Annotated in this window: 56 protein-coding genes, 1 tRNA gene and 1 riboswitch (2 of these 58 cut by a window edge); of the genes, 23 read left to right on the top strand and 34 right to left on the bottom strand. The window is 57.2% G+C overall.

Features of this window, described 5'->3' with window-relative positions; all coding sequences use genetic code 11:
- The 13 genes from mdoH to cbiE all read right to left on the bottom strand — a co-directional run.
- Positions 1-1095: the 5' portion of a glucans biosynthesis glucosyltransferase MdoH gene (gene mdoH, locus ACRZ94_RS08540; RefSeq protein WP_480652890.1), read on the bottom strand. 774 nt of this gene lie to the left of the window's left edge; only the first 1095 of its 1869 coding nucleotides appear in the window; it begins with the start codon at positions 1093-1095; the stop codon falls past the left edge of the window.
- A complete protein-coding gene (locus ACRZ94_RS08535) occupies positions 1092-2591 on the bottom strand; it encodes an OpgD/OpgG family glucan biosynthesis protein (RefSeq protein WP_480652243.1) in 1500 nt (499 codons plus the stop codon). The genes mdoH and ACRZ94_RS08535 overlap by 4 nt, the downstream gene beginning before the upstream one ends.
- A complete protein-coding gene (locus tag ACRZ94_RS08530; RefSeq protein ID WP_480797131.1) occupies positions 2588-3805 on the bottom strand; it encodes an OpgC family protein in 1218 nt (405 codons plus the stop codon). The genes ACRZ94_RS08535 and ACRZ94_RS08530 overlap by 4 nt, the downstream gene beginning before the upstream one ends.
- A gap of 29 nt (positions 3806-3834) precedes the next feature.
- A complete protein-coding gene (locus tag ACRZ94_RS08525) occupies positions 3835-5205 on the bottom strand; it encodes a tetratricopeptide repeat protein (protein WP_480652239.1) in 1371 nt (456 codons plus the stop codon).
- Positions 5206-5387: 182 nt separating this feature from the next.
- The gene (locus ACRZ94_RS08520; RefSeq protein WP_480797130.1) at positions 5388-6572 is read right to left on the bottom strand and encodes a CaiB/BaiF CoA transferase family protein; all 1185 of its coding nucleotides are present in this window, start codon (positions 6570-6572) and stop codon (positions 5388-5390) included.
- Positions 6559-8178 carry a thiamine pyrophosphate-binding protein gene (locus tag ACRZ94_RS08515; protein WP_480652236.1) on the bottom strand — a complete coding sequence of 540 codons (1620 nt, stop codon included), beginning with the start codon at positions 8176-8178 and terminating at the stop codon, positions 6559-6561. Before ACRZ94_RS08515 ends, ACRZ94_RS08520 begins: the two co-directional genes overlap by 14 nt.
- A gap of 80 nt (positions 8179-8258) precedes the next feature.
- On the bottom strand, positions 8259-8717 hold the full coding sequence (locus ACRZ94_RS08510; protein ID WP_480652234.1) for a DUF302 domain-containing protein: 459 nt from the start codon (positions 8715-8717) through the stop codon (positions 8259-8261).
- Between the two features lie 59 nt (positions 8718-8776).
- On the bottom strand, positions 8777-9523 hold the full coding sequence (gene cobF / locus ACRZ94_RS08505; RefSeq protein ID WP_480797129.1) for a precorrin-6A synthase (deacetylating): 747 nt from the start codon (positions 9521-9523) through the stop codon (positions 8777-8779).
- Entirely contained in the window at positions 9516-10244 is a 729-nt protein-coding gene (gene cobA / locus ACRZ94_RS08500; protein ID WP_480797128.1) for a uroporphyrinogen-III C-methyltransferase, read from the bottom strand. Before cobA ends, cobF begins: the two co-directional genes overlap by 8 nt.
- Positions 10241-11569 carry a cobyrinic acid a,c-diamide synthase CobB gene (locus ACRZ94_RS08495; protein WP_480652228.1) on the bottom strand — a complete coding sequence of 443 codons (1329 nt, stop codon included), beginning with the start codon at positions 11567-11569 and terminating at the stop codon, positions 10241-10243. The genes cobA and ACRZ94_RS08495 overlap by 4 nt, the downstream gene beginning before the upstream one ends.
- On the bottom strand, positions 11562-12356 hold the full coding sequence (cobM, locus tag ACRZ94_RS08490) for a precorrin-4 C(11)-methyltransferase (RefSeq protein WP_480652226.1): 795 nt from the start codon (positions 12354-12356) through the stop codon (positions 11562-11564). Before cobM ends, ACRZ94_RS08495 begins: the two co-directional genes overlap by 8 nt.
- On the bottom strand, positions 12353-12721 hold the full coding sequence (locus ACRZ94_RS08485; protein WP_480652224.1) for a cobalamin biosynthesis protein: 369 nt from the start codon (positions 12719-12721) through the stop codon (positions 12353-12355). Before ACRZ94_RS08485 ends, cobM begins: the two co-directional genes overlap by 4 nt.
- Entirely contained in the window at positions 12718-13917 is a 1200-nt protein-coding gene (gene cbiE / locus ACRZ94_RS08480; RefSeq protein WP_480652222.1) for a precorrin-6y C5,15-methyltransferase (decarboxylating) subunit CbiE, read from the bottom strand. The genes ACRZ94_RS08485 and cbiE overlap by 4 nt, the downstream gene beginning before the upstream one ends.
- Here cbiE and ACRZ94_RS08475 point away from each other — a divergent pair.
- Entirely contained in the window at positions 13916-14665 is a 750-nt protein-coding gene (locus tag ACRZ94_RS08475) for a cobalt-precorrin-6A reductase (RefSeq protein ID WP_480652220.1), read from the top strand. The two genes, cbiE and ACRZ94_RS08475, sit on opposite strands and share 2 nt — an antisense overlap.
- Here the strand turns inward: ACRZ94_RS08475 and cobJ are convergent.
- Genes cobJ through ACRZ94_RS08440 form a run of 7 tightly spaced genes read right to left on the bottom strand, consistent with a single transcriptional unit; the run spans position 14638 to position 22597 of the window.
- Positions 14638-15390, bottom strand: coding sequence for a precorrin-3B C(17)-methyltransferase (gene cobJ, locus ACRZ94_RS08470; RefSeq protein ID WP_480652218.1), 753 nt, complete (start codon positions 15388-15390; stop codon positions 14638-14640). The genes ACRZ94_RS08475 and cobJ overlap by 28 nt on opposite strands.
- Positions 15387-16115 carry a precorrin-2 C(20)-methyltransferase gene (locus tag ACRZ94_RS08465; protein ID WP_480652216.1) on the bottom strand — a complete coding sequence of 243 codons (729 nt, stop codon included), beginning with the start codon at positions 16113-16115 and terminating at the stop codon, positions 15387-15389. Before ACRZ94_RS08465 ends, cobJ begins: the two co-directional genes overlap by 4 nt.
- Entirely contained in the window at positions 16112-16741 is a 630-nt protein-coding gene (locus ACRZ94_RS08460; RefSeq protein ID WP_480797127.1) for a precorrin-8X methylmutase, read from the bottom strand. Before ACRZ94_RS08460 ends, ACRZ94_RS08465 begins: the two co-directional genes overlap by 4 nt.
- Positions 16741-17862, bottom strand: a complete 1122-nt coding sequence (gene cobG, locus ACRZ94_RS08455) for a precorrin-3B synthase (protein WP_480797126.1) — start codon at positions 17860-17862, stop codon at positions 16741-16743. Before cobG ends, ACRZ94_RS08460 begins: the two co-directional genes overlap by 1 nt.
- The gene (gene cobN, locus ACRZ94_RS08450; protein ID WP_480797125.1) at positions 17859-21152 is read right to left on the bottom strand and encodes a cobaltochelatase subunit CobN; all 3294 of its coding nucleotides are present in this window, start codon (positions 21150-21152) and stop codon (positions 17859-17861) included. The genes cobG and cobN overlap by 4 nt, the downstream gene beginning before the upstream one ends.
- A gap of 3 nt (positions 21153-21155) precedes the next feature.
- On the bottom strand, positions 21156-22211 hold the full coding sequence (gene cobW, locus ACRZ94_RS08445; RefSeq protein ID WP_480797124.1) for a cobalamin biosynthesis protein CobW: 1056 nt from the start codon (positions 22209-22211) through the stop codon (positions 21156-21158).
- Positions 22208-22597, bottom strand: coding sequence for a DUF1636 family protein (locus ACRZ94_RS08440; RefSeq protein WP_480652207.1), 390 nt, complete (start codon positions 22595-22597; stop codon positions 22208-22210). Before ACRZ94_RS08440 ends, cobW begins: the two co-directional genes overlap by 4 nt.
- An 83-nt stretch (positions 22598-22680) precedes the next feature.
- Positions 22681-22888, bottom strand: a riboswitch (cobalamin riboswitch).
- Between the two features lie 144 nt (positions 22889-23032).
- Between ACRZ94_RS08440 and ACRZ94_RS08435 the strand changes: the two genes are divergently transcribed.
- Entirely contained in the window at positions 23033-23989 is a 957-nt protein-coding gene (locus ACRZ94_RS08435) for an NAD(P)-dependent oxidoreductase (RefSeq protein WP_480652205.1), read from the top strand.
- Between the two features lie 195 nt (positions 23990-24184).
- On the opposite strand, the gene ACRZ94_RS08430 is transcribed toward ACRZ94_RS08435, so the two are convergent.
- The gene (locus ACRZ94_RS08430; RefSeq protein WP_480652203.1) at positions 24185-24529 is read right to left on the bottom strand and encodes a hypothetical protein; all 345 of its coding nucleotides are present in this window, start codon (positions 24527-24529) and stop codon (positions 24185-24187) included.
- A 247-nt stretch (positions 24530-24776) separates the two neighbouring features.
- Positions 24777-25604: a hypothetical protein gene (locus ACRZ94_RS08425; RefSeq protein ID WP_480797123.1), complete on the bottom strand. Its 828-nt coding sequence runs from the start codon at positions 25602-25604 to the stop codon at positions 24777-24779.
- A gap of 237 nt (positions 25605-25841) precedes the next feature.
- Between ACRZ94_RS08425 and ACRZ94_RS08420 the strand changes: the two genes are divergently transcribed.
- A complete protein-coding gene (locus ACRZ94_RS08420; protein WP_480797122.1) occupies positions 25842-26600 on the top strand; it encodes a hypothetical protein in 759 nt (252 codons plus the stop codon).
- 57 nt (positions 26601-26657) lie between these two features.
- Positions 26658-27293: an AAA family ATPase gene (locus ACRZ94_RS08415; protein WP_480797121.1), complete on the top strand. Its 636-nt coding sequence runs from the start codon at positions 26658-26660 to the stop codon at positions 27291-27293.
- A gap of 320 nt (positions 27294-27613) precedes the next feature.
- Here ACRZ94_RS08415 and ACRZ94_RS08410 read toward each other — a convergent pair whose 3' ends face one another.
- Complete coding sequence (locus ACRZ94_RS08410; RefSeq protein WP_480797120.1) at positions 27614-27952, bottom strand: helix-turn-helix domain-containing protein; 339 nt, start codon at positions 27950-27952, stop codon at positions 27614-27616.
- Positions 27953-28073: 121 nt separating this feature from the next.
- On the opposite strand from ACRZ94_RS08410, the gene ACRZ94_RS08405 reads away from it, so the two are divergent.
- Positions 28074-28502, top strand: coding sequence for a hypothetical protein (locus ACRZ94_RS08405; protein WP_480797119.1), 429 nt, complete (start codon positions 28074-28076; stop codon positions 28500-28502).
- Between the two features lie 809 nt (positions 28503-29311).
- Here the strand turns inward: ACRZ94_RS08405 and ACRZ94_RS08400 are convergent.
- Positions 29312-30220 carry an Abi-alpha family protein gene (locus ACRZ94_RS08400; protein WP_480797118.1) on the bottom strand — a complete coding sequence of 303 codons (909 nt, stop codon included), beginning with the start codon at positions 30218-30220 and terminating at the stop codon, positions 29312-29314.
- 364 nt (positions 30221-30584) lie between these two features.
- On the opposite strand from ACRZ94_RS08400, the gene ACRZ94_RS08395 reads away from it, so the two are divergent.
- Together ACRZ94_RS08395 and ACRZ94_RS08390 are read left to right on the top strand one after the other, a co-directional pair.
- Positions 30585-31445, top strand: a complete 861-nt coding sequence (locus tag ACRZ94_RS08395) for a hypothetical protein (RefSeq protein WP_480797117.1) — start codon at positions 30585-30587, stop codon at positions 31443-31445.
- A gap of 19 nt (positions 31446-31464) precedes the next feature.
- A complete protein-coding gene (locus ACRZ94_RS08390) occupies positions 31465-32706 on the top strand; it encodes a DnaB-like helicase C-terminal domain-containing protein (RefSeq protein ID WP_480797116.1) in 1242 nt (413 codons plus the stop codon).
- Positions 32707-32817: 111 nt separating this feature from the next.
- Here the strand turns inward: ACRZ94_RS08390 and ACRZ94_RS08385 are convergent, their stop codons facing one another.
- Positions 32818-33390 (bottom strand): tyrosine-type recombinase/integrase, encoded by a 573-nt coding sequence (locus ACRZ94_RS08385; protein WP_480797115.1) that lies wholly within the window; start codon positions 33388-33390, stop codon positions 32818-32820.
- A gap of 134 nt (positions 33391-33524) precedes the next feature.
- Positions 33525-33866, bottom strand: coding sequence for a hypothetical protein (locus tag ACRZ94_RS08380; protein ID WP_480797114.1), 342 nt, complete (start codon positions 33864-33866; stop codon positions 33525-33527).
- 700 nt (positions 33867-34566) lie between these two features.
- Here ACRZ94_RS08380 and ACRZ94_RS08375 point away from each other — a divergent pair.
- The 5 genes from ACRZ94_RS08375 to ACRZ94_RS08355 are packed head-to-tail and all read left to right on the top strand — an operon-like array spanning position 34567 to position 38901.
- Positions 34567-35343 (top strand): DUF5131 family protein, encoded by a 777-nt coding sequence (locus ACRZ94_RS08375; RefSeq protein WP_480797113.1) that lies wholly within the window; start codon positions 34567-34569, stop codon positions 35341-35343.
- Positions 35344-35355: 12 nt separating this feature from the next.
- Positions 35356-36147 (top strand): three-Cys-motif partner protein TcmP, encoded by a 792-nt coding sequence (tcmP, locus tag ACRZ94_RS08370; protein WP_480797112.1) that lies wholly within the window; start codon positions 35356-35358, stop codon positions 36145-36147.
- A 19-nt stretch (positions 36148-36166) separates the two neighbouring features.
- Positions 36167-36592 (top strand): hypothetical protein, encoded by a 426-nt coding sequence (locus ACRZ94_RS08365; RefSeq protein ID WP_480797111.1) that lies wholly within the window; start codon positions 36167-36169, stop codon positions 36590-36592.
- Positions 36593-36643: 51 nt separating this feature from the next.
- Complete coding sequence (locus ACRZ94_RS08360) at positions 36644-38125, top strand: deoxyguanosinetriphosphate triphosphohydrolase family protein (protein ID WP_480797110.1); 1482 nt, start codon at positions 36644-36646, stop codon at positions 38123-38125.
- A 35-nt stretch (positions 38126-38160) separates the two neighbouring features.
- Complete coding sequence (locus ACRZ94_RS08355) at positions 38161-38901, top strand: hypothetical protein (protein WP_480797109.1); 741 nt, start codon at positions 38161-38163, stop codon at positions 38899-38901.
- A 71-nt stretch (positions 38902-38972) separates the two neighbouring features.
- Here the strand turns inward: ACRZ94_RS08355 and ACRZ94_RS08350 are convergent, their stop codons facing one another.
- A complete protein-coding gene (locus ACRZ94_RS08350; RefSeq protein WP_480797108.1) occupies positions 38973-40406 on the bottom strand; it encodes a tyrosine-type recombinase/integrase in 1434 nt (477 codons plus the stop codon).
- A 159-nt stretch (positions 40407-40565) separates the two neighbouring features.
- Positions 40566-40639, bottom strand: a tRNA-Cys gene (locus tag ACRZ94_RS08345).
- Positions 40640-40867: 228 nt separating this feature from the next.
- Between ACRZ94_RS08345 and ACRZ94_RS08340 the strand changes: the two genes are divergently transcribed.
- The 3 genes from ACRZ94_RS08340 to ACRZ94_RS08330 all read left to right on the top strand — a co-directional run bounded on the left by ACRZ94_RS08340 (position 40868) and on the right by ACRZ94_RS08330 (position 43849).
- Positions 40868-41521 (top strand): protein-L-isoaspartate O-methyltransferase family protein, encoded by a 654-nt coding sequence (locus ACRZ94_RS08340; protein ID WP_480652201.1) that lies wholly within the window; start codon positions 40868-40870, stop codon positions 41519-41521.
- Positions 41522-41618: 97 nt separating this feature from the next.
- Complete coding sequence (locus tag ACRZ94_RS08335) at positions 41619-43037, top strand: TolC family outer membrane protein (RefSeq protein WP_480797107.1); 1419 nt, start codon at positions 41619-41621, stop codon at positions 43035-43037.
- A gap of 74 nt (positions 43038-43111) precedes the next feature.
- Positions 43112-43849: a hypothetical protein gene (locus tag ACRZ94_RS08330; RefSeq protein ID WP_480652197.1), complete on the top strand. Its 738-nt coding sequence runs from the start codon at positions 43112-43114 to the stop codon at positions 43847-43849.
- A gap of 3 nt (positions 43850-43852) precedes the next feature.
- Here the strand turns inward: ACRZ94_RS08330 and ACRZ94_RS08325 are convergent, their stop codons facing one another.
- Positions 43853-45307, bottom strand: a complete 1455-nt coding sequence (locus ACRZ94_RS08325; RefSeq protein WP_480797106.1) for a cobyric acid synthase — start codon at positions 45305-45307, stop codon at positions 43853-43855.
- A 60-nt stretch (positions 45308-45367) separates the two neighbouring features.
- Between ACRZ94_RS08325 and ACRZ94_RS08320 the strand changes: the two genes are divergently transcribed.
- On the top strand, positions 45368-45937 hold the full coding sequence (locus tag ACRZ94_RS08320; RefSeq protein WP_480652193.1) for a cobalamin biosynthesis protein CobQ: 570 nt from the start codon (positions 45368-45370) through the stop codon (positions 45935-45937).
- A 63-nt stretch (positions 45938-46000) separates the two neighbouring features.
- On the opposite strand, the gene ACRZ94_RS08315 is transcribed toward ACRZ94_RS08320, so the two are convergent.
- Positions 46001-46321: a DUF6280 family protein gene (locus tag ACRZ94_RS08315; protein ID WP_108785849.1), complete on the bottom strand. Its 321-nt coding sequence runs from the start codon at positions 46319-46321 to the stop codon at positions 46001-46003.
- A gap of 218 nt (positions 46322-46539) precedes the next feature.
- On the opposite strand from ACRZ94_RS08315, the gene efp reads away from it, so the two are divergent.
- Positions 46540-47103, top strand: a complete 564-nt coding sequence (efp, locus tag ACRZ94_RS08310) for an elongation factor P (RefSeq protein ID WP_170417618.1) — start codon at positions 46540-46542, stop codon at positions 47101-47103.
- A gap of 54 nt (positions 47104-47157) precedes the next feature.
- On the opposite strand, the gene ACRZ94_RS08305 is transcribed toward efp, so the two are convergent.
- The 4 genes from ACRZ94_RS08305 to ACRZ94_RS08290 all read right to left on the bottom strand — a co-directional run bounded on the left by ACRZ94_RS08305 (position 47158) and on the right by ACRZ94_RS08290 (position 50831).
- Positions 47158-48102: an ABC transporter transmembrane domain-containing protein gene (locus ACRZ94_RS08305; protein ID WP_480652190.1), complete on the bottom strand. Its 945-nt coding sequence runs from the start codon at positions 48100-48102 to the stop codon at positions 47158-47160.
- 106 nt (positions 48103-48208) lie between these two features.
- On the bottom strand, positions 48209-48943 hold the full coding sequence (gene ygfZ / locus ACRZ94_RS08300) for a CAF17-like 4Fe-4S cluster assembly/insertion protein YgfZ (RefSeq protein ID WP_480797105.1): 735 nt from the start codon (positions 48941-48943) through the stop codon (positions 48209-48211).
- A gap of 78 nt (positions 48944-49021) precedes the next feature.
- Positions 49022-49885 carry a hypothetical protein gene (locus tag ACRZ94_RS08295; protein ID WP_480652186.1) on the bottom strand — a complete coding sequence of 288 codons (864 nt, stop codon included), beginning with the start codon at positions 49883-49885 and terminating at the stop codon, positions 49022-49024.
- Between the two features lie 76 nt (positions 49886-49961).
- Complete coding sequence (locus ACRZ94_RS08290) at positions 49962-50831, bottom strand: MurR/RpiR family transcriptional regulator (protein ID WP_480797104.1); 870 nt, start codon at positions 50829-50831, stop codon at positions 49962-49964.
- A 133-nt stretch (positions 50832-50964) separates the two neighbouring features.
- Here ACRZ94_RS08290 and ACRZ94_RS08285 point away from each other — a divergent pair, with 133 nt between their 5' ends.
- The 6 genes from ACRZ94_RS08285 to ACRZ94_RS08260 form a co-directional block, all read left to right on the top strand.
- Complete coding sequence (locus tag ACRZ94_RS08285) at positions 50965-51741, top strand: N-formylglutamate amidohydrolase (RefSeq protein ID WP_480652182.1); 777 nt, start codon at positions 50965-50967, stop codon at positions 51739-51741.
- Positions 51738-52322, top strand: a complete 585-nt coding sequence (locus ACRZ94_RS08280) for a TRAP transporter small permease subunit (protein WP_480797103.1) — start codon at positions 51738-51740, stop codon at positions 52320-52322. Before ACRZ94_RS08285 ends, ACRZ94_RS08280 begins: the two co-directional genes overlap by 4 nt.
- Positions 52319-53638, top strand: a complete 1320-nt coding sequence (locus ACRZ94_RS08275) for a TRAP transporter large permease (protein ID WP_480797102.1) — start codon at positions 52319-52321, stop codon at positions 53636-53638. Before ACRZ94_RS08280 ends, ACRZ94_RS08275 begins: the two co-directional genes overlap by 4 nt.
- 50 nt (positions 53639-53688) lie before the next feature.
- Positions 53689-54723: a TRAP transporter substrate-binding protein gene (locus tag ACRZ94_RS08270; protein WP_480652176.1), complete on the top strand. Its 1035-nt coding sequence runs from the start codon at positions 53689-53691 to the stop codon at positions 54721-54723.
- A 91-nt stretch (positions 54724-54814) separates the two neighbouring features.
- On the top strand, positions 54815-56167 hold the full coding sequence (locus tag ACRZ94_RS08265) for a glutamine synthetase family protein (RefSeq protein ID WP_480797101.1): 1353 nt from the start codon (positions 54815-54817) through the stop codon (positions 56165-56167).
- A 92-nt stretch (positions 56168-56259) separates the two neighbouring features.
- Positions 56260-56426 carry the 5' portion of an aldehyde dehydrogenase family protein gene (locus ACRZ94_RS08260; RefSeq protein ID WP_480652173.1) on the top strand. 1216 nt of this gene lie beyond the right edge of the window, so the window shows 167 of its 1383 coding nt (coding positions 1-167); the start codon lies at positions 56260-56262; its stop codon lies beyond the right edge, outside the window.

Here is a 56426-nt window from a genome sequence, read left to right as displayed (position 1 = left end):
ACACCAGCGCCGATCCCGCAGCGCGTGGTCGATCAGGGTGGGCGGCGTTTCCTCATACGACCCACGAATGCGCGGCAGAAAGCGCACGGCCCAACCGGCGCGGCGCAGCAGACCCGCCTCGACAAAATCGTGGCTCATGATCAGCTTTTCCTGACCATTATACGCCCGCAGTTTCGGCAGACCCGCGCTGCTGGCGAACGCCCTTGTGCGAATGATGGCGTTGTGGCCCCAATAGTTGCCCTCTTGCCCGCACCAGCGGGCCAGACCCTCGGCAAAGGCGATGCCATAAACGCCATTGGCGAATTGCTGCATCCGGGCAAAGACCGACTGTGCGCCGATCAGTTGCGGATAGCTTTGGATCAGACCGGCACCCGGATCACGCGCCAGCGCGTCGGTCAGGCGCGTGATCGCGCGCCCGGTCATCAGGCTGTCGGCATCCAGCACCAGCATCGCATCCCAATCGGCCCCCCAGTGGCTGACCCAATCGGCGATGTTGCCGACCTTGCGGTCAGTGTTCTGTTCGCGACGGCGATAATACAGTTCCAGACCGGGGGCGAGTGTGGTGCGCAGCGCCTCGACACTGGCCTGTTCCTGTGCCGCAATCGCTGGGTCACGCGTATCGGACAGGATGAACATCGCATAGTGATGCTGACCGCTGCGCGCGCGCAAATCCTCCAGCATGGTGCGGGCGTTGCCCAGCACATTCCAAGGCACTTCGTTATAGACCGGGGTCAGCAGCGCCACGCGCAAGGGCTGTGACCGCGTTTCCCGCCTGGGTTTTTCCTGCCGGGACAGGGACACCATCCCCAACAGCACGGTGCAGACCGTGAAGGAAATCCAGAAAAAGTTGAACGAGATCAGCGCGAGCAGGATGCCTTCGATCAGGTTGATGCCCTCGGCCCCGAACCAATCGCTCATGACCCACAACAGCCCCAGCGTCGCCGCCATCGCTGGCGAGAACGCCAGCGCGCGCCAGAACCCGGCCGATGCGCGCTGACCCGTGGGGACATCGGCATCCCGGAAATCCGCGCGGAAATCCTGGGCGGGCATGGCCAGAGGCGCCTCTGGCGGCATGATATGCAGGTCTTTGGTCATGCGGTCCAACGGTACAGCCACACTTCGGAGGCGGGTTTCTTGTCTTTCAGCAACTGCGCGCGCAGCTCGACATGGGTGCGCTCACCCGGCTGGAAGGAAAAGGCCAGCCGCAGCCCGCCCGTGTCGGGGTTGCGCTGCAATACGCCCTCGGATGTTTCGGCATGGGGAGAGTTGACGAAGATGGTCATCGCTTCGGGATCGGAGAACAGCTCACTATCTTCAAAGTCGATCACGGCCAGACGGCCCTCACCAAAGGTGTTTTCGCCCATCGCCGTGTTGATCACGCGTGGCATCGGGGTGCGCTGCGGTTCCTCACCCCAGATCAGGCGATAAGACAGATCGACCTGACTGCCTGCCGCATAGGGTTCTGCGGGGCGCCAGTAGGCGACGATATTGTCATAGATTTCCTGATCGGCCGGAATCTCAACCAAGGTCACGGAGCCCTTACCCCAATCGCCGTTGGGCTCGACCCACAGGCCGGGGCGTTTGTGATAATTCGCCTCAAGATCCGCATAGTCCGAGAACTTCCGTTTCCGCTGCATCAGGCCAAACCCGCGGGGGTTCATGTCCACAAAGGACGAAATCTGCAGATTGAGGGGGTTGGCCAGCGGGCGCCACAGCACCTCTCCGGCGCCATTGCGGATCAGCAGGCCGTCACTGTCATGGACGGCGGGGCGGAAATCGTCGAACCGGCTGTGGTTGGTCTGATCGAACAGGAACATCGAGGTGCCGGGCGCAATGCCGACATGGGGCAGTTCTTCGCGAGGGAACAGCGTCGCCTCGACGTCCATGATGCAATCGGCACCGGCGGTGACGTTGAAACGGTAGGCCCCGGTCACGCTGGGGCTGTCCATCAAGGCATGGACCACCATATCCCGTTGACCGGGTTTGGGACGTTCCAACCAGAACCGGATGAATTCGGGGAATTCCTCACCATCGGGGTCGCCGGTTTTCAGGGCCAGACCGCGGGCGGACAGGCCGTAAACCTCATGCAGACCGATGGCGCGGAAATAGCTGGCACCTTGCCAGACGCAGAACTCATCGGTTTCCCCGGGACGGTGCATTTCGGTGCGCAAACGCAGGCCGGAAAAGCCCAGCGTGTCGTCGATAGGCAATTGCGGGACGTCTTCGGATTTATCGAACATCGACAGATCGAACGTGACCGGTTTGGTCATCCCGTCCTCAACCGTCGACACTTTAACCGTGCGCGGGAAATATAGGCCGGGGGTAAAGAAATCGACGTTGAACGGCGTCTCGGTCTCATACCAAAGCGCGCGGTCCAGACGGAACCGGATCGAGCGGTATTGCTGATACGTCAGGTCCTGCCATTCCTGCGGGACCATCTCACGCTCGGCATAGGGTTTGCTGGCCAATTCGCGGGCCAGCGCGATCACATCGTTGCGGTCAAAGGGGACTTCTCCGCCCACGGCAAAGGTGGCCGGAGCAAAGGCAAGCGCCGAAGTTGAGGCCAGAAATGCGCGACGTGTGAAATTCATTTTTTCGACTTCCAGGGTTGTGACTTGAACCAGGCGGCCATGTAGGCGACGCCGATGATCATGGCAAAGCCAATCATGTTGGCGATGAACACACTGGCAACATCCCGCCCACTCAGGTCCAGTCCGACGCCGATAAGTCGTGCGGCTGCCATGGAAAATACGAACACCGCCAGCGATTGCTGTCCGACTTTGGTGATCACGGTCAGCAGGGCCTGCCAGACCTTGGCCCCCGCGCTGTGGCCGGTTGCGATCAGGCGGTGGCCATGCTCGCCCGCGACGACCCAGCCCAGATAAGCCAGCGACAGGAAGTGGACATAGCGGAACAGGCCAAAATCGGACTTGTCGCGGAATTCCTTGGTTACGGGCCAGACCTTGCGGATTTCATCGGCCAGATCGGGCGCGGCTGCATTGATCCAGGTGAACACTTTCCACGACCCGAACGGCATTGAGAAGATCAGGAACAAAGCCGCTGCCCAGATCAGCGTTTTCGACACCGGCGGGGCAGGTATCCAGCCGCGCATAAAGGCGAAACCGGTGAAGAACAGCAATTGCCAGCCGAACGGGTTGAAGAACCACTGACGCTCCGACCACGGCTCAGCCGGGAGGTCCAGATAGTCGAACTGAGCCACCAGCCAGATCAGCACCGAAGCCATTGCAACCGCCCAGAACCCAACCCGTGACAAGCCCATGAACATTGGCATCATCGCCAGAACCACTAGATACATGGGCAGAATGTCGAAGTAGTTTGGCACATAGGTCAGTGTGAACAGACCCACGATCTGCGGTGCCGGATCATTGAAGAAATGCTGCAGGTTCAGTGAGGAGATATATGTTTTCTCAAAGAAACCTGTCTGATCCAGCGCCGCCATGGACATGGCGACAAAGAAGAACAGCGCGATATGCGCCCAGTAGACCTGCCAGATGCGAAAGGCGACGCGGGCCGTGCCCATCCACCAGCCCTTGCGCGCAAACGCCCCGCCAAAGGCGATGGCCGAGGCCATGCCTGAGCAGAACACGAAAATCTCGGTTGCATCCGAGAAACCGAACCGTGCGGGAATCCACTTGGCCCATGGGTCATTCGGGATATGCGCAATCAGGATGATGAACATCGCGATGCCGCGATAGAAATCCAGACGCGGGTCGCGCACGCGGGCAGGGGCTGCCGCTTGGGCAGCCACAGGCGCAAAATCAGAAGCGGGCGAAGCAGTCGCCATACGTATTCTGTCCTTCTTTGGTCTTTTTGTTATTCAGCCGGGACGCTTTGTGCGTCTCCGTTATCGCGGGCCGCGTCGATCAATGCGCGGCGCGCCAAAGCGTAATTGTCCTCGCCACCGGCACGTTTGGCGCGGCGATCGTCCAGAATACGCTCGACAGCATCCAGACGGCCCGCGCGCAGGCCGGAATCAATTGTGATGCGCTCGAATACATCACGTTGGGCGTGACTTCCACCTGCCAATTGCATTCCGTCCCGTGCATTGGACAGGAAATCAAAGGCTTGCCCGTAAAGGCCCTCGCCAAAAGCCTCAAGCCCCTTGGCGGCTGCGATGCCCGGATCGGACATGCGGATCGGGGTGTCCCCCTGATTGCGCTGCGCGTCCTTTTGGATACGCTGCAACATCTTGCCGGTCGCTTCACCGCGATTGTCGCCGGTCAGGGCCAGCAGATAGTGCAGATCGGCAAAGATCAGGCAGCCATCTTCGGTGCGCGCGGCGCTGAGGTCGGCCAGTTCCTCCCAGCGGTTGCCCACCTCGACGCCCTCAAGCTCAAGCCGTGACAGCAGCGAGGTCGCGTTCGAGATGTCGCGGTAGTCGTCGGTTTTGTCCTGGCGGATGTAGTTGTCATACAGCTCCATCACCTGATCGACCTGACCCAGGTCCAGATGCATCAGCGCCTTGTGCCACCAGACGTGGTAGCGGAAGTTGTTGCAATGGGTCCACGCATCCTCGCGCCCGGCCAGCCAGTCCAATCCTAGCTGCGCGTTGCCCGTCATTTCGTGCACGTGGGCCACGGCATGCAGGCCCCAGGCGTCATCCGACACCATCCACAGCGCCTGACGGCCTGCGATCTCGGCCTTTTCATAGGCGCCGGTCTCCTCCAGCGCGAAGGAATGGCAGCCCAGCAGGTAACCACGACCCGCATGGTCGGGTTCGTAGGCGGGCATCACACGCTCAATCGACCGGCGCATACCTGCGGCGTCGCCCAGAACAAACCGCGTTGCATGGCTCAGCTTCATCGCCAGCGTGTCCTGCGGATGAGCGCGCAAAATCTCTTCGAATTTCTGAACAGCTTGCGAGGGCAGATCGGCCAGATAAAGCCCCAGCGCATCGATATACAGACGTTCGCGGGCCGAGACCGGCTGACGCTCTGCTGCCGCATTCGCAGCATCCAGCGCATCAACCGCAACGGCGACCATCTCGCGACGACCCAGCAGAATCATGAACAGACCTTTGATGGCATGACCCAGGGCAAAATCGGGCTCAAGCTCCAGCACTTTGCCCAGATGTTGCGGGGTGGTGGCCGAATGCGCCATGAAGCCAAGCAGAACACCGTTCCACGCCTCGACACTGGCCGATTGGCTGAGGGTGTTCATCTGTCCGAAAACATCTTGTTTCATGCGTGTGGTCCGATCCATCTTAGAAAAGTCTACATTATTCGATGTAGCAGAGAGTCTGTCGGCGTCGTATCAGTATCGCCCCTGCTCTCGAATTGGTGAAATGCCGTGTGTGGAAAACTTGAAAAAAACCGCCGATTCAACGGCATGTTTCAGCAACTTGCCGCCGAATTAAGCACAGTGTTTCAATCGTCAAAGGGATTTTCGGCGTTCAGAACCGCCTGAGTATCCGCCCCGAATTCCGGCGGGGCGCTGCGATAGGTGACCGGCGTGCGCGAAAGTTTCAGTGGATTTCCGATCAGATTCACCTCGCCCGGGGCTGCTTGCATGGCAATTTGCATCTGCCGTGCGGCCACCTGATCTGTGTCGAACACCTGATCCAGCGTCTGCACCGGGCCAACGGGGACTTTGCGGGTTTCCAACTCGGCAATAACGGTGGCGGTGTTGTGGGCCTGCACGGCCGGGCGCAGCACAGCATTCAGCGCGTCGCGGTGTTCCAGCCGGGCGGGGTTGGTGGCAAAACGCTGGTCATCGGCCAAATCCGGGCGGTTGATGAAATCGCAGAACCGACGGAACTGCCCATCATTTCCAACCGCCAGAATGACGTGGCCATCCGCCGTTTCATAGACGTCATAGGGCACGATATTGGGATGCCCGTTGCCGCGCCGTTGTGGGACGTTGCCCGAGGTCAGGTAGTTCACGCCCTCATTGATCAGCCACGCGACCTGAGCGTCCACCAGCGCCAGATCAATCTGCTGGCCTTCTCCGGTCTGGTCACGGTGGCGCAATGCCGCCAGAATACCCACGGTGGCGTACATCCCGCACATCACATCCGCGATGCCCACGCCCACTTTCATCGGCGCGCCTTCGGGATCGCCCGTCAGCGACATGATCCCGCCATAGCCCTGTGCCATCAGATCATATCCGGGCTTCGAGGCGTTCGGTCCCGTCTGCCCATAGCCCGAGATCGAGCAGTAGATGAGGCCAGGCAGCTCTTGCGACAGCGCCGCGTAATCCAGCCCATATTTCGCCAGCCCGCCGGGTTTGAAATTCTCGATCAGGATGTCGGCATGGGCCGCCAAGCGCTTGATTTTGGACTGACCTTCGGGGGTCGTGATGTCGATGGCAACGGATTTCTTGTTGCGATTGGCCGACATGAAATACGCGCTCAGGTCCGAGCGGTTGCCCTGCGCATCCTCAACATACGGAGGGCCCCATTGCCGCGTGTCGTCACCACCCGTTGCCGGGTTTTCGATCTTGATGACACTTGCGCCCAGATCGCCCAGCAATTGCGTGCAGGTCGGTCCCGCCAGAATGCGGCTCAGGTCCAGTACCTTAACGCCCTTCAGTGGTCCCTCAGATCCGGCCATCATAGCCCCCACGATCGATTTCGGCGGCGATCACGGTGAAACTGTCGGCTTTAACCGCTGCATCCAGCGCCGCGCGCAGCTCTGCCCGGTTGCGCACCGTGTGGCCGTTGCCACCAAAGGCGCGGCCCATGGCGGCAAAGTCGTGACGGTCGAAATCCACGCCCCGGTTGCCCATCTGACGTTGGCGCTGTTTCAGCTCGATCAGCGCAAGGCTGGCGTCAACAAAGACCAGAAAGATCGGATTGCCGCCCATTTCGGCAGCGGTCGACAGCTCTCCGGCGACCATCAGGAACCCGGCATCGCCCGAGAAACTGATGACCGGGCGGTCGGGTTCGGCCAGTTTCAGGCCAATCGCCATCGGTACAGCGCAGCCCATGGTGCACAGCGCCGAGGATTGGATCAGCCCGCGTTCCTCGGAACAGTCCCACATCTGGCTCAGCAAGATACGGTGCGCGCCGCTATCGGCAGTGGCCAGCGTTTCTGCGGGCAGGGCGGCTCGGGTTTCGGCGATCACGGCGGCAGGGCCCCATTCGTCGTCGGTGGGGAAAGCCTGCGCCAACGCGGCCTTGACCTGCGTTGGTTCACCGCCGGGCCATGTGGCGCGCGCCGCGTTGCCCTTGGCGATGGCCTCAAGCGTGGGGCCGGTGTCGGCCACAAGGTTCAGCCCGGCCTGATGCATGTAGTGATCATTGGCCACGGCTGAAATGTCGATGACGCGCTTTTCCTCGGGGTCCCAGATCTCGCGCCAGCCGGGGCGCATTTCAATCGGGTCATAGCCCACACAAATTACCAGATCGGATTGCTCGACCAGCGGCACCAGATGTTTGTCTGCCAAAGGCGACAGGCCCGCGCCGCCCAGGCATAGCGGGTGATCTTCGGGAACGACCCCTTTGGCCTTGTAGGTGGTCACGAAGGGGATGTTGAAATGCTCCAGAAACGCCTGCACCACGTTGCGCGAATCGTCATAGAGCACATCCAGTCCCACAATCGCGATGGGCCGTTCCGCCTGCGCCACCCAGCGGCGGGCTTTCTCAACACAGTTCCCCTCGGGCGCGACGGCGGCGATCTTGGCGCGGCGGCGGCGTTTCACACCCGACACGCGCGTATCCGCGACCGAGATCGGCACGTCGATATGCACAGGGCCGGGGCGCGGTTGGTTGGCCAGCGTCACGGCCTTGTCAGCAACAATATCGGCCCCCTGCGCCGTCAGGGTGAACGTGCCCTTGGTGATCGAGCGGTAAACCTGCGCGTGATCCATGACCTGATGGGTGTAGGTCAGCGCCTCATCCGCATCGACACATCCGGTCAGGACGATCATCGGCACCCGGTCTTGCAACGCGTTGGCCACCACATTGATCCCGTTCATCGCGCCGGGGCCAAGCGTCGCCACCAGAATCGCAGGCGCGCCGTCGCGGTGATGGACGGCCTCGGCCATGAAACCAGCGGCGTTTTCATGCTTGGTCAGGTGAAAGGTGATTCCGGCCTGTTCCAGAGCGTCGACCAGCGTCAGGACCTCACCTCCGGGCATGCCAAAGGCGTGGCGGCATCCAGCCTCATAGAGGCGTTGCGCCAAAAGGTCAGCCGCGCGGGGGGACAGGTCCTGCATCAATCAAGCTCCGGGTAATCACGTTGCAAAGCAGATTGCGGAGGACGCGCCCAGACGCAAGCAGGTTCACGTCAGTGTGACTATTTGACTGCGGATTCCGCCACTGCCTGAAACTTTGCGTCAAGTTCCGTGGCGATCTCCAGCAGGGGCTCGCCACCCTCATAAACATAGGGCGCGAACACAAAACTGGGCGTTTTGTAGGACAGGGTCGCGGTTCCGTCCTCATTTTCGGTGACATAAAAGCGGATCGGTGCTTCGATCATTGCCTGTACGGATGTTTCCAGAACCCGCACGGCATAGTCGTTGTTGAAGGCCCCGATCACCAGATTGCCGGGAATGGTGATGCCACGCGCCGCAGCGGCCTTGGTTGGCCCCGCCTGTGTGACCACGATCAGACCGTTGTCTTTCACCGCCGCCCGCGTATCCGCAACAAGCGTATCATAAGGCTTATCCGTCGGGTAGACTGCCCAGCCCGCCACTGGCTCCTGCGCCCAAACGGGCAGAGCCAGACAACAGAGCAAACCCCAAAGACCGCGCATTCGTGACACCTCCGGCAAAACACTGCGTCCTTGATGCCAGAGAACGCGGGTCTGCGCACTCACATTTCTGTGCGCTTTTGCAGCAGGTAAATATCCATGATCCAGCCATGATCGGCGCGGGCCCGGGCGCGCGTATCCAGAATGTCCTGCGCCACTTGCGCCAAAGGCCCCTTGATCAGCAATTCCTCTTTCATGCCCACATAGGCACCCCACCAGATGTCATAATCCTGCATCTCAAGGCTTTGGAACGAACACTCGCCATCCAGCATAACCGCAACTTTTGAGGTACTTGCAGGCCACCCCTCATCCCGAATGCGCCGCCCGGTCGTGACTACGTAAGGTGCACCCAGATCGTTGATCGGAATCGCATGCGCCGCCGTCAGCGCCTGCAGCGCCGTGATGCCCGGGATCACCCGCGTCTTGGGTTGCGGATAAAGACGTGAGGCGATTCTGAGCGAACTGTCATAAAGCGACGGATCGCCCCAGATCAGCAGCGCCACATGTTGCGCTTCGGGGTGGGCCTGGATCGCCTCGTGCCAGCGCACGGCAATCGCGTCATGCCATTCATCCACCCCGCGCAGATACCCGTCATCCGAGCGGCGCTTGGGGATGTCGAAATAGGCGATCTGGGGCGGCGTATCGGTGACCGTCGCGATGATCTCTTCCCGCAGCCCGGCCAGATCGGCCTTATTCTCGCCCTTGCGGGGGATCAGGATCAGGTCCGCGTCCCGAATGGCCTGCACCCCCTGCAAGGTCACGTGATCGGGGTTGCCGGTGCCGATACCGATCAGGGTCAGATCATACATCGTCAAACTCTGCCAAAGGGCCGTAAAGGATCAGTGCCGGGGCGGTGCCGATCTCATCCGCAAGTTTTTCGGACAAAGCGCCGATCGTGGCGCGATGCAGTTTCTGATCAGGGGTCGAGACGGATTCTGCCATCAGCGCCGGGGTCTCCAGCGGCAGGCCATGCGCGTGCAGGGCCTTGACCAGCAAAGGGAAAGTCCGCTTGCCCATGAATACGACGGTGGTCGCATCCGCGTCGGCCAAAGCGGTCAGGTTCAGGTCCTCGGGCAGCTTGCCGCTGACGTCGTGGCCAGTGACGAATTGCACACGCCGCGCGGTCAACCTGCGGGTCAAAGGGATGCCGGCTGCCGCCGCCGCTGCAACGGCTGAGGGGATGCCGGGGATGATCTCGTATTCGATCCGGGCTTCGCGCAGGGCCACCAGCTCTTCCTCAAGCCGCCCGAACAGCCCGCCATCACCGGATTTCAACCGCACCACGCGGGCTCCGGTCTTGGCATAGTCCACCAGCAAACGGCTGACATGGTTCTGCTTGGGCGAGGGGCGCCCGGCGCGTTTGCCGACCCCCACCAGATCGGCCTCGTCGCGCGCATGGCCCAGAATCGGGCCACTGCTGAGGTCATCAAACAGCACGGCATCGGCCTTTTGCATCCGGTCCACAGCTTTTAGCGTCAGCAATTCCGGGTCACCGGGGCCCGAGCCGATGAATGAGACGAAACCGCTCATGCCGTGGCCTCCGCGATCAGGTGAAAGAAGGTGCCGGTCACGTTGCCGCGTACTGATCCGGTCTGCGGCCCCTCGACCCCTTCGGCGTCAAAAACGCGGGCCAGTGGCGCATCCGGTTGCTCGACGATTGAGGAATAGTGGAACTCATGTCCGCGCAGGGCAGTTCCGGACGCGAACCCCGGCATCGGGGCCAAAAGTTCGGCCTTGCGATAGCCCAGGTTGAACTTGCGCTTTTCATAAGACGTAACCAGCCCCAGCAAACCGGCCATTTGATGCTGCACTCCGTCTTTGTCGACCAAAGCCTGCCCCAAAGCCATGTATCCGCCGCATTCGCCATGCACCGGTTTGGTCTCGGCATGTTTGCGTAGACCGGTCAAAAACGTCTCAGCAGCGGCCAGAGTGCCAGCATGCAATTCAGGGTATCCACCCGGCAACCAGACCAGATCGGCATCGGCTGCCGGGGCCTCATTGGCCAAAGGTGAGAAGGGGCGGATTTCGGCCCCCGCAGCGCGCCAGCCTTCCAGCAAATGCGGATAGGTGAACGAAAACGCCGCATCCCGTGCCAGCGCGATCCGCTGGGCCGGGGGCCGCGGCAGCGCGGCTGACGATGGCCCATTCGGGCCTGAGGAGGCCGCCCGCTTGATCGCCTCCAAGTCCACATGCTCGCGTAGAAATTCAGCATACCCGGCAATCGCGCTTTCCAGATCGGGGTGTTCCACCGCCTGGATCAGCCCCAGATGCCGCTCGGGCAGGGTCAGGTCGCCACGACGGGGCAGAACGCCCAGCACCGGCAGGCCCGCCCGCTCCATCCCCAGCCGGGTCAGCCGCTCATGCCGGGGGCTGGCGCAACGGTTCAGGATCACACCGGCAAAAGGCAGGTCGGGGTTGTACATTTTGAAACCCAGCGCCGTGGCCGCCGCCGATTGCGCCTGACCGCCCACATCCAGCACCAGCACCACCGGCCAGCCCATGCGCAGCGCGGTTTCGGCGCTTGATCCATGCCCCAGCTCTCCGGGCTTGGCAACGCCGTCAAACAACCCCATCGACCCTTCGGCGACCACGATATCCGCGCCCTTGGCTTGCGCAGAAATGGCGTTCAGCAATGGATCACCCATCGCCCAGCTGTCGATGTTGAACGAGGCCCGACCCGCCGCCGCCTGATGGAAGGCTGGGTCGATATAGTCCGGGCCGCTCTTGAACGGTTGAACGGTCAAACCGTCCTCGGCCAGCGCCCGCAGCAGACCCAGCATGACGGTGGTTTTGCCCGTCCCCGAAGAGGGCGCAGAAATCAAAAGGCCCGGCGGGTTCGTCATCGCGTCATTCATCCTCGGGGCTCCAGCTTGACCACGGGCTGTCGGCGCTTTGCGGGCGATAGCGGCGGTCGTAATCTTTTGAATACAGGCAGCTTTCGTCGAACCCTTCACCCGCCAGTGCCGGGCCGACCATGATCAGCGCGGTACGCGCGATGCTGTCGTCAAGCGCGTCTTTCAGAGTGTTCAGCGTCGCGCGGATGATGCGCTCATCCGGCCAGCTGGCGCGATAGACCACGGCCACCGGGCAATCGGCCCCATAGGCTGGGGTCAGGTCGGCGATCACCTTATCCAGATTGCCGATCGACAGGTGAATAGCCAGCGTCGCGCCGGTGCGGGCAAAGTTCTCCAGCGTTTCACCCTCGGGCATCGAGGACGCGCGGCCCGGCGTGCGGGTCAGAACGACCGACTGCGCCAATCCGGGCAGGGTCAGTTCCGTGCCCAAAGCTGCGGCTGCGGCGGCAAAGGACGGAACGCCGGGGGTCACGCTGACCGGGATACCCATCTCTTTCAGGCGGCGGATTTGTTCGCCCATCGCCGACCAGACCGACAGGTCGCCGGAATGCAGGCGGGCGACATCGTGACCGGCCTTATGGGCGGCGTCGATCTCGGCCATGATCTGATCCAGATCCATTGGCGCGGTGTTGATGATCTTGGCCCCCTCGGGGCAATGGCCCAAAATTTCCTCGGGCACCAATGATCCCGCATAGAGGCACACGGGGCAGGACGCGATGATGTCGCGCCCGCGCAGGGTCAGCAGGTCGGCAGCGCCCGGTCCGGCGCCGATGAAATGAACGGTCATGTCTGTCCTCCGATGGCTATGGCACAGGTGGCCAGCCGGTCGTCTGAAATCTGTCGGGGTGAGAGCAGCCGCGCACCGGAACCGGCGGCGGCAAGGGCGGATGCTTCGGCCACGCTGCCGGTGCCATAGCTGGCGCGGCTGCGGGTCGAGCAGGTGAGGGTACGCTGCCCAGCCAGATCAGCGGGCGCGATGAAATGCAGGGGCAGGGCGGTGGCGGCGGCGAATGCGGTCAGGGCGGCGTGGCCTTCCTTGTCCGCAACAGTCGCCAAGGCGCTGACGGGGTGGTCAGCGGTGGCCGCCGCAAAGGCCGCGCGCAGGCTGACCACGGTCGCGGTGGACGAAAACCCAAGGCCCGCAACGATCATAGCGTGACGCTCCACTGCACCACGGGGTAAGCCGATTTCCAACCACGCCGGGGCCCCAGCGGTGCCGACTGAGCCAGTTCAATCCGCAGCAGATCACCGCCCAGTTTCTCATGCCATTGGGCCAGTGTCGCCTCGCTTTCGAGCGTCACCGCATTGGCCACCAGTCGGGTGCCCGCCGGCAGGCTGACCTGCAGCCACTCCAGCAGCGCAGCACTCAGCCCGCCGCCGATAAAGACCACATCGGGCAGGGGCAGGCCCTTCAATGCATCGGGTGCGGTGCCGTGGATGACGTTCAGCCGATCCTGTCCCAGCGCGTCGGCATTGCGACGGATACGCTCGGCGCGATCTTCGCGGGGTTCGATCGTGGTTGCGGTCAGCGTCGGGTCACACATCAGCCATTCAATGCTGATCGACCCGGTGCCGCCGCCGATGTCCCACAGATGCTCGCCACGCTGCGGGGCCAGTGCCGAAAGGGTCAGCGCCCGGATCGGGCGTTTGGTAATCTGGCCGTCGGTCTCGAATATCTCATCCGGTTTGCCCGAGGATTTGGGCAGCGCGCGGCCCGCGCCCGCAACCTCCAGCCCGACGCAGACCGGGTGATCGAACCCACCCAGCAGGGCCTCGGTCAGTGAGACGGTGCGCGCGCGTTCGCGGGGGCCGCCAAGCGCCTCCATCACGTGCAGACGGGTGTCGGCAAAGCCGGTTTCGGTCAGGTAGGTCGCCAGTTCCGCCACCGCAGCCCCATTGCGCAGCAGCAGAATGGCGCGCAGGCCCGGTGACAGGTGCGGACGCAGCCGCGTCAGGGGCGCGGCGTGCAGGCCAAAGGTCAGCGTGGCCTCCAGCGGCCAGCCCAGCCGCGCGGCGGCCAGCGAAAAAGTCGATTGACCGGGCAGGGCCGCCCATTCGCCGGCCTCAAAATTACGCGCGATGACCGAGCCCGCACCAAACCAGAACGGATCGCCCGAGGCCAGCACCACGGTGGGTCGCCCTCGGAATTCGGTCAAAATCGGCAGGCCCTCGGCGAAGGGCACCGGCCATTCCACACGCTCGGCCCGGGTGTCGGGCACCAGTGACAGATGTCGCGGCGGCCCCATTATGATTTCCGCGCGCTCCAGCACTTGACGGCTTGCCGGTGGCAGGCCATCCAGTCCATCTTCGCCCAAGCCCAGAACGGTCAGCCACGGAGCTTCATGCATGACACACCTCCTGATCCTTGGCGGTACGACCGAGGCCAACGCCTTGGCCAAAGCTGTGGCCGAACAGGGGGTTACGGCCACCTATTCTTATGCCGGTCGCGTTGATAAACCGCGCCCGCAGCCCCTGCCGGTGCGTGTGGGCGGGTTCGGTGGCATGGACGGTCTGACCGCCTATCTGCGCGATCATACTATAACCCACGTGATCGACGCGACGCATCCTTTCGCTGCCCAAATGAGCGGCAATGCGGTGGCTGCCTGCCATCAGGCCGAGGTGCCCTTGGCCGCGCTGACCCGCCCGGCGTGGGAAGAGCAAGACGGGGATCGCTGGCAGCATGTTCCGGATATCGAAGGCGCGGTCGCCGCGCTGTCCGGTGCGCCACAGCGCGTCTTTCTGGCCGTGGGCCGGATGCATCTTGAAGAATTCGCGGCCCAGCCCCAGCATCGCTATTTGCTGCGGCTGGTCGATGAACCCGGCGCTCTGCCCTTGCCGAACTGCGATGTCGTCGTTTCGCGTGGGCCGTTCTCGGTGGCCGATGATCAGGCGCTGATGCAGCGCCATGGGATCCAATTGGTCGTGTCCAAGAACGCAGGCGGCTCTGGCGCGCGCGCCAAGCTGGACGCGGCGCGGGCGCTGGGCCTGCCGGTGCTGATGATCGACCGTCCGGCCCTGCCGCAGCGGACCGAGTTGTCGAGTGTCGCACAGGTTCTGGACTGGCTGGCTCATTCAGGGGTGAACCTCGGGGTGTAGACGATCGGGGCGCCGTCACGCTCGATCACGCGGGTCAGGGACGACCCAACGATCACAACCGTTTGCATGTCAGCCATCTCGGGCGTTGCCTCGGCAAGGGTCGAAATGCGGATCGCTTCATCCGCGCGCGACACGGCACGGGCGAACAGGATCAGGCGTTCGGGCTCGCATTCTTCCCGCAGGATTTCCAGCGTCTTTACAAAGCCTTCCGGGCGGGATTTCGAACGCGGGTTATAAAACGCCATCGCGAAATCTGCCTGTGCCGCCAGCCGCAGACGTTTCTCGATCAGGGGCCAAGGCTTGAGGTTGTCACTGAGGTTGATAGCACAGAAATCATGCCCCAAAGGCGCACCCGCACGGGCAGATGCGGCCAGCATCGCGGTGATGCCGGGCAGAACATCAATGGGAGTGTTGCGCCACTCGGACGGGCCATTCTCTAGCGCTTCAAACACCGCCGCCGCCATTGCAAACACGCCGGGATCGCCCGAGGAGACCACGACAACACGCTTGCCTTCAGCCGCCATTTGCAGCGCATGCTGCGAGCGGTCGATCTCAACCCGGTTGTCACTGGCGTGCAGGGTCAGGCCCGGACGTTCAGCCACGCGGGCGACGTAAGGAATATAGCCCACGATGTCTGTCGACTCGGCCAAAGCCGCTGAAACTTCGGGCGTCACCAGATCTTCGTTGCCCGGGCCCAGGCCCGCGATCTTGACCCAGCCGCTCATGGCCGCCGCCCCTGACCATGCACGATGATGATCGAGAAATAAGGGGTAACCTTCTCGCACGCTTCGGACAGCTTTGTGACCGTCTGGTTCGGCATTTGCGCGAACTCGACAATCCATGCACGGTCGTAAAGGCCCGCCGTTTTCAGCGCACGTTTCACCTTGTCGATATTGCGCCCGATCTTCATCACGACCAGAGCATCCGTCTGCGCCATACGCTCTGCCAGAGTGTCCTCGGGCAGGGTGCCAACCAGCACGGTCAACACATCGTCGCCCCACGTGATCGGGTCGCCCGTCGCGGTCCACGCCCCCGACATGCCGGTGATGGCTGGCACGACTTCGACATCAGATTGGTCACGTAAGCGACTGTAAAGATGCATGAAAGACCCGTAGAAAAACGGATCACCTTCACACAGGACCACGACATCCTCACCTTGATCCGACAGCCTCTTCAGATGCGCCGCACAGTCTTCGTAGAAAGCCGAAAGCAATGCGTTATAGCGCGGATCCGACAGCGGAATTTCGGTAGTGACCGGGTATTCCATGGGAAATTCGATGGCGTCACCGGGGATCATCCCGTTGACGATCTTGCGCGCCTGACCGCTGCGGCCCGGTTTGCGAAAGAAGGCCACGTGGCGCGCGTTGCGCAGCAGCCGATCCGCCTTGACGCTCATCAGGTCGGGATCGCCGGGGCCTAGGCCCACGCCATAGATGGTGCCGCCGCTCATTCTGCGCGGCTCGCGATGGCGTTGACGGCGGCTACGGTGATGGCGCTGCCGCCCAGGCGGCCTTTGACGATGCAAGAGGGCACAGGCTGCGCCTCCCACAGGGCATCCTTGGATTCAACCGCGCCGACAAAGCCCACGGGGCAGCCGATGATTGCGGCGGGGCGCGGGCAATCGGGGTCTTCCAGCATGTTCAACAGGTGGAACAGGGCGGTCGGCGCGTTGCCGATAGCGACCACAGCGCCCTCAAGGTGCGGGCGCCACAGCTCCAGCGCGGCGGCTGAGCGCGTATTGCTCATTTCAGCGGCCAGAGGGCGGACACGTTCGTCATGCAGGGTGCAAATCACCTCGTTGTCAGCGGGCAGGCGAAAGCGTGTCACACCCTCGCTGACCATGCGCGCATCGCACAGGATGGGTGCGCCATTTTCCAACGCAGTGCGGGCGGCGGCCACAAAACCGGGCGAGAAATGGACGAATTCCTCAAGCCCGACCATGCCAGCGGCGTGGATCATGCGGACGGCAACCTGCTCCTCGTCCGCGTCGAACCGGGCTAGGTCGGCCTCGGACCGGATGGTGGCAAAGCTTTCCTTATAGATCGCCGCGCCATCGGTTTCATAAGTGTAGGGCATCAGGTGAAGTCCATGTTCATCAGTGTTTCTTCGGTCAGGCCGTGCTGGCAGGGCTCATCCCCTGCGCGGCCCTGTTTGACAAGATCAAATCGCCCTTCATGGCCGATCAATGTGACATCGGCAGCCCCCATGCGGGCGCATCCCTTGGAACAGCCCGAGACATGCAGGCTGCCGGGAACGCGTGCCGCCAGCGCGCGGGCAATCGCGCGGGTTTCCACCTGCGCCTGCGGGCAGTATGGCGCGCCGGGGCAGGAGTCCGTGGTCATAAGCGGGTCAGAGCCATCCGTGACGAAGGCCGGGGCGGGTATCGCCGCCCCGCCTTCCAGCAGGATCAGCCGCCACGGTGTGACCCGCAGGGCCTTGGCACCGCTGTGTTCAACCAGCTCTCGCAACGGGCGCGCAGGCAGTTGCCCGAAGGCCGCGCCATAGAATACGCCCTGTTCGCAAGTGCCCGGTTGCAGTGGTGTCCCCACGCGCCCCGGGGCGCTGCCCTGCCACTCCTGCGGCAAGGTCTCGACCACGCGCGCCATGCGGCGGGCTTCGGGCGTGTAGGTGCGGGCAAACCACTCGGCCAGAGCGATCAGGTAATCGATGGCCTCGGCTTCCTCTGCCGCCATTCCGCTATCAGCCCCGTCAGCACGCAGGATCAGGCCATTCGGGCCAGTCTCCAATCGAATATCCGCCGAGTCCCCGGCCAGCAGGCGCTCGGGCCCGGTGTCGATGGCAAAGCCGAACTTGGCGGGCAGCGCAGGCAGTTCGGCCAGCCGGTCGATCAACGCCTGCGCCAACCGCGCGGTCAAATCGCCCGAGCGATACAGCGGTGAGACCAGAATGTTCCGACGCACTTCGATGCCCGGTTCGGCATCCAGCAGGTTCAGCGCGGCGAGTTCAGCCAGCAACGGCTGATGGTCCGCCTCGGCCACGCCCCGCAGTTGCAGGTTGGCGCGGTTGGTCAGATCGATTGTGCCATTGCCGAAGCGGTCCGCCAGATTGCACAGACCCACAGCCTGTTCCGCCGTCAATCGCGCCAGCCGGGGGCGTACGCGCACGACCAGCCCATCGCCGGACATCATTGGTCGGTGCGCACCGGGGCACCAGCCCTGAACGACCGGAGCAGTCATCGCAAGCCCTCAAGTTCCGCACGGATTGAATTCCGGCGCGTGTTCCAAAGCCCTGCCTCCAGCAACGCTCGGAACCGGTCCTGCATGGCCTGATGGGCCTTTGGGTTGGCCTCGGCCAAAAAGGCTTCCACGTCTTCATTGCCCAGTGTCGCATCGTGGTACAGGTCGAAGAGATGCGGTGCTACCGTGCCCGACAGATGCGCAAACGAGGCCATGTGATCCAGCGTTGCCGCAATCTCGGCCGCACCCCGGAACCCGTGGCGTTGCATCCCGGCGATCCAGCCGGGATTGGCCGCACGGGCATGGACCACGCGGCTGATCTCCTCGGGCAACGTGCGGGCCCGAGGATTTTCCGGGTTGGTATTGTCCAGATGATACAGCTGCGCGGTGCCGCCAGTGATCTTTTTGGCAGCGGCAAACCCGGCCTCATGGGTGGCATAGTCATTGGCCAGCAGCAGATCGGTTTCGGTCAGGTCCTGAAGGTGGACAAAGCTGTCGGCGTTGGCGACGCGCTGTTTGATCCCGTCCTTGTCCTGCGCGATATGCTCGCCCTCAAGCGCAAAGGAACTGGCGTTGAGCCACGCTTCGCCCGCCTGTGCGCGGGCCTCGTCGGTGTAGACCTCTGACAATTGGGTCATGTTCACGCCATAGCTGCCGGGGGCGGGGCCATAGACACGGGCTGCTGGTTCCTGACCGGCATAGGGGTTCCAGTCTGCGGCCTCATCCCGCGTAGCCAATGCCCGGATCGCCTGACCATACAGCGCCGAGAGCGTCGGAAACACGTCGCGGAACAGGCCTGAGACCCGTAGGGTTACGTCCAGTCGCGGGCGGCTGAGGTCGGTGATCGGCAGAACCTCGATGCCTGAAACCCGCTCGGACCCTTTATCCCAGATCGGTTTGACGCCCAGCAAGTGCAGCGCCATGGCGAATTCCTCACCCGCCGTGCGCATTGTGGCCGAGCCCCAAAGGTCGACGATCAGCCCTTTGGGATAGTCGCCTTCCTCTTGCAGATGTCTCCGCACCAATTCTTCGGCCAGTTTCACGCCTTGGGTATATGCCGCGCGGGTCGGGACCGAGCGCGGGTCCGTGGTATAGAGGTTCCGCCCCGTCGGCAGCACGTCCGAACGCCCGCGATAAGGCGAACCGGACGGACCGGCCTCAATCCGTTTGCCTGCCAGCGCAGCCAGCAAGCCCTCGCGCTCGGCATGGGCCGACGGCGCGGGGTCGAAATTGCCGGTGACTTGCGGAACCCGGCCAAAGATGTGCAGCCCGCCGCCGAACTGGCTTTCCTTGATGTCGCAGACAAAGCGGTCGATACGGGTGATCGCCTCGGCGGTGCAGGTGGCCTGATCCAGCCCCAGATCGCTTTCCAGCCCGATGGCCTGCGCCTCATCCCGGATGTCTTCCTGCAGCCGGTCGCGGCGTTTGGGGTCTAGTCCGTCGGCGTTCGAGAATTCGTCCAGAAGTGACTCCAACCGCACCATCCGGTCGGGCGTACCGCTTTCCTTCAGCGCGGGCGGGATATGGCCCAGCGTCACAGCTCCGATCCGGCGTTTGGCTTGCGCGGCTTCGCCGGGGTCGTTGACGATAAACGGATAGATGACGGGCAGATCGCGGATCAGCACTTCGGGCCAGCAATCAGCGGACAGGGCGACCGATTTACCCGGCAACCATTCCAGCGTGCCATGCGCGCCGATATGGATCAGCGCATCTGCGCCGAGGCTTTTGCGCAGCCACAGGTAAAAGGCCACATAGCTGTGGCGCGGGGTGCGGGACAGATCGTGATAGTCGTCATCGCGCAGCTCGGGCGTGCCGCGCTCGGGTTGCAGCGCGATCAGAGCTTTGCCGCGACGCAGGGCAGTGAAATGCAACGCACCGTCCGAGAATGCCGGGTCGTCTTCGGGGTTGCCCCAGACAGTTTGCAGATCCAACTGCAAGTTCTCGGGCAATTCGGCCAGTGCGGTCAGGTATTCTGACAGCGGCCACGAAAGCCGCGCGTCCAGCAGAGACTCAGAAATCGGTTCGGCGGGCGCGGTGTCATAGCCTTCGGCCTGCAAGTCGGACAGCATCGCCTCGGCAGAGGCCAGTGCGTCCAGACCTACGGCATGGGCCATTTGCCAGTCTTTGCCGGGATAGGTGGACAGCACCAGGGCAGGGATTTGATCCACCTTGGGCGCATCTGACAGGTTCAGCCAGCCAGTGACCCGGTCCAGAATCGCCTCGATCCGTTCGGGTTCAGCCCGGTGGGCAAAGCGCGAATACTCCAGATGCGGATCGCGCTTACCCGGTTCCTTGAACGAAGCGATGCCCGCCGAAATACGCCCGTCCACCTCGGGCAGCACCACGTGCATGGCAAGGTCGGCGGGCGACAGACCCCGTTCGGCCTCGGCCCAGGCTTTGCGGCGCGAGGTGGCCAGCGCGACCTGAAACACAGGAACATTGCCTGCATCAAGGGGCGAAGTGCCCGACGCGCCTTTGCCCGAAAAAGACGTGGCGTTGATGATTGCCGATGGTTTCAGTGCGGTGATGTTTTCCCGCAGCCACTCGGCAGCTGCCGGCGCTTTCAGCGATGGCGCGAACATGCCAACCGCATTGAACCCACGGTCACGCAGGCTGCGGATCAAAGCCGCAACGGGCGCGGTGTCGGCGGATGTCAGATAGGCGCGGTAGAAGGTCACAAGGATGCGTTTGGCATCGCCAGAGAACGCTTCATCCATCGGAATCACGCCGCGATCCGGGCACCATGCACCGCATTCGGGGATGGTTTTCGCACCCATCACCGGCCCGGCATAAAGCCCGGCGGCCAATGCCATTTGCGCCAGCGCGGCCTGCGCTGCAACTTCGCCACCCGTGTCACACAGATGCGCCAGACGGCGCAGGGTTGAGACGGGCAGGGTGGAAAACTCATCCAATCGTGTATCTTCGCGCCCATCGGCGGGCAGGACGGCCAGAGCCAATCCCTTGGCCTGCGCCAGCGCCAGAACCTGCTGCAACCCGTAGGCCCAATAGGGCACCCCGCCGATCAGACGGATCAGGATGCCCTTTGCCCCCTCCAACGTCTGTTCGACATAGGTGTCAACGGACAGGGGATGTTTCAGCGCCGTCAGATTGGCCAGCCGCATTGTCGGCATGCGCCCTTCGGGCCCGCCACCGCGATGCCAGCCCGCCGCAAAAGCGCCAAGGTCGCTGTCCGAAAAGGACAGCACCACCAAATCCGCAGGGCTCTGGCCCAGATCGGTTGGGGTTTCGGTTTCCTCTAACCCGTGGCTTTCGCGAAAGACGACGTGCATGGCTTACTCGGCGGCCTCGGTCACGCCCACGAGGATATCGCGGATTTCAGCCTCTTTGATGTCGTCATGCTCGGCAATGACGACCAGACGCGAGCGACGCTCTTCGCCGGGTTCCCACGGGCGGTCATATTGGTGACGGACGCGCGCACCCACGGCCTGCACCAGCAGACGCATCGGTTTGCCCTGTACGGCGGCATAACCTTTGACGCGTAGGATGTTCTTCTCATTTGCCAGGCGTTCGATTTTCGCCACCAGATCGGCAGGATCGGTCTGTTCCGGCAGCTCGACAATGATGCTTTCGAAATCGTCATGTTCGTGATCGTGGTGGCCGTCATGATGCGACGGACGCGCGTCCATGTCATCCTCTGCCGCGGCCTCCAGACCCAACACGACGCGCACATCCACAGCGCCTTCGGCGACCTCGACGACAGGCAGGGGGCGCGGAGCCTCGGCTGCGATGAACTCTTTGGCTTTGGCCACGCCTTCGGGGCCAGCCAGATCAGGCTTGGTCAGCAGGATGATGTCGGCGCAGGAAATCTGATCTTCGAACACCTCGGACAGGGGTGTTTCGTGATCAATCGAGTCATCGGCCAGACGCTGGGCATCCACCGCCTCGACATTGGGCGCAAACCGACCGGCGGCGACGGCCTCGGCATCGGCCAGCGCGATCACGCCATCCACAGTGATCTTCGAGCGGATATCGGGCCAGTCGAACGCCTTCAGCAACGGCTTGGGCAGGGCGAGGCCAGAGGTTTCGATCAGGATGTGATCCGGGCGCGGCTCCAACGCCATAAGCGCCTCAATCGTGGGGATGAAATCATCGGCCACGGTGCAGCAGATGCAGCCATTTGCCAGTTCCATGATGTTCTCGGCCGGGCAATCCGGGATGGCGCAGGATTTCAGGATGTCGCCATCCACACCCACATCGCCAAACTCGTTGACCACAACGGCCAGACGTTTGCCCTGCGGGTTCTGCATTAGGTGACGCACCAAGGTGGTTTTGCCCGAGCCCAAAAAGCCGGTGATCACAGTGACGGGAAGTTTTTCAAGAGTGCTCATTTCAGGGCTCCAATCGGGGGAATGCGGGCCGCACAGTTTTTGCGGAAATGTTCAGGGCGTTCGCGCCATTTGACCAGACCGTCCTCGGTCGCGAGATATTTGGTCACGCCTTCGATGATGGTCTCGACATGGTCGGTTTCATTGAGGTTCTCATAGACAAAGGTCCAGCGCGCAGGGCCACCGCGCAGCACGATTGAACACCCCTGATCGCAGTTCGACAGGCACTCGACCGGTTTCAGCTCGATCCCCTCGGGCAACTCGGCCTCTGCCAGCGCCTTGTGCAACAAGGTGCCGGGCCGTTGGGCGTCATCCTCAACCGGCAGGCCACGGCGACAGGTGGTGCAGACCAGTAGTTCGACTGGCGCGCTTTCGGTCACGTCTCTCATCCCCCCAAATCCTCTTCGCGGGGGACGGGGTTTCATGCGGGCCACGTCGGTACATGGACCCGACACCGGATCACCCCGTCCGGTTTCTAGTTCGGGCGCTGGCAGGTCTCCCGGCTTGCGGATGTCAGAGGATCACTCTGGCAGATGTCCCGCCTTCCCGGTCCTATTGGGCCAGTGGCTTTGGGCACCCTCTCCGGTCACGGTCGCGGGGGCGGCTGCGTTTGACGGATGACCCGCTGACGCATTCCCTTTTCATCTGCACATGCAGACACCAACGACAGCGACATGCGGCAGTGTTGGCCCGCTTGTCAAGCGAGTCGCGCCGATCCGCGGCAGGGCGGGTAAAAAGCGACCTGTCTGCGTCGCTGGGCGGCATGATCCCCGGTTGCCAACGTGCTGGCATGGAACCAGAACACAAGCGGGAGGGCGTGTCGCATGAAGGTAGGGTTTATCGGGCTGGGCAATGTCGGCGGCAAGCTGTCAGGTTCGCTGTTGCGCAACGGGATTGATCTGACGGTTCACGATCTCAATCCGGATTTGGTCGCAGCGTTTGTGGCAAAAGGGGCCATAGCGGCCGAGGGACCGGCCCAGCTGATGCGCGATTGCGAGGCGGTGATCACGTGCCTGCCTTCCCCGACCGCGTCAGACGCCGTGATGCAAGAGATGCTGCCCGAGGTCCGTCCGGGCAAAATCTGGATGGAGATGTCCACCACCGACGAGGCCGAGGTCAAGCGCCTTGGCGCCATGGTCATCAAGGCCGGTGGTGCGGCTGTCGATTGCCCTGTGTCAGGCGGATGCCACCGGGCGGCGACGGGTAATATCTCGATTTTCGCAGGCTGTGACCGCGATACCTTTGAGCGCATCCTGCCGTTCCTGACCACGATGGGCCGCCGGGTGCTGCATACCGGCGATTTGGGCACGGCCTCGGTTCTGAAAGTGATGACCAACTATCTGGCCACGGCCAACCTGATCACATGCTGCGAGGCGCTGGTGACGGCCAAAGCTGCGGGTATGGACCTGAACACGACCTACGAGGCCATCAAGATCTCGTCTGGCACGTCCTTTGTGCATGAGACCGAAAGCCAGGTCATCCTGAACGGCTCACGCGATATTTCGTTCACGATGGACCTTGTGAAAAAGGATATCGGCCTGTTTCAGGACGTCGCCGACCGGGCCGGGGTCCCGCTTGAGATCAACCCGGCGATGATCCGTATCTTTGACGACGGGATTGCCCGCTTTGGCCCGCGCGAATTGTCGCCCAATATCATCAAGCGGCTGGAAGAGGCCACAGGTCTGAACATCACCGCGCCGGGTTTTCCGACTGAGATGCTGGACGATGAGCCCGAAGAACCCGGATACGAGGTCATCCCCCAAGGGCGTGGGGCCGAATGACGCAAGCGAAGGGCTTTGGTCGGTTGGCCGAAAACTGGAGAAGTGGAGGCGAGTACCTGTTTTGAAATCGAACCCACTCTGAACTAATTGATAATAAAACAGATACTTAAGCGAATCTCACATTCTTCGTAACCAAGAAATGTTGCGGGATTTGTTGCGGGATTTGGTTGCGAACTCTCTCACAACCAAATCGCCTTAACCTTCATCATCTTTTAGTTTTGGTATCCCGAGAATTGGGTCATCACTAGGCTCTGGGAAGATCAACTGGTTTTGCGTTTCCAACAATTGATCGTAGATTTCGGCTTCACTCTCATCAACGGTTTCGTCCGCGTCATCTTCCTCTGTTTCGCTGGGTGGCGCTATCCTCAGTTCGATAGTCAGGCTCTCTGCGCACTGCTGCGGCAATGATTGAGCGTTACGCGCAGGTTTCGCCGGGTGAAACTGATGACGTTTTGACGCTTCTAAGTGAGGCCAAGGAGAGCAAAGCGTGAACGGAATTGTAAAATGGATTGTAAAATGCGCTTCGGCAGAAATTGCCAATGCTTCTAACCCATTGAAAAGTAGTGGAGGCGAGTACCGGAATCGAACCGGTGTACACGGATTTGCAATAACTTGACCATATAAAAACATATTTGAAACAATGAGTTATGTGGAAAATTTTAAAGTGTGCTACAGTTTGTGTAAATCCCCTTGCAGGATTTTTCACAAATGTATGTGTTGAACAGAGTGTTTAACAAGCGTTGGTTGCCATCCCAGTAGTGCAGATTATTGTAGCATAGCTTTGACGCTATCGTCGTGTTTTAGCAGCTTGCGTTTTCTGCCACTTGTACCGAGATTGAAACAACTTGTTAGTCTCTCCGTAGTCGAACTCGACGGCATGCGCGCAGTTGCTGTAGCTTGGGAAAATTCCGCGTGCTGCGTTTTCAGCTATTAGTCGGCCTCTTTGAATGGCTCGACTCGTCAGTATGGTCAGCATCATACGATCATAGCTGTCTTCGTTTGCGATGACCTTTGCATCGTGCTCGAGTTCTGGACTGTAGGTGTCACTGACATTTGAACGAACACCCAGCCGCCAAAGTTCAAGCGATGGGTGTAACGCCTTGAAGCGCAATACATGAAGATACCGAAACAGCATGTCTTTGTTTTGCCGCTTACCGGCCAAAATGTACTTTGGATTTGGTGGTGAAAGTACTTTGTCGCGCTTTGGATAGGTGTCCAATAAGGCGTTAATTTCCTTTGCGATACGCGATTTGGGTAAGCCGATTGGGACTGCAACGAGTAACGTATTTTGACTCCCCTGAGCGATCCAATCGTCGTTGAGATAGTCAGCTACGCGATCAAAAGTTGCTGCTGTAGGCTCGCGCTTCTTACCTATTGCAGCGATTTTCGAAACCTTTGGTTTTTCTCCGCGAAAACCGCATAGCTCCATTCCTCTCTCTCGCCACCAATCTAAGAAAAGGACTCTCTGTACGTCGCCGAAATCGTCAAATACCGCTAGTATCTTGTCGAAGTCTTCAGGCAACTTCTTGTTCTGTTCAGGTGTCAACTTGCCAGACTGATACAGGCGCGCCAGCTCGTAGCTCGGGCTTAGTGCAAGATATTCGACCCACAGCATGTAAAAGCCCACTTTGGTGGCCCAGAGATCGCTCCTCCTAAAATCAGTCGGAAGTGTTTTGAGAGGGGCTCGATCAGTCATCGCCAGTCGTCGTTTGAGACTTGATTTTGAGGTGCAAACATTAACCCACTAATACACATATTATCACAGATATCCAGATAGTGGGTTAGCGGCTGCTACGTTGTGATTGTCGCTGATGAGAGCGGCAGAAACGAAGCTCAAACAACGGAGATTAACATGAGCAACAAAATTAACACCTCAATCGCAACCTACATCGAAACCAAGGCCATTGAGCTAGCGCAAAAGCGTGAGACCTGGGAGCGGGGCACTTACAAGCGCAGCAATGAAGAACTCTACGAGCTGCTCAGCGAGTGTCTTGATTTCCATAATGAATTGAAAGGCAATGCGCCTAAGTGCAAGGCGCTTAACGATCACCTGCGTGCCAACAAAATCGCATTCAATGAAGGTGCCAGTCTTGCTACACGCATCGTCCGCGCTGTGTTTGACTCCAGCTTCCAGAAGCGCGCTTATGGCTATGCTCGCGTAATCACAATCGCCGCCGATGAAAAGTCGCCAGGCGAAAGTATGAGTACGTTTATTTCCAAGCGTGGCGGTATCGAAGAACTGCGTCGTTCCAAGCCAAACGGTAAAACACCTGCACAAGTGCGCAAAGACAACATTGCATTTGCCCAAGAGAAGCTCAGCAAAATCGACGCGCTTGTCGAGCCTTTTAAGATCAACGCACCGACCCGCAAAGCCGCCGACGGTGCGGAACATAGCTTGTTCGTTGCGGTCATGCGACAGGAAGCAGATGGCAGCTACAGCATGGTCTACGAAACCAGTGCAAACTCAGTCGTTAACGCTGCGCTTGAGCAAGTAGGCAAAGAACAAAGTCAAAAGCACCGACAGCAAGAAGTCGAATCAAAGCAAACCCAAAAAGCACTCGATAGCGAACAAGCAGCAGCTATTGCCGCTGAGCAGGCTCAAGCCGCTTGATCTCAATGCACACGGGCGGGGCAAACTTCCCGCCCATTTAATCAAAGGAATGGAAAAATGCTTGCAAACAAATACAAGCCAACGACCTTTGCCGATTTGGTCTTTCAAACGGACATATCGCGCAAGAAACTTGAGAAATACGCAACTGGCGCAGCATCAGGGGACATTTTGCTGTACGGGCCTTTCGGAAGCTCAAAATCGGCAGCTGCGCATGTCGTAGCAAATCAGTCGAGACAAGAGGTTAGCGCAGGCTTTGAAATGGACGTTGACGTACTGAACGGCGCTGACTTTGAATCGGATCAACTAGAGTTGGTCGAACGTGGTTGGCAAATGTCCGGACAGAGTTTCGCCTACGCTGTTTTCGATGAGTTCGACCTTGTTCATCCACTACAACAAGCCAAGGTGCGTGCGCTTATGGATCGGTATTCGGGTACACACGGATTTGTTTTTACGACTAATCACCTGCACCGCATCGATGGCGCAATTCAAAGCCGTTGCGATATCATAGAAATGCCCGCGTTGTCGCCTGAAGCACTGTTACCGCTCTGCAAACGAATATTCTCCAATGAATGCATGTCGCTTACCGATGGACAAATATTGGAAGCTATTCAGCATGAGAATGGGGACATAAGAAGTGTGTTGAGGCAACTTGAGCGCATTGTAATGGATGCAAGAAAGCGTAAAGCTGCATGAAAGAAAAAGCGTCACGAATGGTGGCGCTTTTTGTATGTTAACAGATGCTTATGGTTAGGTTTCAGTAGATCGAATATGTTGCCGGACACGTATTTGTTTCAGCATTGAGCAAGGAGAAACTGGCGGAACTGACGCGGAGGACGTTGATGATATAAGACGACGCCGCGCAGAATGAATAGGTGGCATAGTTTTGCGTAATGTTTTGTTCCAACTTCCAAACGCGAGCAAGGCACTATGCCCGTGTGATCACCATTCGACGACATGACTACACGTTATGCAGCGCATTTGCTAATGGACAAGTGCGCTAAGCTTGACGCCTCCTAAGCCTTCGAAGCGGCTACTTTCGCAAGCTCTGTAATCAGAGCTAATTGGGTATCGGTTGCTGATCTAGTGATCGCGTCCAGTTCGCTAAGCATGCGGCTTCTTTGCGGTGATGTGGACTCCGTGTCAAAGTCAAAAAAATATTTCAACTCGACGTTGAGCGCTGCTGACATATCGCACAGTGTAGTGAAACTTGGTGCGGTCTTTCCACGCTCTAGGTTGGAAACGGTCTCAAAAGACTTGTTTATTGCTTCTGCCAGTTCAGCCTGCGTCATATTCTGGAGCTTGCGTGCAGATTTTACACGAAACCCGATCTCTGTCTTCAAATCTACTGCCATACTCGGCTTTTAGTTCGAAAATTACAGGTTGAGATCGGATTGAAAATACCATTATGTGTCAAGTATCGGCTTTTAAAGCCGAGCGACATGTGAAAGACAGTAACTAAAGAGGTCAAAAGGCATGAGGATCAAAAGTCGAGGGTACTTGGCGGGGCTGCTCGTGGTTTGTGTTCAAGCAGGATATTCTACAGAAGCCCGAGCGGCGTCGATTGACATTCCATCAATTCGATCCGCATGCCCAAATTTCGGGGCCTCCGCTGCTTTGACTGTGCAAGCTATAGATGAGAAGTATGGTTTGCTTGATAGCAATGTGGCCATCAATCACTGCATTGGTGAAGGTAAAGGTGTCGATGGGACTTGGGTGCACTTGATAACTTCTGACTATCAGGTGTTTCAGGTCGAAGTTTTCACAGAAGAAGTTGAATATGTTCAGCCGATTCCTAACGACCCTCGTTGCTTTAGCGATTCCAGCGGAATCGTCGAGTATGACCCGTACGAAAGCACTATCGAGGGTGTGAAAATGAAGCACTGCTGGCGTGCTTGGCGATAGTAACCAAAAACCGAGGTAGTTCATGAATAGGAAAACTCTGAACTATTGGGGTATTGTCGCGATTTCAATACTTCGCCCAGTGCTGTTGCTCCAACAACATCATTCGATGGCGTATTCAAGCCGCGTGGTGCGGAATTCGAGCATTGATATTGCAGGTCAGTTGGGCAAATCGCAACTAACATAGATCACGTCAGGGTTGTTGAAAGCATCATTGTGAAGGATGGTTCATGTGTCACTGCTCCGCAGCTCCACAGGCGCTGTCTGTGTCATCTTCGTTTTGCGTCGCAAACCTTCGATGGTCACATCAACGCATTTTCATTTCATTTGTTTAAAAGGGGGTATTCTGTAGGATTTGAAGCCATAGAGAGGCTGTACGCCTCTCATCTGCTTCGGCATTCTGTAAGGACCGTCCACCATCTGATGCGCACAACCAGCTAGATCTGGGAGGTAGGGTTAGGCTGTTACCTTTAAGTGCGTAGAGTTATTCCCAACGCAACACTACGGCAGCCATCAGCCGCCACCGCAGCACATACGAGTTACTGATTTCTCAGCCTCTCTTCTCGTTCCATCGCATAATGTTTTCCAAGCCAGTTGCGACTTTGCTTGTTGCTCGCCTCCGCTAAGGCGTTCTGCGCTGACAAGTTCCGATGGCTACAGCATTTGCTGGCAAACTCAATGTCGTTGGTAGGGCGCTATGCGCGGATGTGTGTCCCGGCAGTGGGTCGCTGCTCTTGCACATGTTTGTATTTATTAGCTTGCTAAGGATCGGCTTCGAAATGGGCTGATTTTCCGTCTTTTTCTAGGAGCGCTTAGCGCCGGAATCCTTGAGACGCCGAGGTAGTAACAGCCCGCAGAAACTCCAAGCCCATAAGGCTTGGCGCAAGTAAATTTACTTCGACGTCAGGCTCGAATGCACTAACGCCAAGCTGTTTCGGAACCACAAAATCGAAACGCTCAAAGATACCTAAAGCTTGAAAGTCGTGAGCAATATGTAGTTCATCAGGTTTGCAGTGCGACCGACCAAGTGGTGATCCATATCCGCCGCTTTCCAGTTGATGACTTATTGACTTGCGAAGTGTTACAGTTGCAGCGATCCCTCCTAGATCACGGAACTTGGAAGCAACATCTGCTGCTAACTCATCCCATTGTTGCCGTTCTGGCTGCGCAACCGGAATATTCGGAAGCTTGATATCAATTAAAGAAAGGTAGCCTTGGTGTGGCATCGGAGTGTTCGCACCGATTCCAGCTATTTCATGAAGCAATGTGGTGTCGTGGTTGCGGTCAGACCATACGGTTTTTTGCCATAGCTCATCCAGAATCAGTGCTTCAGCGTGGCCGATACGAGATAGATACCCCGCAAAAATTACGTCCCTGGATCGAAACTCAGTCGAACTATTGAGCAACAACCTCGCCCATTTATCTCGCAACAGTTCATCGTCTTCTAATGCGACATTCCGGGTCCATTCGGCGATCAGCTTTCGCGGTTTTGGTGTGATCGGAATGCCTTCGAACTCGGCAATTTCTTTTGTTCGCCTGAGCGTTTCCACGATGTACTCAACGCTTCGACGTTCGCCCCAAAGGTCGATACCGTTGGCAATCTGCCGAAAAGAAGATGTGAACGGCGAAACAAGGTCTATTAGGGCGTCAGTCACCTTGGCGGGTACATTTATCCCTTTGTTGTCGTCGTTCCATTCAATTTTGAGATTGTTGTCAGTCACTGGCTCTGGCTCGCATCAAGATCGCATCACTTATGAAGTCACGAAGTTATTAAACGCAGCTTTTTCAAGATGCTGAAGCCAACAACGCTCAGGTGCTCGATGGATCTTCATGCTTAATCAGCGACACATGGCGGGAGCCTTATCATCTGCGCGATGTGCAGGGAATGCTCAGTTGGCGCTGTTTGCTGCGTGCTGCGTGAGCGAATACTAGCAATCAACCCATTTTCGAAAAAGGGCATCTGATCAATGTCACGACGATGATCAAGCCTTCTGGTCCAGTTATAGTGCAGGCGCTCGATCATATGTGGAAAACTCGTCTTTATTCTGTGTTGCATCAAAGCTCTACAACCATATGATGTGCAAAATGGAAGATGCCCGTATTTCTCGTTTTGGTCCTACAAGCGCTGCACGTTACGCAGCGGACCTTGAACTGTTTTTACCTCGGCAAGGAGAGGCAGTCTTTGCTAATGTACCTTTCGAAATCGAAGCGTCTTTTGGTGAACAAGAGTTCACAGACGCAGATGGCTTTGGTTTTAAGCTTAGCTTTCGTAGGGCATTTATTGAAATCGTTGCGTCCGACTGTGAAGTTTCTCGCGAAGGTCGGTACCAAAGATCTCTTCCAAAGGAGCAGTTTCAACACTTGTTACGGAGAGAGAGTGAAAGCTCAGATGCAAAGAAAGTATCCGCTTCTGGTGGCATATCTCTAAAGCTCTCAAAAGTCCTATCAGCGCTGGGGATTGAAAGTTCAATGCATGGCGAAGTACGAAAATCCCTGCAAACAGGTAACACACAGTCGATAGAGAGCCATTTAAATTTTAGAATTGTTCGTTGGGTTGGTGCGAACCGATGGCAAATTGGTCATGAGATTATTGGAGACCCTAACGAACCGAATGGCGACTTGCGTGGAGGTTATTTAACACCTCTAGGTGATGGTGTTGTGGAAGGTGCGTCTAACCCGCTGTGCTTTCTCAATCCGACTAAAGGTAAGAAATTTACTGCAACCGTTGAGCTTCGGGCTCGGAAGCGTGACTGTGTTTACGTTCCGTTGGGGGAAGAACGTAATGAGGAACGTTGGGCTAAGAAAAACAGAACGCAAATTGAGCGATTGCTGACTATGAAAATGCTTGAGGAGCAAAATAGAATAGATGGTTTGACCCCGCCCGAAGGCGAAGTTGTTCTTGCACGTGGTAGCATCGAAGTTAGAAAATCGCGGTCCACAAAGTAACAATCCCAGCGTGAAGTTAATGAAAAAAGTCAGCGTGTTCTCGCCCAATCTGCCTCTGTTGAAAGCTGTCCGACAATCAAACTCAGCAGTTCTGACGGATTTGTGTGCGATTTCAGGACTTGATCCAAGTTCCGACTTTAAGCAGCTTTCGTTCGCAGACGTGGACTTCCGTGGTTCTGACCTCTCGTCCTTCATAATTGATACCGACCTGCCAAAGCACGTGACTGCAGAGCAAATGAAAGAACTGGCTGAGCAGGTTTCCTCGCCTCTTCCGGAGAAGATCGAAGAAACCGGCTTCAAGCCGTTTTTGCATTCGGTGGTCGATGCAGTAAACGAAGCCAACCTGGCTATCAAAAGAGACGGGCGAATTTCCGGGATACCGACGGGTTTTCACGACTTAGATCTAAAAATTGGTGGATTGAATCAGTCCGACCTCATTGTCTTAGCTGCAGCCCCTTCAATGGGTAAAACAGCACTTGTAACGCAGATCGCTTTCAACGTTGCCAAGGCTACTCAGTTTAACGATAGCTCTGCACGCAATTTTAGAGGCGGTAACGTTGGTTTTTTCTCTCTTCAGCTTAAAGCAGGACAACTTGCACAACGGATATTAGCACTTGAATGTGAAGTGCCAGTAGAGAATATCCAACGGGGGGACCTGACCGAACCTGAATTTAGGCGCTATGTCGATGCCGCTAAGACGTTAGAAAGTATCCCTCTTTTCATTGATGATACGTTTGGAGGTGCTGAGGCATTGGTCGCAAGGGCGGTGAAACTCAAGCGCGAAGTCGGTCTCAATTTACTTGTGATCGATATGATCGACGATTTATCTGAGAACCGGACAAGCGCAACAAGACATGCGACCGAAATTGAGGGAATACTGAAAGCATTTAAACACTTGGCCAGAAGTGAAGATATCTGTGTTTTAGTGACTTCAAATATCGGCAAAGCGATCTTAAGGCGGAGCGATAAGCGCCCAAAGATTACTGACCTCAATGAAATTGGGGTTGTAAGCCAAGTTGCTGATACTGTGCTATTTTTGCACAGAGAAGAGTTCTATACAGATCAACAGAGGCCGGAAGACTACGATCTTCAGGCAATGGCGGAATGGACGGATCATATGGAGCGAGTGCACGGAGTTGCTGATGTCATTGTTGCAAAGCAACGTAACGGTGCAATTGGAACCGTCGAGCTAAGTTTCGAAAGCAAGTATGTCCGCTTCGGGAACTTAGTGAAGCCTTGGCAGGAACTCGAAGGGTACTGAGATCAGATTGCCTTGTTTGGGAGTGTTTCTGGCACTCGTTGGTATTTGATCAACAATTGCTCGACTAGTATGTTTGTTTGGAGCCAGATTGCAGATTGGAACATAGCTCGCCTATACAAGTTCAATCGCATTTCGAAGTTTATTTTCATTGTAGTCAATGTAACGCTGGGTCGTGCTAATGTCTTTGTGGCGAGCTAGAGCTTGTATGACGCGGACGCTTACGCCCTTGTCAGCAAGCTCAGTTAAAAATTGCCGGCGTCCGCTGTGGCTGCTAGCACCTTTGACTCCCGCAAGTTCATAGAAACGAGCAAACAGGTTAACGATAGTTTGCGCGCTGAATCCGCCACGCTTTGCGCTGAATATAAGCGCCGCTTGCGGGTTTTGGATGTATCGAGGGTAGGTGGCAGCGTATTTAGCTAGAGCTTTGGCAAGGCGCTTGCTAACCAGTATTGAGTTCGCTTCGTCACCTTTGGTCTGATTAGCTGCTAAGAACAGCGTGTCGCGCACTTGTCCCCGCGCATCGTATACGTCGCCGACTTTTAGTCCGGCTATCTCGCATGCACGAAGACCGGCAAAAAAGCTTAGGGCGAATATTGCGCGATTTCTTGACCTGTAACGATGGGCGTCAATAATTGCATAGACCCGTTTTTGTTCCGCTTCTGTCAGTATCTTGGCTTGTTTCATAATTCACCTAATATGTGTGGTTCCATTTTAGTGCATTGTAAACTCACACATTTTAGCGATCGACCGAAAATATAACTCACGCTAAGTCTTTGAGAAAAAATCGGATATTTGAAGAATGTTAGAGATTATGAAATTTATAACATTTTGGGTTTAGGCACGTTTTCAGTAACCACAGCCAAAATACTGTGCTGCTCCCGCAAGTATTCTTCCAAGGAACAAATTACTTCTCGTAGCGCTACAATTTCTGAGTCAACGATACCGCCCATGCGCTTTTTGCGCACATGCGCGATCGCGAGTTTGGCTTGAGCGTGACGAAGGCAATCAATCGCAGTTCTTACGCTGAAGTCGCTTTTGCTGTTCCTTTGCACCGCAAACCAGCTCCGACTGCAGTTGCACCAGTTCATGCTAAAGTCTTCAGCTGTGTCGATTAATTCTTCTGCTCTAAGTTTTCTGTAAACCTGCTCCATCAATAACATTTAAGTTCTCCCAATAATTTTTGCGTTTTGATCAGGGCGCGGTGGCCGTGTTCGACCTACGGACACTCAAATCCTCGAACTGCATGGCGCAGCACTTGCCCCGAACTACCGAGTATCTGCCTTAGCTGACTAAGTTATTTATCTTCTACTTGCAGCCGGGCTGTGATTGCCTGAGTATTTTGGTTTCTTAGGTCTTGAAGGTTCCGCTACGCGAACAGGCTTTCGGGGAGGTTTCGGATCAAGTTGTGTTTCTCGGCGCTTCGCGGTTGTTCTATTTGGCGTTGACCTCGCTTGCGCCTCATTCAATTTCAAACGACGCAGGCATTCACTGGTCGTTTCCAAAAGTCGTCGAGTTGCATGTATTTGCTGATGTTTGGGCAGGGCATCGAAGGTTTGCTGTAGTGCTCGCAGCCAGTTCTCTAGTTCATTCATCGTTGTGATTCTCCTCAAGCTATTTAGCTGGAGCGCGTTGGAGATTGGATTTGTTGGACTGGATCGCCCATGGTCGACGCCGCGTAATGCCCAACTTTGCTTTGCGTCCTTACAGCTAGCTATCTGCGTCAAGAGCCGGATTTTCTTGTTTTAGTAGGGGTCGTTATTGATGCGGTGACCAAAAAGTGCATTGTACGTTCTTAGTCCATTGAGCATAAATGTTGCCACTTTGTTCTCTTTGGCGTAGATTTGCATTGGAAGGTGTAGCATGAGTGAAACCTCAATCGAGTGGACAGATTCAACTTGGAACCCTGTTGCTGGGTGCAGCGTCATGTCTGCCGGTTGCACCAATTGTTATGCCATGCAGATGGCTCGTCGTTTGGAGGCGATGGGCGTTGAGAAATACAGGGGGCTAACCCGAAAATCCGGCTCTAGAGCAGTGTGGAAGGGTATTGTCCATGAAGATCACAAAGCCTTGGAAATTCCTATTCGATGGAAAAAACCTAGGAAAGTTTTTGTTAATTCGATGAGTGATCTATTTCATCCATCGGTCTCAACAGAATTTATTGCAAAAGTCTGGTCGGTGATGAGGGACACTCCTCACCATAGTTACCAGATACTGACAAAACGCCCGGATCGTTTGTCTGAGTTGGCGGCAGGTGGGACGTTGCCTACGTTGCGAAATGTTTGGTTAGGTACGAGCGTGGAAGACGAAAACGTTGTGCACCGTATCGATGAGCTTCGTGAAGTGCCTGCAACTATTAGATTTATTTCATTCGAACCTTTGATTGGTAGGGTTGGAATGGTAGACCTCACGGGAATCGATTGGGCGATTGTCGGCGGCGAAAGCGGACCGAGAGCCAGACCAATACAGGAGACGTGGATAGATGAAATTCATGATGCCTGTCGCAACTACAACACTGCATTTTTCTTTAAGCAGTGGGGAGCGTGGGGAAAAGACAACAAACGTCGATCAAAAAAGCAAAATGGCCGAACGTATCGCGGTCAAACTTGGGATGAAATGCCCGTAGTCAATTCAATTTGAGGTCTAAATACTTTGGTTGAAAAGCCATACCAGTGGAAAGAGGGCGCTACCCTCGAAGAGCATTCCAAACGTAAACATAAGATTCTCGGTGAGTATTTTCGCCGGTACCTTTTGGAGAGGTGTAAAAACCCAAACACTCGCCGCTTCCGATTGGCTGTAGTCGATGGTTTTGCAGGCGGAGGGATGTATGAGGACGGAAGTCCAGGATCACCGATTATTTTCGCTCGGACACTCCTGGACACAGTGAAAGAAATTAATGTTAGGCGGGCTTCAGAGGGGATGCCTACCGTCGAAGTTGATTGCTTGATGCTTCTGAATGACACCGATCCAGAAGCAATAGGCAATCTGCCACAAGCCGTTGCGCCGTTGTTGGCCTTGTCGAAAGAAGAGGGCTCGAACACATCTCTAAAAATTGAGTTCTACGAGGCGGAATTTGAAGCCCAGATCGACGAATTTGTCACCAAGCTAGAGAGTGGTCGATACCGGAACGTAATTTACAATCTGGATCAATGCGGGCACAGCCGTGTGCAACGCTCGACTATTGCTAGATTGGTTCGTTCGGAGAAGTCAGTCGAGATTTTCCTGACGTATGCTGTAGAGGCTTTGCTAACCTATCTGGACCGTAGTAATCCGGATATGGTTCGGAAACGTCTAAAGCACCTTGACCTTGGCTCCGGGGCTTTGTCGTTTACGGATAGTTTGCTTAGTAAAAATGAGTGGTTGGGTTCGGCAGAAGGTATTGTTTTTGAACATTTTGGCCAATGCGCACCCTATTGTTACACCATTTTCCATCCACAATCCTAACGGTTGGAGATACTGGTTTATGCATTTCGCGAACAGTTATAGAGCCCGCCAAGTCTATAATGATGTTCTCCACGATAATAGCAGCGAACAAGCCCACTTCGGTCGTGCAGGGTTGCGTATGTTGTCCTACGACCCAGAACACGAAAAAGGTTCGCTTTACCTGTTTGATGCCGGAGCAAGAGAAGCAGCCAGAAGTCAATTGCCCGACGACATCCCGAAGCTGGTTTCAGAGGGCGGCGATACCATCGGCGTCGCAGACTTTTACCAGAGTATCTACAACGATACGCCGGCTCACAGCGACGACATTCACGCGGCAATCTTTGCGAATCCGGACTTGGAAGTTATTACACCTTCTGGCAACCAACGGCGTTTCCCACACACAATTTCACTTGAAGATTCTCTGCGCTTGAAGAAGCAACTGAGCTTTTTTCTGCCAACCGGTTAAGTGCAAAAAGAGAAAATTCGATGTGTTGCGTGACACAGGATATTGTGGCAGTTGGAACTAGCATCGCGAAATATCGTTGATTTAAGGGGAAGTATTTTGAATTTGAGCATTTGGTCTGACGCACGGCGGCCTCGCGACAAAGAGGTCAGCGCTACCGAAGGTGAAACGGAAGACCATGATCCGTTGACGTGGCGATCAGTTTTCCAACAAGACTACGACCGGTTGCTGTTTTCGACGCCGGTACGACGTTTGTCGGACAAGACCCAAGTGTGGCCGATGGATGAAAACGATGGCGTGAGAACTCGCCTGACGCATTCTCATGAGGTCGCAAATTTGGCCCGTTCAATTGGGTCCCGAATAATGTCGATGGACAGCAGCGTTTTCGAAGCTGACTTAAACAAAGTCGTTCAACCCATCCTTTGGGCAATTGGTCTGGCACACGACCTAGGTAATCCGCCGTTTGGGCACCAAGGTGAGGCCGCAATTGGAGCGTGGTTTGAGAAGCGGAAAAGCTGGATCTTCTCGCATACCAAGCACGAAGGTGACGAGTTAGATAGGGGAGTTCCATCGCGATACCACTTAGAGTTCATCAAGTTTGACGGTAATCCACAAACACTACGCCTAGTTACTAAGCTGCAAACGCATGTCCATCACCTTGGTATGGATCTGTCAGCGGCGACGCTGGCAGCTTCCCTAAAGTACCCAGTCGCAGCTGAAAACCGAAACAAGAAAAAGCCAGCACACAAAAAAGTTGGGTATTTTGCATCTGAGAATGATGTTGTTGAGTGGTTTAGGAAGGAAACTGGTCTTTCAGAAAGACAACGACATCCATTAACTTGGATAATGGAGGCGTGTGATGACGTGGCCTACAGCATTCTTGACGTCAATGACGTCATGAAAAAAGGTATCGTCTCTCCTGAAGATGTATTTTGCCGTTTGCGCTGCTCGGATAGTCACAAGGATTCTGACCTTGTTCTGAGACTTCAGAAAGCATTTGATAAGGCGGATAAAAGTAAACGGCATGTATCTGTGGTTCGGGATATAAAGATCGACTACATGAGGGCCTATTTGATGGAGGCCCTCTTGAGCGAAGCAAGCGCTCAATTCATCAAGTCCAAAGGAAAGATTTTTGAATTTGATGAAGATTTAGAGCCGCTTATGGAGAACAGCGAACTCTGCAATTTTCTTAAGAAGATTGCCCAAGATCATGCTTTTTCGAATGCGGGTGTTTTGAAGGCTGAAGCTGTAGGTGCAGTCGCAATTGGAGACATCATGTCATTTTTCTGGAATGCAATTTCGGACCGAGAAGAGCCTGATGATTTGTCATCGCGCCGTGTATCTCCAGCAGCAAAATTCGGATGGTCCTTAGTAAGTTCGAACTACATTGAGCAAGCAGAGCGGCTTGCGAATGGAAGTAAAGACTTTCAAACTATGCGCTATGCTGAGCTTAGACTGTTGACAGACATGGTATCTGGAATGACTGATACATTTGCGATGAAACTTTGGAAGGACATAAAGGCTTTGCCTCAGTGACTGTTGTAGCGAACAAAAAAACGTTGAAGCGAAGGGTGGATGACTACCTTTGGCGTGATGAATCGAAGACTGTTCAGGAACTTCGTTCGACATTGCATCAACACTTTTGGAGCTTCGACAGAGTTGCCGTTATCGGCGGTATGATCCGCGACCTAGGTCATAAAGGCGTTTCAGGCTTTAAATCAGATGTCGACTTAGTGATTGATGCACCAAGGGATGACGTCGCTAAGTTGGCCGAGGAATTGGGAGCGACCCGCAATCAGTTTGGTGGGTTTGGCTTCCATGGCCCTCGGTGGAAAATTGATTTTTGGGCTCTTGAAACGACATGGGCTTTCAAAGCTGGTCATGTTCCGGGCTCTAGTTTCTCAGACTTGATGCAGGGAACATTTTTTGATTGGGACGCTGTTCTCTATGACCTCAAGTCGAGGCGCCTAATTTGCCGGGATGAGTATGTTGCAACTCTGAATAGTAGATTGTTAGGGCTGAATTTGCGCGCGACTCCATCTTCGGTTGGTAATGCCGTGCGAGCAATTAGGCGCGTGTTTGAGTGGGATGTTTATGCGGCGGAAGACTTGGTGGATTTCGTTGATGAAGTTCTAGAAAACAATGGGTTAGAGGCCGTAACGAGGTACGAAAAAGAGCGTTATCAGAATTCGATTTCGTCAGTTTTTTATTCTCGCAATCAGCTTGTTAACGCCCTGCGAAACTTCGATGAAAGACATGATTTAGGAACCAAGTTTGCCCGGCAGCTAGCACTACCCGGTTTATTGAATTGAGTCCGCTAAGGACTTTCACATTGTCGAAGGGCCGGTGTTAGTTTTTGTGCATTCAAACTGAATATCTTTATCTAACCAAGATTTAGTAGCTGGAAGAGTCCGCTCTCAGTGAGCTTTCCAGCCTCTACAGCTTCGAGGGCGAGCATCTTAATGTGCGTGGTTGGCTCATACGCCGCACCTCCTGCGCCTACAGTGCTCAAAAGTGCCTCTTCGCTTAGCCGACCAGTTAAGAGCATCTCAAATGCTTTTTCTGCCACGCTGTTTGTTCCATGGTCGCCGGCGTCCTTGCCTTGCGCTTTTTCTTTCAACTTCTGTCGATCACGCCCAGAATGCTGGTCCGCGTTCATAAGTGGGCTGAGATCGCTGTAGAATTGATCAACGACTTTAGTACTGTTGCCAAGCTGGCGACTAAGCGCGTGAGTGTTCATGCCTCGTTTCAAGGCTTGTGTCGTATAGAAGTGGCGAAAACTATACAGCGTTCGTGTTCTGCCGTCGCTTCCTATTCTCATGTCATTGTGTTCAAGAAACGCTCTGAAACTGCGGCTGAGGTTAAAAAGATCTGCTTTGTCTCCACTACGCGTTTGAAAAACCCACTCATCGCTTCGTTTTTTTATTAACTCGTCGAAAGTCATATTGGCTAGAGCGGGGTTAAGGTCTCGCTGTCTGTCCAAGTAGGCTCGTGTTCTATCACGCGCAATCAACTGTCGATCACCAGTCTTCCCAGAGACAAAAATACTTATGTACCTTTCGCCGTCAATATCGACCAACGCAATGTTCTTCCACTTAAGGTTAAGTGCCTCCGTGCCGTGCCTGATACCTGTGTTGGCCAGAACGAGCACATAGTTCCTAAGAACCTCACGCGTCTCACGCGTTTTCCGATTTTTGGTGTGATTGTGCCAAGTTCGTAAACCTTTGTAGATAGTCCGATACTCTTCCACCAAAAAAGAACCTCTTCTCTGAGTTTTCGTACCTTTGTTGAGAAGGGTGGGGCGTATGGAGGTGGTTATCCATCCTTGGAGCAGAGCTTCATCGAAAACGCGATTCAGGGCACTGTTATGTGTGTTGATAGTGCTATGTGAAGCTTTGCGTCCAAGTTTTTTTGTGCGCCATGTATCGAAAGCTTGTAGGTGGGAAACCTTAATAGATGCGACATCCATTTTACCGAAGTAGGGGTCGAGGTAACGATCGATTGCTGTGATGTAGTCATTGAACACGATGCGTCCACCGCCTGCTTCAAGTTCATCGCGCATTCGCTGCTTGGCAAACTCAGCTACGCGGCGGAACTTGCGAGTGCTTTGGGGTAGATTGTTCTGAGATCGGTAGTCAGCGGTGTAATACTCTTGCTGCGCGGCTTCCTTCGCCTTTTCAAAGTCTCTTGTGCCCGTCGAGAAGCGGTGCCAGTCTCCATTGTCGAGTTTGATCCGCGCTTGCCACCGACTACTGCGATCACGCCTGTAAAGCGTCAAACGTTCGTTCACTTTTATCGACTTGTTGTCGGTTGCCATGTGCCAAACCATTGATTTCAAAGTGTATGTTGACACTACACTTTTTGAATCAAGAATGCTTTCAAAAAGTGTGCTGCAGGTGTGCTACGAGCTTTGAGAACTGGGTATTGCTATATGTTGTGGCGAAATTCGGAAGTTACTCGAAAAACCACAATATGTTGGAGGCGAGTACCGGAATCGAACCGGTGTACACGGATTTGCAATCCGCTGCGTCACCACTCCGCCAACTCGCCTTTTCAAGTAAAATCAAATACTTGCTGTGGTGTGGCAGGGGTTTTAACACCTTTCTTTTGGGGCGTCCAGAGGATAGATGGGAAAAATCGGCCGCCGGGTTGCGCGGCGTCTGTCAGGCGGTCTCCAAATGACTGTGATTTGACCAAACTTTCCGTACCATAGCCGTTGCCGCCTTGCCTTGGATATGGCACAAGCCAATCACCCTTGGGACAAACAAGAGCGATCCAATGACCGATTACGCAACCCGTCGCCGCACGATGGTGGATACGCAAATCCGGCCCTCTGATGTTACGAAATTTCCGATCATCGACGCCATGCTGACCGTTCAGCGCGAGAACTTCGTGCCCGATGCGCAGCGCGAAGCCGCCTATAGCGAAGGACTGATCGAGCTGGGGAACGGGCGTTGCATGTTGGAGCCGCGGACGCTGGCCAAAATACTGGATGCGTTGAATATCGGCAATGATGAAGCGGTTTTGGATATTGCGCCCGCAATGGGCTATTCCACGGCTGTCGCGGCGCGTATGGCGCAGCTTGTTGTTGCCGTCGAGGAAGATGAAGCTTTGGCCGCCGAGGCGCAAACTGTTCTCATGGAGGCAGATGCCGACAATGCGATCGTGCATGTGGGCCCACTGGCACAAGGCGCACAAGAGCATGGGCCTTATGATGTCATCATGGTTCAGGGTGGGGTCGAAGAGGTGCCGGATGCCCTGCTTGAGCAGCTCAAGGATCACGGGCGCATCGCTTGTCTGTTCGTCGAAGGGCAGCTGGGCACGGTTCGGATCGGGTATAAATCCGGAGGACGGGTCACCTGGCGTCACGGATTCAACGCAAATGCGCCGGTTTTAAAGGCATTTTGCACTGAGCGTGCATTTTCGCTATAGTTCACATCGTTATTAGTGTTGCTGCCTTGATTAGTTGAAAACAAACACGCAAACTGTGTCTAGGGCAGCGTAATTTTGGTTTGAGAAGGATTTGGTTATGCGTTCATGGACGGGGGGGAAAGTAGTTAAGGCATTGGCACTGACGGCGGGAATAGCGCTGAGTGCTGTGCCGGGAAAGGCGGTCTGGGCAGACAACCTGACAGATGCCTTTATCGGGGCTTACAACACCAGCGGTTTGCTGGAACAGAACCGGGCATTGCTGCGGGCGGCTGACGAAGACGTCGCCATTGCCCTCTCGGCGCTGCGTCCGATCATCAACTGGACCGTGCAGGTCAGTCAGGATTACACGCGCTCGACTGTCAGTGACGCGGTAACGCGCGTTGAGCCGTCCAACTTCTTCACCGGCCTAACATTGAGCCAGCTGATCTATGACGGCGGCTTTTCGGTTCTGGGCAAACAATCGGCCCAGGAAATCGTGTTATCGACCCGCCAAAGCCTGATCGACATCGAACAGGCCGTTCTGTTCCGTGCGGTGAACGCCTATCTGGATGTGGTTCTGCAGGAAGAGACGGTTCAGATTCAGCTCAACGATGTGGACGTGTCGGCAGAAGAACTGCGCGCATCGCAGGATCGTTTTGACGTGGGTGAGGTGACACGCACAGACGTTGCGCTGTCCGAGGCGCAGCTGGCAAGTGCGCAGGCTGAACTGGCCGTGGCGCGCGGTAACCTGAGCACCGCTCAGGCGGAATATGTCAACGCCGTGGGCAAACAGCCGGGCGCAACTGCAGGCCAACCGCGTTTGCCGAACCTGCCCAGATCCGAATCTGAGGCGATTTCCTTCGCACAGCGGAACCATCCGGCCATCCTGTCGTCGCAACACGAAGTGCGCGCGCTTGACCTGGCGGTCCAGCAGCAGCGCGCGAATCTGGGTCCGAACTTGACCCTGAACGCGGATGCGGGGATTACCGAAAGCTTTGACAATGATGACGATGTCGAAGACGCGACAATCTCGCTGAACTTCAACCAGCCGATTTATGCCGGTGGTGGTCTGGCGGCTCAGGTCCGCCGGGCGATGGCGACCCGCGACGCGTCGCGCGCAAACCTGCTGAATGTGCAGAAAGACATCACTCAGGGCGTGTCGGCGGCCTACGCGAACTTTCAGGCAGCAACGGCCAGTCTGCGCGCCTCGACTGAACAGGTGCGTGCATCGCAAGTGGCTTTTGACGGTATCCGCGAAGAAGCCACACTGGGCGCACGGACGACGCTGGACGTTCTGAACGCGCAGCAGGACTTGCTGGACGCGCAGTTGAACGAGGTTGCGTCACGCACCGAACGGTCGCGCGCTGCCTATCAGCTACTGCAGGCGCAGGGCCTTCTGACGGCCGAGCGTTTGGGGCTGGCCGTGCAGGTCTATGATCCGACCCTCTACTACAACCTGGTCAAGCGCGCACCTGCACAGGTGAGCCGTCAAAGCCGGGATCTGGATCGCGTCCTCAAGGCGTTGCGCCGCGAATAACGGTCAAGACTCACTGTTGTGAGGTCCGGTTTGTTTGGCTACACTCGATCCCGAGGATAGAGCGGTAGAGAACAATGACGGATAAAGTCGTAAAAGCGGGAATCGAGGACGTTTTGTCCTCGATCAAGCGTCTGGTCAGCGAAAATGACAGAAAAGCGCCCGGTGCGCTGGTCCCACCCCCGGCACGGAAACCGGGCAGGCTGGTTTTGACCGATGCGCTGCGGGTTAGCGAAACGGCGGTTGAATCGCCGTCTGCGCCAGACCCGACGTACAAAGCCGAAGATTCCGTCAAGCCGATGCTCTTGCGGGCCTGTGACATCGTCAAACACGCAGAACCCGCCGCCGAACAGCAAACCAAATCCCAGTCCGAAGATGCACTTGTCGGCAGCCTGAGCGCAAAGATTGAAGCGCTGGAAGCCGCAATCGCCCGCACCGAGGACCAGTGGGAGCCCGACGGCGAGAGCGATGACGCCTATTCCGGCACGCCGAACAAGGCGCTCAAATGGCATGCCGAGGATGAGTTCATCGTCTCGGACAGCGCCAGCGTCGCGCAGGCTGAGCCTGAACAGCCCAAGTCAGAGACCAAGGCAACCTTTGTCCGTGATCCGCAGGCCGCGACCAAGCCAGAGCCTGTTGAACCGGCCAGCACCCAAACCGCGCTGACAATGGACGAAGATGCGCTGCGGGGCCTGATCGCTCAGGTCGTTCGCGAGGAACTGCAAGGGGTTCTGGGCCAGCGCATCACACGTAACGTGCGCAAGATGGTTCGGCGCGAGATTTACCGCGCTCTGGCCGAGCAGAACCTGGATTAAACCCTACCGCGCCGGAGGTTGTGCAAGCGCTAGCAGGTGGTCCAGATCCATGTGCTGTTCCAGGTGATCCGCCAGCGCATCCAGCGTGTCCTCGACACCGTCCTCATAAGACAGGTCTGATTTCGCGCCGAGCTGTTCCAGATAGCGTGCCCGGAATGCGTCGGACGAAAACAGTCCGTGCAGATAGCTGCCGCGAATGCGCCCTGTCTTGTCCACCGCACCTTCGGGCCGATTTTCAACCTCCAGCCACGCGCGGGCGCAATCGGGGCCTTCGGTGCGGCCCATGTGAATCTCGTATCCGGTCACGGGGTCACCCTCGGGGATCGTATGAGCGGTGCGCAGGGTGACCTGCTTTTGACCGACCATGGTGGTGGTGACATCCAGCAGACCCAACCCTTCAACCGTGCCGGGGCGGCCATCCACGCCCTCGGGGTCGGCAATGGTTTTGCCCAGCATCTGGTATCCGCCGCACAGGCCCAGCACGTGACCGCCACGGCGGACATGCGCATAAAGGTCGATATCCCAGCCCTGCGCACGGAAATAGGTCAGGTCGCCAATGGTCGACTTGCTGCCCGGCAGCAGCACAAGATCGGCATCGCCGGGCAGGGGACGGCCTGCGGGCACGATCTCGACCGTGACGCCGGGTTCGGCGGACAGCGGATCAAGGTCGTCGAAATTGGCCATCCTCTCTAGCTGAGGTACAACGACCTTACAGGCACCGCCGCTGTGAGAGCGGATATCCATCATGTCCTCGGCCGGCAGTCTCCACGCGTCATGAAACCAAGGGACCACGCCCAGACAGGGCCATCCGGTGCGCGTGGCAATGTCGTCGCGCCCTTCATCAAACAGCGACACATCGCCTTTGAACCGGTTGACGGCAAAGCCCTTGATCATCTGCAGATCACCTGCGTCCAAAACCGCCTGTGTGCCCACGATCTGCGCAATCACGCCGCCGCGGTGAATGTCACCGACCAGCACAACCGGCACGTCAGCGGCACAGGCAAAGCCCATATTGGCGATGTCGCCCTTGCGCAGGTTGGTCTCGGCCGGGCTACCTGCGCCCTCGATCAGAACCAGATCGGCGTCGCTGCACAGCCGGTCAAAGCTCTCCAGCGCGGCGCCGAGCAGTTTGGATTTGTCCTTGCGGTAATCGCCCGCTTTCATGGTGCCCGCGCGTTGCCCTTGCACGATGATCTGCGCGCCAGTGTCGGTTTCGGGCTTCAGCAGGATCGGGTTCATATCCGTATGCGTCGGGCGTTTGGCGGCGCGGGCCTGCAACGCTTGTGCCCGGCCGATCTCGCCCCCGTTTTCCGTGACAGCGGCGTTGTTCGACATGTTCTGCGGCTTGAACGGGGCCACACGCAATCCGCGCCGGGTATACGCACGCGCCAATCCGGCGACCAGAACCGATTTCCCAACATTGCTGCCAGTACCTTGAATCATGATGGCGCGAACCATGGCGGTCTCCTATATCTTGGCGCGCAGATGACCTGATTTGCTGCCAAAGGGAAAGACCGGATGAACACGCCCGCCCATCTTTTGATCGGAGCCGCCGCTTTTGCGCGTCCGCCGCGGGGCCGCATCCTTGCCGCCGCGCTGTTGGGATCATTGCTGCCCGACCTTTCGCTTTATCTTATGGCAGGGGTGTCGCTGCTCATCCTTGGTATCCCCGAGCAGGTGGTCTTTGGTCAGCTCTACTTCTCAACGACGTGGCAGACGGTGTTTGCCATCGACAACTCGTTCCTTCTGTGGGGGCTGGCACTGACGATCGGAGTGGTAGGCGGGTGGCGGGTGCTTACTGTCGCGGCCTCAGCCGGGGTGCTGCATTTGGCGACGGACTTTTTCTTGCATGCGGGCGACGGGCGGCCCCAGTTCTGGCCGCTGAGCGATTGGGTCTTTCACAGCCCCGTCAGCTATTGGGACAGCAGCCACCACGCGCTGTGGGTCGCGCCGGTTTCGCTGGCGATTTGTCTGGCGTCATACGCAGTGCTGTGGAGCAGGGGGTTGTCGATTTCGGCCAAGCTGTTCTTTGCCGTACTTGTGGCGGCAGAGCTTTGGGTCGCGCGGCAGTGGATACTGTTCTTTTGACCCAAAAGAAAAACGCGCCCCGGTTTGCGGAGGCGCGTTTTTTCTTTCGGAAGTCGCCTTGGATCAGGCGGCTTCAGCCTGCTGTGCGGCGTTGCGGCGTTCGCTTTCTTCGCGCGACAGCGCAACAGATGTGCGTACACCACGGCCAACAAAGTCCATCAGGCCGCTGACCACCCGCTCATTGGGGTCGATACCGGCGCAGGACAGAACCTCGCGCCCATCGCGCGAACGGGCCCAGCGGGCGATTTGTTCGGGGCCATTGCCGTATTTCTTATCATCGGCAATTGCATCATCCAGAGCGGCCAACACAACAGCCGCGAAAAGTTTACGTGCACGGTTGCCTTGTTCGTTGTTAAAGGCGGTGCCGTCAACGAAATCTCTCATCTCGTTTTCCTTGTTGTTCTTGCTCTTGCATTTTCGGCGTGACGGTCCTTATGACCTATTCAATGCGATTCGGATACAGCTAAAATGCATAGTTGCGTTGCGTCGTTTGCATAGCTTGCTGCAAGTGCAGCACCAAGTTTCGTTGTCTTGTCAGGTGGTGTCCCGCCAGATATAGGGACGGGAACTGACGCATCAACCGTTTGTGAAGGATTTATGTCATGCCCAAGATAAATGGGAACGAAATTCGCCCCGGCAATGTGCTTGAGCATAACGACGGCCTGTGGGCCGCTGTCAAAGTTGATCACGTAAAGCCCGGTAAAGGCGGTGCTTTTGCCCAGGTCGAACTGCGCAACCTGCGCAACGGATCGAAGCTGAACGAACGCTTCCGCTCAGCCGACAAGGTCGAGCGCGTGCGTCTAGAGCAGAAGGATCAGCAATTCCTTTACGAATCCGATGGCATGCTGGTGTTCATGGATTCCGAGACCTATGAACAGATCGAATTGCCCGCAGAACTGCTGGGTGAGCGTCGCCCGTTTCTGCAGGACGGCATGACCATCGTGGTCGAATTCTACGAATCCGAGGCGCTGAACGCCACGCTGCCGCAGAAAGTGACCTGCAAAATCGTTGAGACTGAGCCGGTCGTCAAAGGTCAGACCGCTGCGAACTCGTTCAAACCGGCCATTCTGGACAATGGCGTCAAGGTCATGGTGCCGCCCTTTATCGGCCAGGATGAGATGATCGTGGTCAACACCGAGACCATGGACTATTCCGAGCGCGCATAAGTCAGCGCCTGTACGCATTCAAAGACCGCGCTGGCACAGGCCGCGCGGTCTTTTTTAGTTCAGGCGTTTCATATTGCGATAGCGCTCCGGGTTGGGGCCGAATAGCTCCAGCATCAGTTCGTATTTGATCCGGTTGGCGCTGACTTGCCGGTAGAAGGCAATCAAAAACGCCGTGGGCCCCTGAATGCGGGTCAGGCCACTGGTGGCGGCCACGACGGTGCCCACATCCGTTTTACCCTGCAACACCAGATAGCCGCCCAGCATCAGAATACCGACCGTGCCGGCCCCGTTGATGACGCTCAGCAGAAACTTGGCCGAGAGCTTCCACAGGAACATGCGGCGGCGGGTGTTGTAGATATCATCGAACTGGGCGTCGATATCGCGGGCCACCGCGTCAATATCCTCGGTCGTGAGCCGGTCGGTGGCGCTGCGCAAGATACGCACCCGCTCGGCGACAAAGACATTCACTTTACGCTGCGAGATCAGAACGATGACGATTTGCGGCACGATCATCGAAAACGCGATCATGCCCAGGCCCGGCTGGGTGGATGAGATATAGCCGATGACGCTGATCAGCGTCCCGATCTGCACCACAGGGTCTGAAAAGGCGCCGCCTGCGAATTTGCCCAGCTCTTCCGCTTCGGCCGAAATGGCGGTGGTCATGGTGCCTTTGCGGATCGTCTCGCCGGTTTCGCCCAGATCGGCCGAGCGCGCCAACAGGCGGCTGCGGATCATGCGGATCATATCCTCGCCCAGCGTGCCCGCGCGGTAGCCAAGCAGCCACTTTAGTCCAAGGCTCAGCAAGATCACTCCCATCATGCCCGCGCCCAGCATGGTCAGGCGTTCGGTGCTGATATTGTCCGAGGTCAGATGGTTGATAATCCCGCGTTGAAATTCCAGTGGGGCGGCGGCCAGCCCTGCGATGGCGATGGACAGCACGATAAGAACAATCTGCCGTCCGGCGCTGGCGCGCCAAATCGCTTGGTACAGTTTAAACATAAACGCATCCGGATTTTTGAACTGTTTGCACTGTGGCAGCGCCACGGGAGTTGTTCAAACTGGACACGCGCTGTTGCCGCCCGGGCCGTGCCGGATCGGCAACATGTCAAAGCGTAACGGCTGCCTCGTCGGCCTGCATCTCGCCGGTGGCCCGGTCGAATCGCAGGTAGGCGATGCCGTGGCCGTCCGCCTGGGTAAAGAGCGTCCCAACCGGTTTGCCGCCCGAGGTGATCGGCGTCCCAACCGGGGCCGCACCGTCAACCCGGACGGTCCGCAGCCCTTTGCGCAGCTCGGTTTTGTGTTTCATGCGGGCGGTGACCTCTTGCCCGACATAGCAGCCCTTTTTGAAATCGACGCCATGCAGCGCCTCAAACCCGGATTCAAGGATATAGCTGCTGTCGGGTGTCAGCTCGATCCCCGTTTCAGGAATGCAGTGGCGTACACGGATGGCGTCCCAATCGGTGTCATCTTCGGCCTCGGGGTCTGTGGTGTAAGCCCGCCAGCCCATGTCCGGGTGGCGCGGGTCGGGCAGGGCGCCGTCAGGGGCTGGGCCCGTGCCCCGTTGCAGCGACAGGCCGCTGTCCTCAACCACGACATCGGCGCGCAGCTTGTACATCGTCAGCCGTTTGGCCAGCCCGTCCGCCAGCGCGTCGGCGACATCCAGCAGGATCGCCTCGCTTTCGCGTTTCAAAAAGAAATCGGCCAGATACTTGCCCTGAGGTGTCAGCAGAGCTGCATAGACCAGACCGTGGTCCAGCCCGGCGATATCATTGGTCACCAGTCCCTGAATAAAGCTGTCACTGTCCGAGCCGCTTAGGCGCAGAATACGGCGAGTGGGCATCGGGTGGTCCTCATCAATTGCCTCGGCCCCGTGATATAGGAGTTCCCGAGGCCATGACCAGAGGTGATCCTGCCAAGCTTACGAGTTCGGTGGGTTTTGCGGCGCCTGCTGGGGTGCGGTCGGAGCAGCATCTTCGTGCGTCTCGGGCCGATCCTGGGGCGCGGGATCATCGGACATCAGGCTTGTGCGCAATTCGACAATCGATTTTCCCAATCGAAATGGCGCAGCGAAACTGACCAGACACAGGGCGATGATTTGCAGCACCAGAATATGCGCATTGGACTGCAGATATTCCCATTCATCCTTCAGCTTTCCAACCTGTTCGACCAAATCGTCATAGCTTTGCGCTAGGATCAGGTAATCGCCGGCAATGGCGGGCACCTTGCGGCGCATGTTGTCGATCGCGTCCTGCGTTGCGTCGTCCAGAGTGGTAAAGACCAGAAACTGATCGATACTGAACGCATCTGCCTTGGCTGCCATAGCTCGGATATCGTCCTGGTCTTCTTTCGCCTGCCGCCCAAACAGGAAATGCAGCCCCTGTAGCGGCGCGACCTCATTCGTCACGGCGATGAACAAGGGCAAATCCGCATTGCTGGCGGTTGAGGCGGACAGGAATTCGACCTTTTCGCACAGAACACCGGTATCGGGATCAAAGGCCGGGTCGCAGAACCGCAAGCGAAACCGCGCAGCATCGCGATCAAAGGCCAGTGTTGCCGCATAAGCCACGTCAATCTGTCGATCCAGACGCGAGCTGTCGGCAGTATAAAGCCCTGCCAGAACCGCCACCAGCGCGCCGATACCGCCCAGAACGACCCACACAAGGTCGGCCAGCTTCCACGCCCGGTGTCCCGCCGGTTTGCGAAACAGGAAGCCGGTGCCTACCAATCCGATCAGAAAGAACAGGATCAGCAGTGGCAATTGGTTTTCGGCTACAAATGTCATGTTCTTAAAGTGAACGTGGCATGAGGAAGTGGCAACACTCCTCACGGGCAGTTGTAAATTGTAGCAAAATCAGCGCTTAACTGCCCGAGCTTTGGCCGAATTTCCGAAACAGCTTGGTGCGGTCAAAAGCCTGTTCCAATTCAGCCGTGCGGTCCTTGACCGAATCCCACAGTCTTTCTTGCGCTTCGGCGATGGCACATTCCATCAGCACCATGATTGACGCCATCGAATCCCACGCAGACGGAACCGCGATACGGGCCGCGAACGTGTGCTTGGCCAGCCGATGAATGGGTGATCGCCATTGATCCGTGAACAGCACAATCTCGGCCCCGCGTTCCTGACAGAGTTGGCCGATCAACATGGTCGAGTTCTCATACCGCCGCACATCCAGCGCGATCAGCACGTCACCCTTGCGCACATCCAGCAGGTCATGGGTCCAGGACGCGGCAACCGGCAGCATCCGCACATCGGGGCGGATCATTTGCAAATGCAGATACAGGTATTGCGCCAGCGTCCCTGTGATACGCCCGCCGGTGATGAAAATCCGCCGGTCAGGGTCGCAGAGCAGGCTGCAGAAACTGTCGAACTCTGCGGGGTCGACCTCATCAATGGTGCGCTTTTGGTTGGCGAGGGCCTGCTGGGAATAGCGGTTCAGGATGTGCTCTTCGGGCAGGTCATTTTGCCAAAGGTCGCGCTTGGCCACGGGCCCCGAGATCATCTCTTTGACCTCACCGCGCAGGGCGGCCTGAAACTGGGGATAGCCGTCAAACCCCGTCTTTTGCAGCATGCGCGCAACGGTCGTGGTCGAAACCGAGGCCGCGCTGGCCAGTTCGGTGATGCTGCCGAGACCCGCCATGGGATAGTCATCCAGCAAAACGCTGACCAATTGCCGCTCGGACGGAGTCATCTCGTCCCGATGGGCCAACAGCCTGTCCGTCACCCGCACTGAATGATCCTCCTGCATATGTCACAGGCATAATGTGAATAATTTTACATCAAGATCAAGCGTGGGCGAAATTGAACAGGAAAATTATTGACAGGCGAATGGGGTCTGTGAAAATTCTTTCGTAAACCCACTCATGGAATCGCAGGGCGAGACATTGGATTTCGGAACAGTTGTTCACACAGATGTGGCAGGCAGCGCCCCAAAGGTCGTTCTGGTCTGTGAACACGCGTCGAACCGCATACCCGGGTTTCTGGGGGATATGGGGTTGGACCCCGAGGCATTGAAAAGCCATATCGCTTGGGATCCTGGTGCATTGGCCGTGGCCCAGCGGATGGCACAGCAATTGTCGGCCCCTTTGGTTCATGGCGGCGTGTCGCGGCTGGTCTATGATTGCAACCGCCCGCCCGAGGCGGCAGGCGCTATGCCCTTGCGCAGCGAAGACATCGAAATTCCGGCCAATGCCACAATGACGCCCGAGCAGCGTCAGGCGCGGATCGATGGCATTTATGAACCGTTTCGGCAGGCCGTGTCCGGGGTGATTGCGCAACATCGCGGCACGCTGGAACTGATGGTGACGGTGCACAGCTTTACCCCGGTCTATCTGGGGCAAAAGCGTCAGGTTGAGCTGGGCATTCTGCATGGCATTGATGACCGTTTCGCCCATGCCATGATGGCCGAAAAACCGGCATCGACGCCTTTTCTGACCCTTCTGAACGAACCCTATTCAGCCGCCGATGGAGTGGCGCATACGCTGGACGTACAGGCCCTTCCCAACGGGTTGCTGAACGTGATGATCGAGGTGCGCAACGATCTGATCCGCACGGCCCAGCAACAAGACGCGATGGCCGATTGCCTGGTGCCGTGGATCAAGCAGACCCTCGCAGGTTTTGAAGAAAGGGCAGCGGAATGATCCGCGCGATGGCGGCATATGTCCGGGTGGTTGACGCAGTCAATTACCGCATTGGCCGGGTGATGATGTGGGGCCTGTTCGCGATGATGGGCATCCTGCTGTGGTCCTCGATTTCCAAGACCTTCTTCCTGCCGTCGCTGTGGACGCTGGAAATGGCGCAGTTTGCGATGGTGACCTATTACATCATGGGCGGGCCGTATTCGATCCAGCTGGGGTCGAATGTGCGGATGGACCTGTTTTATCACAACTGGACCCACAAAAAGAAAGCGTGGTTCGATGCGTTCACCGTCCTGATGCTGATCCTGTATCTGGGCGTGCTGTTTTACGGCGGGCTGGGCTCGACCGCGTATAGCCTGGGCTATTGGGGGGACGCGCCGCTGTCCTATTTCACCGGCCTTCTGACCGGCAGTGAAGAGATCGGGCGGCTGGAACGCTCGTCCACTGCGTGGCGCCCGTATATCTGGCCGATCAAGTCGATCATGGTGTTTGGCTTCTTCCTGATGCTGCTGCAGGCGATATCGGAATTCTTCAAAGACATAGCCCGGATCAACGGGCAGGAAATCGGGGTTCAGCGGGCATGAGCCAGGAATACATCGCCATTTTCATGTTCGCATCGATGATGCTGATGCTGTTCACAGGTCAGCGCGTCTTTGGGGCCATCGGGGCGGTTGCCACCATCGCGGCGCTGGCCCTGTGGGGCACAGGCGGACAGGACATCACCTTTTCGGCGGCGATGAAGCTGATGAAGTGGTATCCGCTGCTGACCCTGCCGATGTTCATCTTCATGGGCTATGTCTTGTCCGAAAGCCGTCTGGCAGACGACCTGTACCGCACGTTCCATGTCTGGATGGGGCCGGTGAATGGCGGGCTGGCGATCGGCACGATTGGCCTGATGGTTCTGGTCTCGGCCATGAACGGCCTCAGCGTCGCCGGGATGGCCATTGGTGCGACCATTGCGCTGCCGGAACTGCTGCGGCGGGGCTATGACAAGACGATGGTGACGGGCGTCATTCAGGCCGGGTCCAGTCTGGGTATCCTTGTGCCGCCCTCGGTCGTGCTGGTCCTTTATGCGATGATCGCGCGTCAGCCGGTGGGGCAATTGTGGCTGGCGGGCATTGTGCCGGGCTTGCTGATGGCAAGCCTGTTCATCCTGTATATCTGGCTGCGCTGCCGCATCCAGCCCGAGCTTGGCCCGGCGATGGAAGACGCACATGAAGTGCCTCGGGCCGAGAAAATCCGCCTGCTGGGGGCAGGGGCGCTGCCGCTGATCATCTTTGCCGCCATGATGGTGCCCTTTGTGAACGGCTGGACCTCGCTTGTCGAAAGCTCAGCCATCGGCGCACTGACGGCGCTGGTTGTCTCGGTGCTGAAACGCCGTATGACGTGGAAGATATTCGAGGATTGCACCAAACAGACGCTGGCGATTTCCTGCATGTTCATGTGGATCATTCTGGCCGCTCTGGGCTTTGGCGCGGTGTTTGACGGGCTGGGCGCGGTCAAAGCGATCGAGAACCTGTTCACCGCTCAACTGGGCCTGTCGCCCTGGATGATCCTGATCCTGATGCAGCTCAGCTTTATCGTCATGGGGACGTTTCTGGACGACACGGCAATGCTGGTGATTGTCGCGCCCTTGTATGTGCCGCTGGTGGGGGCGCTGGGCTTTGACCTGATCTGGTACGGGGTTCTTTATACGATCACCACGCAGATCGCTTATATGACGCCGCCCTTCGGCTATAACCTGTTCCTGATGCGGGCAATGGCCCCGCCCGAGATAGGGTTGAAGGATATCTACCGCTCGATCGTGCCCTTTGTCGGTGTGATGGTGCTGGCGCTGATCATTATAATGGCATTTCCGGAAATCGCCCTTTGGCTGCCCGGCTATGTATATGGAAATTAACAAGAATGCCCGTGAATGGGCACGCAAACCTTAACGGAGAGGAAATTGACATGACGACAAGACGTAAGTTTCTGCAAACCGCCGGTGTGGGCGTTGCGGCTGCACCGCTGGCGACGCCTGCTTTGGCGCAAAACACGATCACATGGCGGATGCAGACCTACGCGGGTCCCGCACTGGCCGAGCACGTGATTGATCCGGCCATCAAGATGTTCAACCAGATCGCCGGCGACCGCATGCAGATCGAGCTGTTCTATGCCGACCAGCTGGTTCCGACCGGTGAACTGTTCCGCGCCATGCAAAAGGGTACGATTGATGCGGTTCAGTCCGACGATGACTCGATGGCGTCGCCCACCGAAGTCACCGTATTTGGCGGGTATTTCCCCTTTGCCTCGCGCTATTCTCTGGACGTGCCGGTGCTGTTTAACCAGTGGGGCCTGAACGAGATCTGGGATGAGGAATATTCCAAGGTCGGCGTGAAACATATCAGCGCGGGCGCTTGGGATCCCTGCCACTTTGCCACAAAAGACCCGATCAAATCGCTGGACGACATGAAGGGCAAGCGCATCTTTACCTTCCCGACGGCGGGCCGCTTTCTGTCGCAATTCGGCGTCGTACCGGTGACCCTGCCTTGGGAAGATATTGAGGTTGCCGTGCAGACCGGCGAGTTGGACGGGATCGCGTGGTCGGGCATCACCGAGGATTACACCGTGGGTTGGGCCGATGTGACCAACTATTTCCTGACCAACAACATCTCGGGCGCATGGGCTGGTCATTTCTTTGCCAATATGGACCGCTGGAATGAACTGCCCGAGGATCTGCAAACGCTGTTCAAGGTGTGCTGTGACCAGTCGCACTATTACCGCCAGTGGTGGTACTGGGGTGGCGAGGCCAACCTACGCGTCAACGGCACCAAGATGCAGTTGACGACCATTCCGGACGAAGAATGGGCCACTGTCGAAGAGGCGGCCGTGAAGTTCTGGGATGAGATCGCGGCTGAATCTGAGACCAAAGCCAAGGTGGTCGACATCTTCAAACGCTACAATGCCGAAATGCTCAAGGCCGGACGGCCTTATCGTTACGGCTAAAAAGACTGGACCGGCCCGCGTCAATGCGGGCCGGCCGCAACGGGGCTCTAGAATTTTCGTCGAAAATTCTCGTGGATCGCAGAGATGATTTATGCTGACATTCGAGCATCTTAAAACGCAGGTTTCTGCCGGAGAAATCGACACCGTGCTGGTCTGCATGGTCGACATGCAGGGGCGTTTGATGGGCAAGCGGTTCCATGCGGGGCATTTTGTAGCCGGGGCATGGGAAGAGACCCATTGCTGCAACTACCTGCTGGCCACCGATCTTGAGATGGGCACGCCCGATGGATATGCCTCAACCAGTTGGGAGCGGGGCTATGGCGACTATGTCATGAAGCCAGACCTCAGCACGTTGCGCCCTGTGCCGTGGCTGGAGGGGACGGCGATGGTGATGTGCGATGTGCTTGATCATCACACGCACGAGGAAGTACCACATGCACCGCGCTCGATCCTGAAAAAGCAGGTCAACCGTCTGAAGGCCATGGGCTATGACGCCATGTGTGCGACGGAACTGGAGTTCTTTCTGTTCGAGAAAAGCTTTGACCAGATCCGCAAGGAGGGGTTCCGCGATCTGGAGCCGATCTCGGGCTACAACGAAGACTATCACATCCTCCAGACCACCAAGGAAGAGCATGTGATGCGGCCCATCCGCAATCACCTGTGGGATGCGGGGATTCCGGTTGAGAACTCGAAAGGTGAGGCTGAGACCGGGCAGGAAGAGCTGAACATCAAATACGCATCCGCGATGGAGACGGCGGAATATCACTCGATCGCCAAGAACGCGGTGAAAGAGATCGCCTGGCAACACGGGCACGCCGCAACGTTCCTGCCGAAATGGCATCATGAGAAAGTCGGCAGTTCGTCCCATGTGCATCAGTCGCTTTGGTCGGACGGGGTGCCGATCTTTTTCGACGAAAAAGATCCGCTCGGGATGTCTGATGTGATGAAAAACTATATGGCCGGTTTGCTGAAATACGCCGCCGATTACACTTATTTCATGGCCCCCTATATCAACAGCTACAAACGGTTCATGAAGGGGACTTTTGCGCCAACGCGGATCATTTGGTCGGTGGACAATCGCACGGCGGGGTTCCGTCTGTGCGGCGATGGAACCAAGGCGGTGCGGGTGGAGTGCCGTATACCTGGGTCTGATATGAACCCCTATCTGGCGATGGCAGGGATGCTGGCCGCCGGGATTGCCGGGATTGAGGAAGGGCTGGAGTTGCAGGCGCCGACTCAGGGCGATGTGTATCAGGGCGAAACGGGGATGATCCCCGGCAATCTGCGCGCAGCTCGGGATGCGTTGCATGGCTCGGCTATGCTGCGCGCGGCCATGGGGGATGAGGTGGTCGATCACTATACCCGCGCGGCTGAGGTCGAGATTGAAGAGTTCGAGCGTGTGGTGACCGATTGGGAAATTGCCCGCGGGTTTGAGCGGGCTTAGAGTGCTGGCCTGGGGGCTCTGCCCCCAGACCCCCGGGATATTTTTGGCCAGATGAAGCAGGGGATCCTGTTTCTTTCGGAAATGGAGTGAAGATGGGGCAGATGTTGAAATGTGTCTCGCCGATTGACGGATCGGTTTTTGCAGAGCGTGAAGTGCTGTCCGCTGAGGCGGCGTTTGAGGTCGCCGCGCGGGCACGGGCGGCGCAGGCCGCGTGGGCCGCGCGACCCCTGCAGGAGAGGATTGATCTTGTCATGGCCGG

The sequence above is a fragment of the Ruegeria sp. CH10 genome (assembly GCF_056537125.1).
This window is presented reverse-complemented; position numbering and strand designations above follow the sequence as displayed.

Excerpts from the sequence above, each read along its gene's own strand:
- ACRZ94_RS08520 (WP_480797130.1), bottom strand. The coding sequence starts at position 6,572 with ATGGCCGGATCTGAGGGACCACTGAAGGGCGTTAAGGTACTGGACCTG.
- ACRZ94_RS08365 (WP_480797111.1), top strand. The coding sequence starts at position 36,167 with ATGCATTTCGCGAACAGTTATAGAGCCCGCCAAGTCTATAATGATGTT.
- cobM (WP_480652226.1), bottom strand. The coding sequence starts at position 12,356 with ATGACCGTTCATTTCATCGGCGCCGGACCGGGCGCTGCCGACCTGCTG.
- ACRZ94_RS08535 (WP_480652243.1), bottom strand. The coding sequence starts at position 2,591 with ATGAATTTCACACGTCGCGCATTTCTGGCCTCAACTTCGGCGCTTGCC.
- ACRZ94_RS08270 (WP_480652176.1), top strand. The coding sequence starts at position 53,689 with ATGACGACAAGACGTAAGTTTCTGCAAACCGCCGGTGTGGGCGTTGCG.
- ACRZ94_RS08320 (WP_480652193.1), top strand. The coding sequence starts at position 45,368 with ATGAACACGCCCGCCCATCTTTTGATCGGAGCCGCCGCTTTTGCGCGT.
- ACRZ94_RS08395 (WP_480797117.1), top strand. The coding sequence starts at position 30,585 with ATGGAAGATGCCCGTATTTCTCGTTTTGGTCCTACAAGCGCTGCACGT.
- ACRZ94_RS08530 (WP_480797131.1), bottom strand. The coding sequence starts at position 3,805 with ATGGCGACTGCTTCGCCCGCTTCTGATTTTGCGCCTGTGGCTGCCCAA.
- ACRZ94_RS08295 (WP_480652186.1), bottom strand. The coding sequence starts at position 49,885 with ATGACATTTGTAGCCGAAAACCAATTGCCACTGCTGATCCTGTTCTTT.
- ACRZ94_RS08440 (WP_480652207.1), bottom strand. The coding sequence starts at position 22,597 with ATGAGAGACGTGACCGAAAGCGCGCCAGTCGAACTACTGGTCTGCACC.
- ACRZ94_RS08405 (WP_480797119.1), top strand. The coding sequence starts at position 28,074 with ATGAGGATCAAAAGTCGAGGGTACTTGGCGGGGCTGCTCGTGGTTTGT.
- ACRZ94_RS08330 (WP_480652197.1), top strand. The coding sequence starts at position 43,112 with ATGACGGATAAAGTCGTAAAAGCGGGAATCGAGGACGTTTTGTCCTCG.
- ACRZ94_RS08315 (WP_108785849.1), bottom strand. The coding sequence starts at position 46,321 with ATGAGAGATTTCGTTGACGGCACCGCCTTTAACAACGAACAAGGCAAC.
- ACRZ94_RS08410 (WP_480797120.1), bottom strand. The coding sequence starts at position 27,952 with ATGGCAGTAGATTTGAAGACAGAGATCGGGTTTCGTGTAAAATCTGCA.
- ACRZ94_RS08385 (WP_480797115.1), bottom strand. The coding sequence starts at position 33,390 with ATGAAACAAGCCAAGATACTGACAGAAGCGGAACAAAAACGGGTCTAT.
- ACRZ94_RS08305 (WP_480652190.1), bottom strand. The coding sequence starts at position 48,102 with ATGTTTAAACTGTACCAAGCGATTTGGCGCGCCAGCGCCGGACGGCAG.
- ACRZ94_RS08525 (WP_480652239.1), bottom strand. The coding sequence starts at position 5,205 with ATGAAACAAGATGTTTTCGGACAGATGAACACCCTCAGCCAATCGGCC.
- ACRZ94_RS08415 (WP_480797121.1), top strand. The coding sequence starts at position 26,658 with ATGCTTGCAAACAAATACAAGCCAACGACCTTTGCCGATTTGGTCTTT.
- ACRZ94_RS08380 (WP_480797114.1), bottom strand. The coding sequence starts at position 33,866 with ATGTTATTGATGGAGCAGGTTTACAGAAAACTTAGAGCAGAAGAATTA.
- ACRZ94_RS08280 (WP_480797103.1), top strand. The coding sequence starts at position 51,738 with ATGATCCGCGCGATGGCGGCATATGTCCGGGTGGTTGACGCAGTCAAT.
- ACRZ94_RS08420 (WP_480797122.1), top strand. The coding sequence starts at position 25,842 with ATGAGCAACAAAATTAACACCTCAATCGCAACCTACATCGAAACCAAG.
- ACRZ94_RS08390 (WP_480797116.1), top strand. The coding sequence starts at position 31,465 with ATGAAAAAAGTCAGCGTGTTCTCGCCCAATCTGCCTCTGTTGAAAGCT.
- ACRZ94_RS08325 (WP_480797106.1), bottom strand. The coding sequence starts at position 45,307 with ATGGTTCGCGCCATCATGATTCAAGGTACTGGCAGCAATGTTGGGAAA.
- ACRZ94_RS08425 (WP_480797123.1), bottom strand. The coding sequence starts at position 25,604 with ATGCTGTGGGTCGAATATCTTGCACTAAGCCCGAGCTACGAGCTGGCG.
- ACRZ94_RS08265 (WP_480797101.1), top strand. The coding sequence starts at position 54,815 with ATGCTGACATTCGAGCATCTTAAAACGCAGGTTTCTGCCGGAGAAATC.
- ACRZ94_RS08485 (WP_480652224.1), bottom strand. The coding sequence starts at position 12,721 with ATGATCGTTGCGGGCCTTGGGTTTTCGTCCACCGCGACCGTGGTCAGC.
- ACRZ94_RS08495 (WP_480652228.1), bottom strand. The coding sequence starts at position 11,569 with ATGAATGACGCGATGACGAACCCGCCGGGCCTTTTGATTTCTGCGCCC.
- ygfZ (WP_480797105.1), bottom strand. The coding sequence starts at position 48,943 with ATGCCCACTCGCCGTATTCTGCGCCTAAGCGGCTCGGACAGTGACAGC.
- cobF (WP_480797129.1), bottom strand. The coding sequence starts at position 9,523 with ATGTATGATCTGACCCTGATCGGTATCGGCACCGGCAACCCCGATCAC.
- ACRZ94_RS08435 (WP_480652205.1), top strand. The coding sequence starts at position 23,033 with ATGAAGGTAGGGTTTATCGGGCTGGGCAATGTCGGCGGCAAGCTGTCA.
- ACRZ94_RS08510 (WP_480652234.1), bottom strand. The coding sequence starts at position 8,717 with ATGCGCGGTCTTTGGGGTTTGCTCTGTTGTCTGGCTCTGCCCGTTTGG.
- ACRZ94_RS08335 (WP_480797107.1), top strand. The coding sequence starts at position 41,619 with ATGCGTTCATGGACGGGGGGGAAAGTAGTTAAGGCATTGGCACTGACG.
- efp (WP_170417618.1), top strand. The coding sequence starts at position 46,540 with ATGCCCAAGATAAATGGGAACGAAATTCGCCCCGGCAATGTGCTTGAG.
- ACRZ94_RS08465 (WP_480652216.1), bottom strand. The coding sequence starts at position 16,115 with ATGAGCGGCGGCACCATCTATGGCGTGGGCCTAGGCCCCGGCGATCCC.
- ACRZ94_RS08515 (WP_480652236.1), bottom strand. The coding sequence starts at position 8,178 with ATGCAGGACCTGTCCCCCCGCGCGGCTGACCTTTTGGCGCAACGCCTC.
- cobW (WP_480797124.1), bottom strand. The coding sequence starts at position 22,211 with ATGAGCACTCTTGAAAAACTTCCCGTCACTGTGATCACCGGCTTTTTG.
- ACRZ94_RS08340 (WP_480652201.1), top strand. The coding sequence starts at position 40,868 with ATGACCGATTACGCAACCCGTCGCCGCACGATGGTGGATACGCAAATC.
- ACRZ94_RS08275 (WP_480797102.1), top strand. The coding sequence starts at position 52,319 with ATGAGCCAGGAATACATCGCCATTTTCATGTTCGCATCGATGATGCTG.
- cobG (WP_480797126.1), bottom strand. The coding sequence starts at position 17,862 with ATGACTGCTCCGGTCGTTCAGGGCTGGTGCCCCGGTGCGCACCGACCA.
- cbiE (WP_480652222.1), bottom strand. The coding sequence starts at position 13,917 with ATGCATGAAGCTCCGTGGCTGACCGTTCTGGGCTTGGGCGAAGATGGA.
- cobN (WP_480797125.1), bottom strand. The coding sequence starts at position 21,152 with ATGCACGTCGTCTTTCGCGAAAGCCACGGGTTAGAGGAAACCGAAACC.
- ACRZ94_RS08460 (WP_480797127.1), bottom strand. The coding sequence starts at position 16,741 with ATGCCCTACACTTATGAAACCGATGGCGCGGCGATCTATAAGGAAAGC.
- cobA (WP_480797128.1), bottom strand. The coding sequence starts at position 10,244 with ATGAGCGGTTTCGTCTCATTCATCGGCTCGGGCCCCGGTGACCCGGAA.
- ACRZ94_RS08350 (WP_480797108.1), bottom strand. The coding sequence starts at position 40,406 with ATGGCAACCGACAACAAGTCGATAAAAGTGAACGAACGTTTGACGCTT.
- ACRZ94_RS08285 (WP_480652182.1), top strand. The coding sequence starts at position 50,965 with ATGGAATCGCAGGGCGAGACATTGGATTTCGGAACAGTTGTTCACACA.
- cobJ (WP_480652218.1), bottom strand. The coding sequence starts at position 15,390 with ATGAGCGGCTGGGTCAAGATCGCGGGCCTGGGCCCGGGCAACGAAGAT.
- ACRZ94_RS08475 (WP_480652220.1), top strand. The coding sequence starts at position 13,916 with ATGACACACCTCCTGATCCTTGGCGGTACGACCGAGGCCAACGCCTTG.
- ACRZ94_RS08375 (WP_480797113.1), top strand. The coding sequence starts at position 34,567 with ATGAGTGAAACCTCAATCGAGTGGACAGATTCAACTTGGAACCCTGTT.